Here is a 47,121-nt window from a genome sequence, read left to right as displayed (position 1 = left end):
GTTTGGCTGGGTGTCCCAGGTCGCGAAATGAAGCCTGATCGCCTATTCGCGATCACCAGCACCCATCTGGCACCGCTTGGCTGGGTGTCCCAGGTTGCGAAATGAAACCTGATCGCCTATTCGCGGCCACCAGCACCCACCTGGCACCGCTTGGCTGGGTGTCCCAGGTTGCGAAATGAAACCTGATCACCTATTCGCGACCACCAGCACCCACCCGCAATGAGCTGGCGCCAGGTGGCCTGGCATGCGTACTGGGAGTCAGCGGTTATGTGTGAGCTTCTCTGACCGGGTGGCTTAGCCCAGAGTCTCGACGCGACCACGGGCTTGTTTCAACACGGCCTGGGCAGCACCGGTATTCATAGGCAGGTAGGTCCACCAAAGACGCAAACGGAGCTGGCTTTTATCACCTTTTATCCTCGATCCGGTAAATTATCCAGAAACCGGTAATTGAACGAGTGTTCAGGTTTTGTGCGCGTACCGTGATGATCTGCTCGTTGCTTCGATGCTCAGAAAAGCATGGGGGTTACGCCACCTTGCGAGGTCCAGGTGTCAAGCGACACCAGAAACAGGCAATACCAGCTTCCTATATGAGACACAATGCACCCCAGGTGGAGGCGATGCGAATCGAGGGGGCTCCAATGTATCTTTCCAGCGCCTGATCCATCGCTTGGCCAAGGGTCCGAGGTGTAGATTTTGACATGCCTGGACTTAACAGCCTGTGCCCACTAAACTATTCTATGTGTATATGAGGCGGTGTTAATCGGGCATTGGTGAATTAACATCTAGGCCTTTGAAGGTTGTAAGTCACTGATCTTCAAGTTGTTTTTTGAGCACTCCGCCACGAGCGGCGGGGTTTCCACGTTTTCATGATTGGTCTCCGAAGCCAAAGGTCGCAGGTTCGAATCCTGCCGGGCGCGCCAAGCATATCGAAGGGCCTGCAGCGCTGCTGCAGGCCCTTTTTTCTGTTTGTGCCCAAGCGGATTCCTACCTGGTCCTCAATGTCCACCTTGAGGCTCATCGCCAGTTCCGGTGAGCTGGTGCCGAAGGCAACCACACTCAGCCCGATGATCAGTAGTGGCATGCACAGTTGCCGTCGCGAAGAGCCCCTGATCAGCCAGAGCATCGACACCTTCCTCCTTCGCTACTCGCTGAATCAAGAACTTGATGATGGTCGCTAACAGCGAAGCGCGACACTTTGGCGGCGGTTGATGTCGCGTCAGTCGAACTTGTCCCAGAAGGGAGGATCTCCGAAGTAGCCCTCCATGAAGTCGACGAAACAGCGCACCTTGCTCGCCAGCAACTGGCGATGGGCATACACCACATAGAGCGACATCGGCTTGGGCTCGTACTCCGGCAGGATGACCTGCAGCTTGCCAGCCTTGATCGCCGCACCTGAGATAAAGGTGGGCTGCAGGACGAGGCCGGCACCGGCCACGGCCGCTTCGACCAGCACATCGCCGTTGTTGCTGACTAAATCGCTGCTGACCAGGTCGCCGCTAGGATGCTGGCCACGGCCTGGCAACCAGCGGAAGATCGACTCGCCGGCCTCCTGCTCCATGTAGCTGTAGCGCAGATAGCGATGCGGCTCGAGGTCCTCCAGTCGCCGGGGCGTGCCGTGCCGTGCCAGGTACGCGGGCGAGGCACACAGCACCAGGCGTACTGGCGCGACCCGCTTGGCGATCAGCGACGAGCTCTTCAGGTGGCCGATGCGCAGCGCGATATCGAAGCCCTCCTCGACGATGTCGACCTTGCGGTCATTCAGCTGCAGGTCGATGTCGACGCCGGGATGGTCGCGCTGGAAGTCGCCGAGCAGCGGCGCCAGGTGGCGGGTCGCGAAGGAGACCGGCGCGCTGATCCGCAGCAGGCCCCGGGCCTGGGTCTGCAGGTCGCCGAGCTGCTGCTCCACGTCGTCGAGGTCGACCAGAAGCTGCTGGGCCCGCGGGTGATAGCGCCTGCCCGCCTCCGTCAGGTGGAGCTTGCGGGTGGTACGGTTCAGCAGTCGCACCCCCAGGTGATTCTCGAGCTGGGCCACGTACTTGCTCACCAGCTGCGGCGACATCTCCAGGCGCTCGGCGGCGCGGGTAAAACTGCCCTCACTGACCACGCTGATGAAGGCGCGCATGGCATCGAGTCGGTCCATCGGGGACTCCTGGCGAGGTGGCAAGTCAAATTATCAACATAGCATTGATGATAAGGCAACAATTGCCGTCTTAGTCTTTCTTTTTGGTGATAGTAGGGTGGCGTCATCACCCGGGGGGAGCGCCCTCGGGACATTCTCTCCCCAAGAAAGCGTCGAGGTAATGATCATGAATAACCCACTCGTGAAGACCCTGCTCCACTCCCGCGGCGACATGGCCGCCCTGGTCCTGCGCGTCCCGGTCGGGCTGATCCTGGCCACCCACGGCGCGCAGAAGCTGTTCGGCTGGTTCGGCGGCTACGGCCTGGAAGGCACCGCCCAGTGGCTGGCCAGCATCGGGCTCGCCCCGGGCACCCTGATGGCGCTGCTGGCCGGTGGCGCCGAGTTCTTCGGCGGGCTGGCGCTGGTGCTGGGCCTGCTGACCCGTCCCGCGGCGCTGGTATCCGCCTTCACCATGCTGGTGGCGATCTTCGCCGTGCATATCGGCAACGGCCTGTTCATGGCCAACAACGGCTACGAGTATGCCCTGACCCTGTTCGCCGCCACGACGGCCCTGGCGATTCAGGGCGGTGGGCGCCTCGCGCTGGATAATATGCTGCTCAACTCTTTAGAGAATGCACGAGACGGCCAGAGCTCGGTCTCAGGCCAGTAAGCGGGCGCCACATGCCGCCGACAGTGACTGACAGGCGCGCCCCCCAGGGGCGTGCCCATACCACAGGAGAACAGGATCATGCTGGTAAACGGTGTCTGGCAGGAGAACTGGCAGCCGGTGCAGGCGCAGGATGAGCAGGGGCGGTTCATTCGCCAGACCTCATCGTTTCGCCACTGGATCACACCAGATGGGGCGCCGGGTCCCACCGGTAAGGGAGGCTTCAAGGCAGAGTCCGGGCGCTACCACCTCTACGTCGCCTATATCTGTCCCTGGGCCTCGCGCACGCTGATGGTTCGCGAACTGAAGGGGTTGAAGGGAGTTATCGACGTCACGGTCGTCAACCCCCGGCTGACCGATCAGGGCTGGCAGTTCGGCGGCTATCCCGGCGCCGACGAGGACACGCTGAACGGCGCGCGCTACATGCACGAGCTCTACACCCGCGCCGATCCGCAGGTCTCCGGTCGCGCCACGGTGCCGGTGCTCTGGGACAAGCAGACCGGGACCATCGTCAGCAACGAGTCCGCCGATATCGTGCGGATGCTCAACAGCGCCTTCGCCGGCATCAAGGATCAGGGGCCGGACTTCTATCCGCACGACCTCGCCGTCGAGATCGATGCTCTGAACGCCTATCTGTACACGGACCTGAACAACGGCGTGTATCAGGCCGGCTTCGCCTCCAGCCAGCATGCCTATGAAGAGGCCTACGGCAAGGTGTTTGCCGCGCTGGATGAGCTGGAGTCCCGGCTGGCCGATGGGCGCGCCTATCTCTTCGGCGATCGCCTGACGGAAACCGATGTGCGCCTGTTCGTGACCCTGGTGCGCTTCGATGCCGCCTACCATGGTCTGTTCAAGTGCAACCGCAACACCCTGCGCGCCATGCCGGGCCTGCACGCCTACATGCACCGGATGCTGGCCCTCGACGGTATCGCCGATACCGTGCGCCTCGACCATATCCAGGCGGGGTACTATTCCATCAAGGCCCTGAATCCCACCGGGATCGTGCCGGCAGGCCCCGGCACGATCTGACGTCAACCGACGACGTCACGTCCGCTGAAAGCTGACTGGAGGAGTGACCGCGATGAGCACCACGACCGATGTACTCTTCATCTCCCATGGTGGCGGCCCGATGCCACTGCTGGGCGATCCCAACCACCGTGAGATGGTGGCGCGGCTCACGGAGATCGCGGGCTGGCTGCGCAAGCCCTCCGCCATCCTGGTCATCAGCGCCCACTGGGAGGCAGCGGTCCCGACGATCACCTCGGGCGCCAAGCCGCCGCTGATCTACGATTACGGTGGCTTCCCGCCCGAGTCCTACGAGATCACGTATCCCTGCCCGGGTGAGCCGGCACTGGCGCGGCGGGTCCATCAGGCATTGGAGCAGGCCGGGATCTCGGCGCGACTCGATGATCAGCGGGGCTTCGACCACGGGCTGTTCGTCCCGCTCAAGCTGATGTATCCGGCGGCGGATATCCCCTGCGTGCAGCTGTCGCTGGTCGACAGCCTGGATGCCGAGACCCACCTGGCCATCGGCAAGGCGCTGCAGGCGCTGGACGTCGACGACCTGCTGGTGATCGGGTCCGGGTTCTCCTTCCATAACATGGGCGCTTTCTTTGCCCCCGACACCCCGGAGATCCAGGCCCGCAACCAGGCCTTCGAGGACTGGCTCGAGGAGACCTGTGCCAGTGTGGAGATCGAGGAGGGGGAGCGAGCCGAGCGTCTGATCCACTGGGATCTCGCCCCCCATGCCCGATTCTGCCACCCCCGGGAGGAGCACCTGCTGCCGTTGCATGTGTGTGTCGGACTGGCGGAAAAGCCCTGCGATAATCATGTCCACGCCACGATTCTTCGAAAGCGATCAGGAATGTATTACTGGCGAGTGGCTTCATGAGAGAGGTGTGAGCAGGCATCGATCCCTATTGGAATGATGCAGGGTCTTATGCGTATCTGTACCCGACCCTCAGAGCCAGTTCGCTAACGGATACCAGCGGTTCAATGGGGTGGCGTTGCCTGCGCGCATGCGTTCGATGGAGAGTCGGACTGCTCCTTCTGCCAGCGTGTCAGGGCGTCGAGAAGGGCAACGGCGAAGGCAGCCGTAAATGCGCCGGTCAGCGTGAGCACGATGCGCGTGAAGGTGGCATAGCCTGCGTCCTGGGTAGAGAGTGCGCCGGCGATCAACGACAGCGCGACGGATATGGCGTACTGATAGACATTGCTTGGGTGGGGTCCGCTCAACATGCCACTTGCCAACCACAGGCAGCCAAGAAAGATCAAACACAGCAAGATCGGCAGGTGCGGCGACATGGTGAACAGTGCCAGCACCCCCAATGCGACCGCGCCGCCATAGAGCGTGGCTCGGATACGCTGTACGGCTTCGAAGAACACAGCCCTTCGTGTCGGGAAGACCAGCACCATCGCGGCGATAACCGCCATCATCATGTCCGAGGGCTGCATCACGGCATACAGCCAGAAGCTCAGGCCCAGCAGTATGGTGGCTCGTATCGCTGCGCCCACCCTCACATTGCCGCCACCCGCTTGCGGGCGGTCCAAGTGCTGTTCGGTGGTACGGGGCGGAAACAGCAGATAGACCAGTGGTGCCAGGACCAGCGCTACCAGAGAGGCCTGCAGAAAACCAACACGCATCGCCTCGACCGTTGTCGCCCCATGCATGCCCATCACCGACATCAATACGGTAACGATGACGATGAGCATTCCTGCCGGTGCGCCGGTTTTGAGGATGGCATGGAAGCCGGCGAAGTACAGCAGCCACATCACACCGATATAGACGAGCGGCATGCTGTGAAGCGCCTGAACGAGCCATGCCATGGCATAGGTCAGCACGATCATGGCGAGCGGTCCGCCGATGGCCTTGCCCATGCTGAATGCCTTGCGCTGTGCGCCGATCATGCCGACGGAAAGTGCGGCGATGATTGGCGGTAAGGTCGGATTGATCACCAGTACGGCGATATAGGACAGCACACCGACAGTGGCCAGCCGCACGGCGAAAAGTGGGTCTTCGTTGACGTCAGGACGCGGGGCGACGTACATGCGTATGCCTCAGTGCAGGTAACTGGTCCAGGACTGGAGTCGCTGTAAGCCACGCGCCATCCAGGCAATCGGGTTTTGGCTACCGCCGGCCAGGACCACCACATCGACCTTGCCGCCGACCCGCGTCTGACGAGGCCACTCCTCCATGCCGTCCGCCAACTCTATTCGCACCGGGATACGCCGCGGGGGTTCGAACCAGCGGTCGCTCGGCTGGTTGACCACCAGGCCGTCCTGCACATTGCGTCCCGGGTTGATGCCCCAGGCGATGCTTTGTACGCGGCCTTCGAAGATCTTGCCGGGCACGGCATCGAATAGCAGGTACGCGGTATCACCAGGCTCGATGTTCTGGAGCTGATTCTCGCGCAGGTCGACCGTGATCCAGGCGGCATCGGCATCGATAAAGGTCATCGCCGGGTTGCCGGCGCCGATGTACTGCCCCTCCGACAGGGTGACATTGGTGACTACGCCAAAATGCGGCGCCGTCACCATGGTCGAGGCCAGGTCATACTGAGCCTGCGCCAGTTGCGCCTCGGCCGCCAGAATTGCCGGATTGTCCTCTCCTTGGGGCCCAAGCTGAGCCCGAGCGCTCTGGAGGTTGGCCAGCGCACTCTCCTGCTGGGCCGCAGCGTCCGCCACGCGGGCGCGCGCCTCATCGGCCTTGCTGGCAGAGATGACCCCTCGCGCCTCCAGGCGCAGAATTCGATCCGCGTCGGCGCGAGCGTTGTCGAGTGCGACGCGCGCTTGGGTCACGGCGGCCTGTGCAGCGACCAGCGAGGCACCGGATGCGCTGACGTTCTGCAGTGCGGTGTTCAGGTTGGCCTCGGCCTGCTGGACGGCCAGCTCGAAGGGGCGCCGATCGATGGAAAAAAGTGGGCTGCCGGCTTCTACCACCGCATTGTCTGCGACCATCACGCTCGTCACCTGACCCGAAACCCGCGGTGCAATTTGCACCACATGCGCCGAAACGCTGCCGCGTGATGAGGAAGGGGCCAGACGGTCGCTCAACGCATAGAGCGCCACCAGTGCGACCAGCAACACCAGCATCACGAGCGTTATCGGTTTCGCCGGATTACGGTGCGATGTCCTCGGGGCTGATGCGTCGGCAAGGGGCTGTTGCGATGTGTCGCCACTCGCAATGGATGGCTCTGTACCGGTTCCTCCGTTGGTTGCCGAAGATGAGGCATTGTCACGGGGGGGCCTGCCTTGGGGGGTGTTCGCCATGGTCGCTCATCGATCGAATGCTCCGCTGTACCTTTCCTACCACTGCCGTGACTGCGACATACAACCTAAGCCATCCTCCAAGCGGGCATCATGCCCGGTTCACCTTGGCGGCAGGGTTCGAGCGCTTATGCTCACCGCATCGGCAGGCACATGCAAGCAGCTCCCCGACTCGGCCCTTGACCGTTGAAGGCCTCGCCAAATGTCCGACTCTACTCTCGTGGATCCCGGTAACGCTCGCAGTGATCGCCCGCCGTCGAGCTTTGCTCTTCGGCGATATTGCCTGTGATGCTGTCGCTCAGCGGCCTGCTGGAGCTGCTCGACAGCCTTAGCGAGCTGGTCACCGAGATCAGCAGTCGCAGGTTCGAATCCTGCCGGGGACGCCGCCGGATCCGGGAAGAATTTCTCCCCGGGCCATTTTTGTGTCGGCAACTCGTTGACAGGCGCGTCGTCCGCTTCGCTGTCAATGTGGATGCTGACTGTGTCGATAAGGGGGATGAGGCATCGACAAGGCAGGGATATATGATACCAATCATGTTTAATTCATTTTGTTATAAATAATACTTGCTTTCATGTCGATAAGTAATTTGTCAGACTCTGCCGCTCACCCCTTCACGATTCAGGAACGATGAAGACCTATCTGGGAAAGATGCGCGGTGAGCGCCTGCGACGCGATACGCCTGATCTTGGCGATGCCTTCTGGTCATGGCTGGGAGCCGTGGCCGGCATGGGAACGGTCTGCTGGCTCAGTGCGCACTGGCTCTCCCAGCAGCTGCTGATCGTAGCCTCCTTCGGCGCCACCTCGGTGCTGCTCTATGCCGCACCGGAAAGCCCCTTTGCACAGCCGCGCAATGTATTGCTGGGCAGCCTGCTTTCGGCGATGGCCGGGGTCGCCTGCTTCCAGCTGCTGGGCGCTACCACGCTGGCGGTGACCCTGGCGGTATCACTCTCCATCCTGTTGATGCAGCTGACTCACAGCGTGCACCCGCCCGGTGCCGCCGCGGCCCTGATCGCGGTGATCGGCGGGCCCGAGATCACGGGGTTGGGCTGGTGGTATCCCCTGATGCCCATCGGCGTCGGTAGCGCCATCATGGTGGTGGTGGCAGTACTGGTGAACAACCTGGCCCGCCATCGGCGCTATCCGCTGCACTGGTAGGGGACCTGAGCAGAAATAAGCGGTTCGGGACCAAGTGAGTCAGAGGGGAGGGGAGCAACACACAGGGGAAGCCGTAAGGGCGCAAGAGGCACAGAAAAAACCGCCCTCTCCTTGCCGTAAAACAGGAAGGATCACACCGCTATTTGCTACCTCAAGGGCTCGGTTGTTCCGGGGGCGCTCTGCTATTGTGCTGTGGACAAGTTCACGCCGCCGACGCGTTGTCGGTGGCCCCACCAGCATCCCCACCAAGGAGGCAGCAAGCAGATGGCGAAGCACTCTCCCCATGCCACCGTTCCCGCCACCATGTCGGCCATGCTGCTGACCGGCCATGGCGATATCGACAGGCTGGTCTACCGAGATGACGTACCGACCCCGCGGCCGGGCCCAGGCGAGGTGCTGGTAGGGGTCACGGCCACCGCCAAGAACAATACCGACCGCAAGGCCCGGGAGGGACTCTACCCGGTGAAGAAGGGCGAGGTGACCTCCTTTGCCATGGGCGGTGAGCCGACCCTGATCTTCCCGCGCATTCAGGGCGCCGATATCGTCGGGCGCGTGGTGGCGGTGGGCGAAGGCATTGACACTGCACGGATCGGCGAGCGTGGCCTGCTCGACTTCAACCTCTACCCGGATGCCCGCCGCGACATCAACCTGACCCCGGACTACTACGGTCACGGTGCCGATGGCGGCTTCGCCGAGTATGTCGTCGTTCCCTCGGACCAGTTCCATCATGTGCCCAACCCCGAGCTCGACGATGCCGAGCTCGCCGCCCTGGGCATGTGCTCCTATCAGACCGCCTACCATATGCTGACCTCGGCCGGAGTGGCTGCCGGCGAGCGGGTACTGGTCAGCGGTGCCAGCGGTGGCGTGGGCACGGCACTGATCCAGCTCTGTCGCATCCTGGGGGCCGTTCCCTATGCGGTGAGCCAGCCGGAGAAGGCGGAGGCGCTCGAGGCCCTGGGTGCCGAGGCGGTGATCGATCGCGGCGAGCTCGAGGGCTTCGCCCAGCGGGTCCTCGAGGCCACCGGCGGGGCGCCCATCGATGCGGTGATGGACCTGGTCGGTGGCGAGATGACCGACTGTTTCATCGACACCATGATTCAGGACATGAAGGCGCGCACCAGCTATCCGCGGCTCTCCATCGCCGGGGCCAGCGGCGGCAATATCTCGGAGATCCTGTGGACGCGCATCTACCTCTATCAGGTGCAGATCTTCGGTGTCTCCCATGGCACCCGTGACGAGGCCGAGCAGCTGATCGCCTGGATCCGCTCCGGTGAGCTCAAGCCGGTACTGCATGCCACCTTCCGGCTCTCGGAACTTCATCAGGCCGAGCGCTACTTCGTCAGTCGCGGCAGCAACTTCCTGGGCAAGATCGTCATCGTTCCCGACCGCCAGTGGGAGGCGCATGGTGCTCCCTTCGCCCTTGCCGCTCCCTCTTCCCAGCAGGAGTCGCGCCCATGACTCGTCCGCTCAGCTTCAGGATGATGGACACCCACGCCGGCGGCGATGTCAGCCGGATCGTGCTGGGGAGCATCGACCCCCTGCCCGGCGCCACGGTACGCGAGCAGATGCACTACCTGCGAGATGATGCCGATGGCCTGCGCAAGCTGCTGCTGTTCGAACCCTATGGCGTGCCCGAGATGTCGGTGGACCTGATCGTTCCGGCCAGTGACCCCGAGGCGGTCGCCGGCTATATCATCATGGAGGTGATGGGTTACCCCATCTACTCGGGCTCCAATACCATCTGCACCGCCACTGCGGTCCTCGAGGCCGGCATCGTGCCCAAGCGGGAGGGCGTGCAGCGCTTCACGCTCGAGGCGCCGGCGGGACCGGTCAGGATCGAGGCGAGGGTGGAGAACGGCGTGGTGGAGGCGATCACCTGCGAGGGGTTGCCCAGCTATATCGATACCTATCGCGCCTCGATCCAGGTGCCGGGGCTGGGCGAGGTGACCTACAGCGTGGCCTACAGCGGCGGTTTCTATGCCCTGGTGGATGCCGGTGAGCTCGGCTTTCATCTCAACCGCGACGAGGAGCGCGAGCTCGCCGAGTGTGCCCACAAGATCGTCGAGGCGATCCAGGCCGAGCGCGGCTTCTCCCACTACACCCTGGGCGATGTGGGGCCACTGCCCTTCCTGCACTTCATGGGGCCGGTGGAGCGGGTGGCCGATGACTTCTACCGTTCGCGTTCGGCCACCTATGTGCATCCGGGGGTGATCTGCCGCAGCACCACCGGCACCGGGACCTCGGCACGCCTGGCGTTGATGCGCCACGAGGGTACCCTCGAGCCCGGCGACCGGCTGGAGACCATCTCCCTGCGCGAGACCGGCTTTATCGGCACCTTCACCGGTACCCGTCGGGAGGGCTCCCACACGGTGGTAGAGAACACCATCACCGGCAAGGGCCATGTGCTGGGCCACACCGAGGTGGTGGTCAACTGCGACGATCCCCTGGTGGAGTGCAGCGGCCTGCACCATATCCTGACCGCCCGCCACGGCTGAGTCTTGCTCCCACCATCTTGACTGAGTGGTTTCGCCCGCCTTCCCCTTGAGCGTCGCCTCCAAAGGGGGCAGGCTGGCGTTCACTCCTTCTTTTCGATTGCCCCTGGAGGCTTCGCATGGCCATCACCAACTTCTCCGATCTGCTCAGCGAGGCGCGCCTGCAGCCCGATGCCCAGCGCCTGCTGTTCGTCTTTACCCGTGCCGAACTGCCCGACAACCCCTCCGCCGAGCAGCGTGCCCGCTTCGAGCAGGGCGAAGGCGGCGTGCTTGCCCCGGTGCTGTGTGTCGACAAGGCTCCCGAGGAGCTGACCGATATGGCCGGCCTGGTGGCGGAGTCGCAGAACACCGGTGTCGAGTGGGACATCGTCTTCGTCGGTGCCCTTTCGGGTCGTGGCAGCGAGGCCCCCGCTTCCGAGCAGGCCGAGGCGCAGCTCGAGCGCATGGTCGAGTCGCTGAAGATGGGCAACGTCGAGGCCTTCCTGGCACTGGACCGCCGGGGGGAGGCGGTGCGCATCGGCTGACCATGCACCGCCCCTGTCATAGGGTTGAATTATCAGGTCGATGCCCCCATTCAATTTATACTATCGGGTAATACGGGCTACCATGCCTGCGTATTCCAGCCATCCCTAGGCAACGACGAAAGGAGCATTAACGAATGTCCCTGCTTAACACCGAAATCAAGCCGTTCAAGGCCACCGCTTACCATAACGGCGAGTTCATCGACGTCAGTGAACAGGACCTGAAGGGCCAGTGGAGCATCTTCTTCTTCTACCCGGCCGACTTCACCTTCGTCTGCCCCACCGAGCTGGGTGACCTGCAGGACAACTACGAAGCGTTCAAGAAGCTGGGCGTCGAGATCTACAGCGTCTCCACCGACACCCACTTCACCCACAAGGCGTGGCACGACAGCTCCGAGACCATCGGCAAGCTGACCTACCCGATGCTGGCCGACCCGACCCACACCATCTCGCGCAACTTCGAGGTGCTGATCGAGGATGCCGGTATCGCCGAGCGTGGCACCTTCGTGGTCGACCCCGATGGCAAGATCCAGATCATCGAGCTGAACGCCGGCAACATCGGCCGCAACGCCGAAGAGCTGCTGCGCAAGGTCAAGGCCGCCCAGTACGTGCGTGCCAACCCTAACGAGGTCTGCCCGGCCAAGTGGGAAGAAGGCGAAGAGACCCTGGCGCCGTCACTGGACCTGGTCGGCAAGATCTAAGCCCCGCCTGCGTGGCGAGGCCCCTCTTCCGGCCTTGCCACACCGCCCCGGGCACCTCCCCCCGCCCGGGGCCCTATTTCGCATCACGAGCCAGATCGATGGCACTGCCAAACCGGCAGGGCACGGCTAGCTCGTGGCCTGACACTCTCGAACATGAAGGAACACGCTGTCATGTTGGACGACAATCTGAAAACTCAGCTCAAGGCCTATCTGGCCAAGGTCACTCAGCCCTTCGAGATCGTTGCGTCCCTCGATGATGGCGCCAAGTCGAAGGAACTGCATGGCCTGTTGGCCGATATCGTCGGCCTGACCGACAAGATTACCCTCAAGCTTGATGGCGAGGAGGCGCGTCGCCCCTCCTTCGCCATCAATCGCCCCGGCGAGGAGACCGGCGTGGTCTTCGCCGGCATCCCCATGGGGCACGAGTTCACCAGCCTGGTGCTGGCGCTGCTGCAGGTGGGCGGCCATCCGCCCAAGGCCAGCGACGAGGTGATCGAGCAGATCAAGGGGCTGGAGGGCGAGCTCAACTTCGAGACCTACTTCTCGCTCTCCTGTCAGAACTGCCCGGATGTGGTCCAGGCGCTGAACCTGATGGCGATCCTCAACCCCAATGTCCATCACGTGGCCATCGACGGGGCCCTGTTTCAGGACGAGGTGGAAGAGCGCCAGGTGATGTCGGTGCCGAGCATCTATCTCAACGGCGAGCCCTTCGATCAGGGTCGCATGAGCATGGAGCAGATCCTGGCCAAGGTGGACACCGGTGCCGCCGAGCGCGAGGCCGCCAAGCTCAGCGAGAAGCCGGCCTTCGATACCCTGATGGTCGGTGGTGGCCCCGCCGCTGCCGCGGCGGCGGTCTATGCCGCACGCAAGGGCATTCGTACCGGTGTCGCCGCCGAGCGCTTCGGCGGCCAGGTGCTCGACACCATGTCCATCGAGAACCTTATCTCCGTTCCCCATACCGACGGGCCCAAGCTGGCCGCGGCACTGGAGGAGCATGTCAGGGAGTATGAGGTCGACATCATGAACCTGCAGCGTGCCGTCAAGCTGCTGCCGGGTCGGCCGGGCGAGGTGCACGAGGTGCAGTTCGAATCCGGCGCCAGCCTCAAGAGCAGGACCCTGGTGCTGGCCACCGGTGCCCGCTGGCGTGAGATGGGCGTGCCCGGCGAGGCCGAGTATCGCAACAAGGGGGTGGCCTACTGCCCTCACTGTGATGGCCCGCTGTTCAAGGGCAAGCGGGTGGCGGTCATCGGCGGGGGCAACTCTGGCGTCGAGGCGGCCATCGACCTGGCCGGCATCGTCGGCCATGTGACGCTGTTCGAGTTCATGGACGAGATGCGCGCCGATGAGGTGCTGCAGAAGAAGCTGCGTAGCCTGCCCAACGTGGAGATCATCCTGGGGGCCCGCACCACCGAGGTGAATGGCGATGGCCAGCGCGTCAACGGCCTCACTTACGAGGAGCGCGCCAGCGGCGAGATCCGTCGGGTCGAGTTGGAGGGCGTGTTCGTGCAGATCGGCCTGGTGCCCAACACCGAGTGGCTCAAGGATTCACCCATCGAGCTCTCCGAGCGTGGCGAGATCATCGTCGACGAGCGCGGCATGACCTCGGTGCCCGGGATCTTCGCCGCCGGCGACGTGACCACCGTGCCCTACAAGCAGATCGTCATCGCCATGGGCGAGGGCTCCAAGGCCGCGCTGAGCGCCTTCGATCATCTGATCCGCAGCTGATCCAGGAAGTCCTCGGCTTCCACACCATGCAACGCCCCCGTCGGTTCAGCCGGCGGGGGCGTTGGCGTTACTAGCGCACCTCGGCGCGCTCGATGATCACCGGCGTTTTCGGCACGTTCTGAAGGCGGCCGCGATTGCCGGTGGGCACGCGCTTGATGGTGTCCACCACCTCCATGCCGTCGACGACCCGACCGAACACCGCATAGCCCCAGGTCTGGCCCGACTGGGTGCTGACATGGTCGAGGAAGCCGTTATCGGCGACGTTGATAAAGAACTGGGCGGTGGCCGAGTGGGGCGCCCCGGTGCGCGCCATGGCCAGGGTGCCGCGGCGGTTCTTGAGGCCGTTGTCGGCCTCGTTCTCGATCGGCTCGCGGGTCGCCTTCTGGGTGAAGTCGGTGTCGAAGCCGCCGCCCTGGACCATGAAATCGTCGATCACCCGGTGGAAGAGGGTGCCGTCGTAGTGGCCCGACTCGGCGTAGGCGAGGAAGTTCTCGACGCTTTTGGGGGCCTGCTCCTCGTAAAGCTCGATGCCGATGGCACCCTCGCTGGTATGCAGCACCACGTCGGGGGCGGCGTCGGTCTGGGCAAGAGCCAGGGCAGGCAGGGTCGCCGTCAGTAGGGCGAGGGATAGGCGTCGCATGGGGCACTCCTTGGGGGGTGTCGGTTGATATCGGTACCCAGCATACGGCGCCGGGGCACCGCTGTCAGCGGGGCTCACTCATTGCTTGAGCTCAGGGGCGACAGGCCTGCGCCATGCGATCCATTGCCTCGCCGGCACCATCGAGGGCGAAGATCATGAACCAGGGGTCGTCGGGGCCGCGCATCATTCGCAGGCGCAGGATCTCGCCCCAGCGCATCTCATCGAGCAGCAGTGGCTGCTCGGGAAGATCGAACCGTACATAGAAGCCGCTGTCGCCGCGCTCGGTGCGAAACTCGGCCTGTCCCGAGTGAATGGTCTGCTCATCTACCCTGAGGTCGGCGGGTACCAGGTTGACCACCTGGCTTTCGGGCTGGTGCTCGCCGAGGTCCACGCGCAGCTCCAGCCAGGGCGCCTCGCAGGCGCCCTGGCTGACATTGACGCTGAAGTGGGCGTCGGCGTAGTTATCACCCTCCAGGGCGCGGTAGAGGCGCTCCTTGCCGAGGCTCAGAGTCATCGACTGCCAGGCGCCATGGCGCTGGATCTCGGCGACGTTGAACTGCACGGCGGCGGCCGGCCCGGCCAGGATCAGGGCCATCAGGGCGGCAGCGAGACGGAGAAGGCGTGTCGACATCCATGGGCTCCTCGGGTGGCGGTGCGCCCGAGGCTAGCATGCCGGCCCTCACTGCGCAGCTTAAGGGCCCGCGCAGCGTGACAGGGCCGTTTCTCGCGCTACCTACTGCGCATGTTGCATGCCGCCCATGCTCCCACCGATATCGCCGCCCATCTCGCCCCGGCCCAGGCGGCCCAGCAGCTCGAGGTCGATCTCGGCGAAGCTGGCCATCTCGCCGCCATGCTCCTCGCGGAATGCCTCGGCGTCGGCCTTGTCGGCGAACGAGGCGAGGGTGTGACCCATGCCGCCGCGCTGGTCGTGACCCACCACGTAGACCGCTTCGCTGGCCAGCACGAAGGCCTCGTCGTCGGGAGTGGCCCAGGGGGCGGCGGCCACGTCGTGCACATAGGCGTGGGAGACCTGGGTCTCGTTCTCGGGCTGCTTGAGGAAGGTGAACAGATCCATGGTCGAGCAGAACTTCAGCGGCTCCTCCTGTTTCTCCATGAAGGCCTCGCCCTTGGGGCCGGGGTGTTCGGTGATCAGCATGCCGCAAACGTGGCAGCTGTCGCCGGCCTCGATGGGCTGGGCGGCGGCGAGCACTTCCGGCTCGGACTCGCCACAGGCGGAGAGCAGCAGGGTGATGATCAGCAGGAGTGGCAGGATCAGTTTTTTCATCGATGAATCACTCATCAGCGGGAGATTGGGGGTGGCCTGGCAGGGTCAGGCGGTGCGTCGCCGGAAGCGCAGCAGCGCCAGACCCAGAGGCACCGCGATCCAGGCCACCAGGATGGCGGTGACCATGGCGGGACGAAAGACGCCGCTCTCGGCGATGGAGGTCAGCCCGCTATAACTGCGGGCGGCTTCGAAACCGGCCAGGTTGATCAGGCGGAAGCACTCGGCGGGGTTGAGCAGCAGCAGCCAGGGCAGCCAGTCGCCGCCCCGCTCGACGCTGACCAGCAGCGCCAGCAGGCCCAGGTCGAAGACCAGCACGAACAGGAACCACACCACCAGTGCCAGGCCGGCGGCCCGGGCCTTCTCGCTGACACAGACGCTGATCAGGTAGGCGAAGGCGATAAATACCCAGCCCAGCAGGATGCTGCTGCCGACCAGCAGGCCCATGCCATGAGCCAGCTCGCCGAGCGCCACACCTTCGGCGCCCACCGCGATCACCGCCCCGGCGATGGAGAAGCCCAGCGCCGTGGCGGCACCCAGGATCAGGCCATGGCCGAGGAACTTGCCGAGCAGCAGCTGGGTGCGGCTGATGGGGTAGGTGAGCAGCAGCAGCAGGGTGCCCGCCTCCTGCTCGCCCACCACGGCGTCAAAGGCCAGCAGCAGGGCGATCAACGGGATCAGGAAGACCGCGAGGGTCGCCAGGCTGACCACGGTGGTGGCCAGTGAGGTGAAGCCCAGACCACCGCTGGCGGCGGCACCGAACCAGGCGATGCCTACGGCGAGGAAGGCCAGCACCAGGGCGATGGCGAGTACCCAGCGGTTGCGCATTCCGTCGCGAAACTCCTTGCCGGCGATGGTCAGGATGGCGTTCATTCGCTATCTCCTCGTTGCTGGGGCGAAAGTCCGGCGGAGAAGTGGGTGTAGAGGTGCTCCAGGGTCGGTGGCAGCAGCTCGATATCCTCGACGCCGACAGTGTCGGTGAGCCGGCGCAGCACGGCGAGCTTGGCGTCCGGGGGGATGCTGAGTGATACCTCGTGGCCGTTGAAGGCGGAGGTCTCGATACGCGGGTCTTCCCAGTCGGCGAGGCGTTCGGCGAGGTCACCGTCCGTGCCGTGACTGCGGGCGCGCACGGTGATCGGCAGGGCCGCCTCCTCGCGCAGCTCCGCCAGGCTGCCCAGCGCCAGGCGGCGGCCACCGCCGAGGATCAGGGCACGATCGATATAGGGCTCCACCCCGGGCAGCACGTGGGAGGAGAGCAGCACCGTACAACCGCGATCGCGCAGGCCACGTACCGTGTCATAGAAGTCGCGGGTGGCGGCCGGGTCGAGGCCGGTGGTGGGCTCGTCCAGCAGCAGCAGGCGCGGGTCGCCGAGCAGCGCCTGGGCCAGGCCGAGGCGCTGGCGCATGCCCTTGGAGTAGGTCTTCACCCGCCGCTCAGCCGCGTGGCCCAGGCCGACCCGGTCCAGCAGCTCGCCCACCTGGCCGCGTTCGACCCGCTTGAGGCGGGCGAAGTAGTCGAGGACCTCCCGGCCGCTCAGCTGCTCGTAGAAGCTGACGTTCTCGGGCAGATAGCCGAGGCGTCGGCGCAGGGTCTCGGCATGAGCCCCGTCGGGGGCACCGCCGAGCACCGCCACGCGCCCCTCGCTGGGCGAGAGCAGCCCCAGGATCAGGTGCATGGTGGTGGTCTTGCCGGCACCGTTATGGCCCAGCAGGGCCATTACCTCACCTTCGTTCACCTTGAGGTCGAGGGCGTCGAGGCGTGCCAGTCCACCGTCGCGACGGGTCACGCCCTGGAAGTCGATCACCGCTGTCATGCGTCGGCGTCTCCGAGAATGGGTTGATTCAGGTCGGGCCCATCCAGGCCGGGCCCATCCAGGCCGGGCCCATCCAGGCCGGGTTCCTCCATCAGCGGATGGCTGTCCTTGACCCCCTGAGGACGGAATACCGGGAACTGGCGCTGCACCCAGCGCAGCGCCAGCACGGCGGGGCTATGCATCAGCAGCCGTGCCACCGGATAGCGCCACAGTACGCGGTCCATGGCATCGTTGGGCTCGTAGGGAGTGTCGCCCACACCGTCACCATTCAGGTCCCATCCCAGATAGTCGCTCCAGTAGTTGCCATACTCCGCCTCGGACCACTCCTGGGCGCGAGTAGCCACGTACATCACCTGCTGACGGTTGCCGACGAAGGCATTACCGACCAGCTCGTTGTCCTCGGAGCCGGCGGTGAGGTGGATGCCGATATCGCTGTCGGCCAGTCGGTTGGCCTCGAAGCGGTTGTACTGGGCGTTGTAGACGAACAGCGCCTTGCCTTCGGCGCCGCTGACCAATCCCTTGCCCTGGGCGTCGCGACGCTGTTGAACCCGGCTGATGTGGTTGTCGCGCAGCAGGGAGTCGGTGATGTTGTTCATCAGGATGCCGTAGTTGCGGTCTCCTTCCGAGCGGTTGCCCACCACCCTGAGGCGCTTGGACTGCATCAATGCGTAGCCGGTACGGGTATCGCGGGTGGTGTTCTCTTCCACCCGGTTATCGTAGGCGTACATGTAGTGCACCCCGTAGCGCAGCGCCTGCATATGGTTGCCGCGCAGCAGGCTGTGGCTGCTGGTGTCGATGTAGATGCCGTCACGGGTGTGGCGGATATCGTTGCCCTCCACCCTGACATTGCGAACGTTGAACAGGTGGACGCCGTTGCCGCGATCCTGGGAGCGCAGAGAGGAGTCGCCGCGGATCACATTGTCGAGCACCTGGACGTCGTGGACGGCGTCGAGCCAGATGCCGAAGCCCGGCCCCTGGAGACGCGAGTCGCGGATCACGCTGCCGATGGCACTCTGCTCGATAAAGATGCCGGCATCCATGTCGGTGAGGTTGGCGCCCCAGTTCTCGATGGTCACGCCTTCCAGCACGCTGTTTGGGGCATTCAGCACCACGGCATGGCCGTCGCCGCCGCCGTCGATCACGGCACCCGGATCTCCCGAGAGGGTCAGCGTTCGGTCGATGATCAGCGGGCCAGGGTAGCGGCCAGCGGGCAGCAGCAGGCGGTCGCCGCTTGCGGCCCGCTCGATCAGCGGCTGCAACGGCTCGCCCGGGGTGGCCGTCAGATCGGCGGCCAGCAGGCCGCCCGGCAGCCCGCCCGGTAAACATAGAAGCAGCCAGGCAGCGAGAATGAGTCGGGGGACGACGCGAGGTTGTCGTCGGGTCATGCGTCTCTCCGCAAACAAACGGGGCCGGGCGTCTGCCCGGCCCCTATGGGTGCTATCAGGCCTTCTCGACCAGCATGCGGCCGGTCATCTCCATATGCATGGCGTGACAGAACCACTGGCAGTAGTACCAGTGTACCCCGGGCCTGTCGGCGGTGAAGGTGACGCTGGCGGTCTGCTGAGGGCTGATCTCCATGGCGACACCATGGTTGGTCATGGTGAAACCGTGGCTGACGTCCTCGACCTGGTCGAGGTTGGTGACCACCACGGTGACCTCGTCGCCCTGCTTGACCTTGAACTCGGTGATGCCGAACTGTGGTGCCACCGAGGTCATGTAGACGCGCACCTTGTTGCCGTCGCGCACGATCTTGTTGTCGGTCTCGAGGGTGACACCGTCCTCCTTGGCCATGGCCACGGTCTCGGCGAAGAAGGGGTCGTCACGGGCCCAGACCTTCCTGGGGTTGATCTGGTCGGCGCGTGCCAGGATGCAGTCGTGGGGCTCAGCATAGGTGGGGCCGTCGTGGACCAGCTTCATCTCCTCGCCGGAGATATCGATCAGCTGGTCGTTCTCGGGGTGCAGCGGGCCCACCGGCAGGAAGCGGTCCTTGGCGAACTTGGAGAGCACCACCAGCCACTTGCCGTCGGCATCCTTGGTCTCGGTGAGACTGGCGTGGTTGTGCCCCGGCTGATAGTGGACGTCGAGCTTCTGACGCAGATAGTTCACCTCCTCGCCGGCGTAGGCGCGGATGGCGTCCTCGATGTTCCACTTGGCCACCTGGCTGTCGATAAACAGCGTGGTGTAGGCATTGCCGCGGCCGTCGAAGGTGGTATGCAGCGGTCCGAGGCCCAGTTCGGGCTCGCCGACCACGGCGTCACGCGGCTCGATGGCATCGTCGAACAGCTCGGGGAGCTTGTCGATGGCGATGATCGAACAGGTCGGCGAGAGCTTGCCGTTGGCGATGAAGTACTTGCCATCCGGCGAGGTATTGAGGCCGTGGGGGTTTTTGGGCACCGGGATATAGCGGGTCAGCTTCGAGCCCTTGCGCCCGTCTAGCACCGGCACCTCGCTGTCGCCCAGGGTCTTGAAATCGCCGGCTTCGACGGCCGCCTCGATCGCCTCGACGTCGAATACCACCACCCAGTCACGCTCGGCGCGCATGGTATCCGCCAGGGTCATGCCCTTCTCGGAGTTGTAGCAGGTCGAGGCCACGAAGCGGCCGGTGTAGTCGGCATCGGTGTTATCGAGGTTGCCGTCGACGATCACCTGCCAGGCCACCTCCATGCTCTCGGCGTCGATGCCGTTGAACATGGTGTAGTAGCCCTCCGGGTTCTCCATGCCGCGGCCATCGTTGACGATGCCATCGTCGTGATGGGGGATGGGGAACTCGGCATTGGCGAACACGTACTTGGTGTGCGGTACCTTCTGCAGGCGCAGGCCGTGAATCGCCTGGACGTTGGGAATAGTGGTGATCTTGTCCGTCTTCATGATGTCGAGACGGATACGCGCCACCCTGGTGTTGGCCTTGTCGTTGATGAACAGATACTTGCCGTCGTAGCTGCCATCGGTCATCGAGATGTGCGGGTGGTGGCAGTCGCCGTTGAGGAAGTGCGCTGAGTCACCCATCACGCGCCTTGACTCGTTGGTGATCCCCCAGCCGGTGGCGCTGTCGATGTTGAACACCGGAATACGCATCAGCTCGCGCATTGAGGGCACACCCAGTACGCGTACCTCGCCGGAGTGGCCGCCGCTCCAGAAGCCATAATAGTCATCGAGCTCGCCCGGGGCGACCTCGATGCTGCTCTCGGCGGCCCGCGCCTGGCGGCTGCCGCCGAGCAGGGTGCCGGCGCCGAAGCCGCCGGCTAGGCCCGCCCCGGCCACGCCGGTGACCGCGCTGTTGCGCAGGAAATGGCGGCGTCCGAGATTCTCGATCTCTTTCTTCTTGTCACTCATGGTCAATCCTCCTGATAGGTCGGAATCCGCTGCAGGCGAGCGCTGGCGGGATCATGGGTCTCGACGCCTCGCTTGCCTGTGGAGAGTCGCGACGCCTTTTCATAGCGCTTGCGCCGCTTGATCATCGGCGGGCAGCGCTTGTCGTCGTGGTAGGTGATCTGGCAGTCGAGACAGTAGTGGCACTCATTGGCATTGATGCGACCATCCGGGTGGATGGCGGCCACTTCGCATTCGTTGGCGCAGATCTGGCACGGAGTGCCACAGTCGCCGCGATGCCGCTTCAGCCAGTCGAACAGACGCAGGCGGGCGGGAATCGCCAAACCGGCGCCCAACGGACAGACATAGCGGCAGTAGAACTTGTGGTTGACGGCGGAGATCGCCACCAGCACCAGGGCATAGAGCAAGAAGCCCCACTCCCGCTGGAAGCGCAGGGTGATGGCGGTCTTGAAGGGCTCGACCTCGGCGTAGCGCTCGGCGGTACCCAGCGAATGCAGTGAGACGGCGAACAGCCCCAGCAGGATGATGTACTTAAGTGCCCAGAGGCGTTCGTGGAGGCCGAAGGGGGGCTCGTACTGTTTCACGCCGAGCTTGCGGGCGGCCTTGTTGACCAGGTCCTGAAGGGCCCCGAAGGGGCATAGCCAGCCGCAGAAGACGCCGCGTCCCCATAGCAGCAGGCTCACCGCCACGAAGGACCAGAGGATGAACATCATCGGGTCGATCAGGAAGGAGCCCCAGCTGAAGTCGGTGATCAGGGCGTTGGTGAAGGTCAGGACATTAACCACCGAGAGCTGGGCCAGGGAGTACCAGCCGATAAACACCAGGGTGTAGACCAGAAAGCCCAGGCGCAGCGGGCGCAGGATGCGAGGGTGCTTCACCAGGATATCCTGGAACATCATGATGCCGGTCAGCACGAGCAGGCCGGCGAGTAGCACGGCGATCTGAAAGGCCTTGTCATGCCACACCTCGACCCAGATCGGCACCTCCTCGGGGGGCTCGGGGCGCTCGATATAGGCCTCGGGCACGCTGTAGTCGGCGCTGAAGCGGCTGAACTCGGTGTCCAAGGGGCCCGAGGCGCGGCGTACCAGCAGCTCCAGTTGCCAGGGCTGACCGGGGTCGAAGGCGGCCTGTTCGCGCACGATAAAGATATCGCGTTCGTCGAAGGCCGGAGCGCCCTCGATACCCAGGCTGCCCAGACGCAGATGGTCACGGTCGTGGAAGCTGATGGTGTTGCCGCTCTGAGCAAGCTCGATGCGATCGAAGATGCCCCCGCGCACATAGCCCGAGCCCTTGAAGGAGTAGTCACCGCGGCCCATGACCGCGATGGCATGCTCGCCTTCATCGAGCCGCTCCATCAACTGCGCGTAGCCGGTATCGCCGAGCAGGTTGCGCCCGGCGGTGGGCGGGTTGAGGTAGGTGTAGAAGAGTTCGATAAAGGTCCGGTCGGCCGGCCGGGGCGTATGCATGTAGTCCTCGGCGGGGGTGCCCATAAAGGACTCATCCACCTCGCCATGGGTCAGATGAAGCCGGCGAATGGTGCCATCGCCGGTCAGCGTGCCCCAGTCGGCGGGGGAGAAGACTCCCTGTCGCACCGTTGCCGGAGGAGTGGCCGAAGGGTCGGCGATCAGTCCCTGCTCGGCGGCCACCCTGCGTGCGGCGCGCATCACGGTATCGCTGACCACGATCACGGTCACGGTGGCGCCGGAGATGGCGTCCAGGTTGTCGCCCACCTTCATGCGGTCGTTGACGTGGGCGCCGACGTGGTCATCGGCGAAGGCCTCGAGCTTCGATTCGGGGATACCCACCAGCATGATGGGCTCCTCGTGGCTGATGACATCGGCCTGAACAATATTGCCCTCGAGATCGAAGCCCACCAGCATATTGACCGGCTTGCCGGAGTAGGCGGGAATCGGCGCCATCTCGACGCTCTCGAAGGCGTAGCCGAGCAGCGTATCACCCCTCATCACCCGGCTGACCGGCCACTGGGAGTCGGCGGGTTCCAGTCGGTCGGCGGCGGGGAAGCCCTCGCGCACCTGGTTGAGCTCCAGGGCCTGGAGCGGCAGGCTGATCAGCAGGCAAAGCAGGGCCAGCAGCAAGCCGACAGCGCCGACTAGCCGATGAGGTGATGCGTGCATGGGAAGGTCCTTGCGGGCGAGAGCCTCGGCGGCGATTGCCGCCACCCATCAGGAGGGGCCGGCCCGGAGCCGGCCCTGACTATTACTCCAGGCTGGAGTAGTAGGCGGCGATATCGGCGATGTCTTCATCGGAGAGGCTCTGAGCCTGGGGGGTCATCATCGCGGACATGCCACCGCCACGCTCCCCGGCACGATAGGCCTTGAGGCTACTCTCGAGGTAGGTGGCGGACTGGCCGGCAAGATTCGGGTAGATGGGAGCGGTGGCCATGCCGTCGGTGCCATGACAGGCGGCGCAGACAGCGATCTTGGCTTCGCCGGCGGCGGCGTCACCGGCGGCCTGAGCGTCCATGGCCAGGAGGGCACCACCCAGCAGGGTGGCAACGAGCATCAGTTTCATAAGGAGCCTCCGGAATGCATCTTTTTATGCCTGAAAAGCCCGGCTGCGCCAATTAGCCCACCGGACAACTGTTGACATGATGCCAAACAATGATTGTGTCTGGCTTGACGTGGGTCATCTCCAGCTTAGTCAGACGAGGTAAAAAGGTAAAGCAAAGCCTAATGCAACGATAGGTGAAGCGGCCGGATGCGAGGATGGTGAGGGCATGAGGGATGCCAGCCGGTAGATATCGTTCATCCGTTGATAAAGGGCTCAGGCGGCCGGCGGTTCGTCCAGTTGCAGCAGCTGGATCAGCGGCTGACGGCGAGAGCCCAGCAGGTCCTCAAGAGTATAGCCGTCGAGCACCGCCAGGAAGGCGCCCAGAGCCTCGGCGAGAATATGCTTGAGTCGACAGGCGGGGGTGATCAGGCATTCGTTATCGTCGCCGAAACACTCCACCAGGGTCAGGTCGCGCTCGGTGCGACGTATCAGCTCGCCGAGCACGATGCTTTCCGGTTCGCGCTTGAGCAACAGGCCGCCATGCTTGCCACGAATGGAGGTGATATAGCCGTGGTGGCTGAGGTCCTGGACCACCTTCATCAGGTGGTTGCGTGAAATGTCGAAGCGCTCGGCGATCTCGGTGATGGTGGAGCGCTCTTCACCCTTCACCGCCAGATAGAGCAGCACGCGCAGGGAGTAGTCGGTGAAACGGGTCAGATGCATGGCAGAAAGCGTCGCCTCGTGTCGTGTTCGAATCAGCGCTGGGTCCGGGGGTGGGACTTGACGGACAGCGGCGCCGCGTCAACGGGTCGGCTAAGCACGAAGCCGGCGACCGCTGCAAACAGCAGCCCCGATGCTACCAGCCCCGTGAGCGGCGCGCCGCCGGCCCACAGCATCACCCAGCTCAGGGACAGCAGCAAGGTTGCCAGCGTCTTGGCGCGTCGTGGTATGGCGCGCCGCTCGCGCCAGGCCAGCAAGATGGGGCCAAACCGCGGATGGGAGTGCAGCCAGCGCGCCAGGCGCGGCGATCCCTTGGGTGCCGACCACGCGGCCAGCAGCAGGAAGGGGGTGGTCGGCAGCAGGGGCAGTATCATCCCGGCGGTGCCCAGGCCGATACAGCCATAGGTAAGGCCGCACCATGCTAGACGCGAAGCGGATCCCGACATGTCATGATCTCCCCAACCCGGGGGGTAGCGTATTAAGTGGTAAGATACATGCATCTTAGCACTGCAGCCGACCTGGGAGTTGCCCCATGTCAACAAAAGCCGACACCTCACCCCACATAACGCCGGCCTGGCGGCTCTTCTTTCCCTTGGCGGCGCTGCATGCGGCCCTGATGGTGCCGCTGTCACTGCTGGCATTCTACCATGCTATCCCTCTGGGGCTGATCGACTCCCCCGCGGCACATGGTCGCGAACTGCTGTTCGGTTTCGCCCTCGCGGTGATTACCGGCTACCTGCTGGGGCCGCTGCCGCGTCACTGGCTACTGGGGTTGGTGGCACTCTGGTTGGTTGCCAGGGGAGTGGGTCTGGTCTGGCCGGAGGCACTGTCCGTGCTGCTGGCCGATGGCCTGTTTGCCCTGTTGCTGGCCTGGCGGCTGGTGCCGCGCTTCCTGGCCGCCAAGAAGTGGCGTAATCGACTGCTCTCGCCGCTGCTGGGGCTGCTCTGTCTGCTTGCCGTGGCAACTCTGGTGGAGCGACTGACACGGCCGGGCGTGCCGGCCTCCGCGCTGGTACAGCACGCCGTACTGTGGCTGGTGCTGTTGATGACCTTCATGGGCGGTCGTGTGCTGGCACCGGCGGTCAATGGCCACCTGATGGCCAGCCGACGCCAGGCCGGTGCCGGGGTTCAGCCGCGCCTGGAGGCGGCACTGATCGTGCTGCTGGGGATGACCCCGCTGCTGGCACCCTGGTCGATCACTGCCAGCCTTGCAGCCTCCCTGGTAGCGGTGGCGGGGCTGCTGGTACTGTGGCGGCTATGGTGCTGGCGTCCCTGGGCCTGCCGACGGCGCCTCGATCTTATCGGCCTGCTGCTGGGTTATGCCTGGCTGGGGGGCGGGTTGCTGCTACTGGCCCGATCACTCTGGCTGGGTCAACCACTGAACGGTGTGCTGCACGCCTTTACCGTGGGGGCGCTGGGCACTCTGGCTAGCGGGATCATGCTGCGCCAGGCGATCCTCCGGGCCAGGGGGCGGCCCGAGCGGGAGCCGATATTGTTGCTGCTGGCGCTGCTGTTCAGTGTGGCGGCCGTGCTGCGCCTGGTGGCCTTTTCCGCGGGCGCGGCCTGGTTGTCGCTGCTGTGGGCTTCTGCCCTGGTCTGGAGTCTGGCATGGCTGCTCGCCGCCTGGCGGCTGTTCGTGTGGTCGCGGCGAGTGTCGATTCGGCCAGGGAGTTGACCGGGGTCAACTACCTCCACAAGGGTACCGACGCGCCGGTTTCAGGCTGGCATACTGCGCACCATTGGGCATCGCCGCGACGATGCCAAGTCATTCAACGAGGCCGTTTGACCATGCAAGACCATCAGCTCTTCAATCGCCCCCTGGTCGAGAAATACGATCGTCCCGGCCCGCGCTATACCTCCTATCCCACGGCGCCGCAGTTCCATGCGGCCTTCGCCGAGGATGACTATCGTGCCGCCGCAGAGCGCAGCAATGCTGACGCCGAGCCCAAGCCGCTATCGGTCTATGTGCATATTCCGTTCTGCAAGAGCCTCTGCTACTACTGCGCCTGCAACAAGATTATCACCCATAACACCGAGCGTGCGGCGGAATATCTGGCCTGGCTGCAGCAGGAGATCCGGGTGCAGGGGGCGCTGTTCGACGAAACCCGGCGCATGACCCAGCTGCATCTGGGGGGCGGCACGCCGACCTACCTGAGCAATGACCAGCTCGGCGAGCTGATGGCAAGCCTGGATGCCGCCTTCCACTTCGCGTCGCCCGAGGAGCGCGAGTTCTCGCTGGAGGTGGATCCACGCACGGTAACCCCCGAGCAGATTCACGAGCTCCATGCGCTGGGTTTCAACCGCCTGAGCTTCGGGGTACAGGACTTCGATCCCGATGTGCAGAAGGCGGTCAATCGGGTGCAGAGCGAGGAGGATGTCGTCTCCCTGGTTCATGCCGCTCGCCAGGCAGGCTTCCAGTCGATCAGCGTCGATCTGATCTATGGCCTGCCGCTGCAGACGGTAGCCAGCTTCGATACCACCCTGGACAAGATCATCGCGCTGCGCCCGGACCGGATCGCCACCTACAGCTACGCGCATCTGCCGGAGCTGTTCAAGGCGCAGCGGCTGATACGCCCCGAGGACATGCCGCCTCCGGAGCGCAAGCTGGAGCTGCTGGAGCTGACCATTCGACGGCTTACCGAGGCCGGCTATGTCTATATCGGCATGGATCACTTCGCCCTGCCCGATGACGAGCTGAGCCTGGCCCGGAAGAACGGCACTCTGCAGCGCAACTTCCAGGGTTACTCCACTCATGCCGACTGCGACATGATCGGCCTGGGCATCACCTCCATCGGCAAGGTGGGTGATACCTACAGCCAGAACGTCAAGGAGACCGCCCAGTACCAGCACCGTCTGCAAGAGGAGCGACTCGCGGTGTTCCGGGGCTATCGGCTCAGCGACGATGATCGCCTGCGTCGCGACGTGATCAATGCCCTGATGTGCCATAACCGCATCGAATTCGCCGCCACTGAGGCGCGGCACGGGATCATCTTCCGCGACTATTTCGCCGACGCCCTGAGCGAGCTCCAGGAGATGGCCGATGATGGCCTGCTGGCGATTCGCGATAACGAGATCGAGCTGCTCCCGGCCGGCCGACTGATGATGCGCAACGCCGCCATGGCCTTCGATGCCTACCTGGCTCATAGCACGGGACGCTACTCGCGCACGGTGTGAACAAAAAAAGCCACCCTCGAGGAGGGTGGCGCAAGACCGTGTCTAGCAATGAGAGGGAGAAACCAGGCCAGGAGACTGGCGGGCCCCGCCTGGTGGCGACGCCTCATCAACGTCGTCAAAAAAAGAGTAATCGTTCTCGTTTGTGTCGTCAACACAAATGCGAACGTTTTTTATTAAATCGTGCTTCAGGCTCCCGCCAGGCGCAGCCACAGCGGCAGGGTCGCCATGGCCAGCAACGTCTGGCCGGTGATCACGGCGGCCATCATCTCGGCATCCCCGCCCAGCTGGCGGGCCAGGATATAGGCCGAGGTGGCGGTGGGTAGCGCGGCGAACAGCAGCACCACATCGCGACTCACCGGGTCGAGCCTCAGCAGCAGTGCCAGTATCAGCGCCAGGGCCGGCATCAGTGCCAGCTTCACCAGGTGGCTTGCCCAGATCCCACGGTCGAGGCGTACCAGGGCCGCGGGGCGCAGGGCCACGCCGACCGCCACCAGCCCCAGGGGCAGGGCGGCACGCCCCAGCAGCTCCACCGTCGCTTCACTCCAGCCCGGCAGGCCGATGCCGCCGATATTGAGTCCAATGCCGACCAGGCAGGCCAGAATAAGGGGATTGCGGCCCAGGGCCGTCAGGCTCTTGGCGAGGCTGCCGCGTCCGAGAGTGCCGGCGGCAATAAAGCTGGAGACACAGAGGACATTGACCACCGGGACCATCAGTGCCACGGCCACCGCGGCCACCGTGGCGCCCGGGATGCCGTGCAGTGCCGCGGCGCCCGCCACCCCCACATAGGTATTGAAGCGCAGCGCCCCCTGGAAGGCCGAGGTGAAGGCCGCGGCCTGCATGCCCAGCCAGCCACGCAGCCGCCATAGTACGATGGCGAAGGCGCCCATGGGACCCAGCAGGGCGATCGCCACTCGGCTCACCGGCACCTGGCTGACGTCGGCGGTGGCCAGGGTCGCCACCAGCATGGCGGGAAACAGCAGGAAGTAGATCAGTCGCTCCAGCTGTGGCCAGAAGTCGGCGCCTGGCTGACGTAGCCTGCCCAGCAGGGTGCCCAGCAGAATCAACAGGAACAGGGGCCCCAGGGCACCCGCAATATCCGCCATGTCGGTCTCCTTGGTCTCGTTACCTGCGACATCGTTCCGCAGTCTGCCATAGCCGAATACTGATAAGCTTGCCGATACCGGCTACCTGCGTGATGAATACGACTCCTATGCCCGACTCACTTCCTGCCTCACGCCCCCCGCTGTTGCGACTGCTGGTGCTGTTGACCCTGGGCGCGGTAACCATCGCCCTGTGGTATCTGACCAGCTACCTGCTGCGTGATATGGGTCAGGTGCGCTGGTATCCCGAGTCGCAGGGGTGCCAGTTGAGTGCTGGTCCCTGCATGGCAGAACTGGGTGATCAGCGACAGCTGACGCTCGATCTCGGCGTGCGTGGCGAGATTCGTGCGCTGCAGCGCATGCCGCTGGAGGTGTCACTGCAGGGCGTGAAGGCCGAGCGCGTGATGGTAGATTTCGTCGGTCGCGACATGGACATGGGGTTGCATCGCTACCCCCTGAGTCTCGAGGCGGATGGACGCTATCGTGGCGAGGCACAGATACCGATCTGTACCGAGACGGTGATGCCCTGGCGGGCACGGGTGGTTATCGAGACGGCCGATGGTAAGCTGGGGAGCGGGTTCGATTTCGAGGTCAGGGGAGGCGGGCCATGAAACGCAAGGGAGTCTGGGCCGGCATGGTCTTGATTATGCTGGTGGCGGTGGGCGGCGTCGGCTGGTTCCAGCAGCAGCTGACAGCGGGAGTCGACGGCGGTCCTGTCGGTGGGCCAGTAGAACTGGCCTCGACCCGGGGGGAGTTCAGCCTCGAACACCTGGACGATGACCAGTTGGCGGTCCTGTTCTTCGGCTATACCCACTGTCCCGACGTCTGCCCCATGAGCCTGGCGGTGGTGCGCCAGGCGCTGGCCGAGCTCGAGCCCGCTCAGCGAGAGCGGCTCGTGCCATTGATGGTCTCGCTGGACCCCGAGCGTGATAGCCTCGCCCGGCTGGAGGAGTATCTGGCATTCTTCGGCGAGCGCTTCGTCGGTGCCACCGGCAGCCCGGTCCAGCTCGAAGAACTGGCCGAGCGCTACGGGGTGGTATGGCGCAAGGTCGACGCGCCGGACTCCGCCATGGGCTACACCATCGACCACAGTTCGTCGCTCTATCTGGTTGACCGCGAGGGGAATATCCAGCGTCGGGTGCTCTACTCACCCTCCCACCGTGGGTTGCTTGCCGCGCTACACGAAATCCTCTAGTGCAGGGGCCGTCGAGTTCAGCGCGCAGGCTTCTCCTGAAGCCGTTGCAGCATGGCCATCAGCGCACGAGTCTGGGTGCCCTGACGGCTGTCATGCATGGGGTCGAGTTGCCAGCTACTCTCCGCATAGCCCCACCAATCCCAGCATCCCTGGGGGTTGCCCAGGCGCGTCTCGGCCTGTGGGTAGAGCACGATCCGCCGATTCTCCGCCGCCCAGGCGTTGAGACCGGTATGGCCCACGAAGGCCTCGCCAATCTGCTCGGTTGTCATGTTGCAGCCATGCAGGGCCATGCTGACCATACAGCCCCCCTCCTCGCAGCGTTTCGGCACGAACAGGTAGCCGGTGTCGGCCAGCCCCCTGGCGTCGTAATCGCCCTGATCGAAGCGCCGTAGCTTGCCGGGGGTCTCACCGTCGGCGGGAGGCGTCAGGTCACCGTGCAGCCAGTTCAGGACATCGCCGGCGATATCGTTGTCACAGGCCAGCAGATAGGGAGGGCCCGCGTCATGACAGTCGGCCAGCTCGCGGTTATCGGTCTTGCCAAGCGTGGCATCGACGGGCCAGCCGTGGCCCGCGTCGGCGTCTCGGCGCCACTGCAACTGCGAAGGATCGCTTAGCCAGCCCTGAAACTGCTCGACCAGTGCCTCTCCCAGCCGTGGCTCGACCACCGCGTCGGCTCCGCCGTGCCAGACATAGACCCTGAGTGACGCAAGCGCTTCGGCCTCGCCGACCAGGCCGCGCTCGCGGTAGCTGGCGAGGCGCTGCTCCAGAGCCTGCATATCAGGCATGCCGCGTTGGGTGGTCATGCACTGACCCAGGGCCACACCCAGCGAGCCCTGGGCGCAGGACCAGGGGCCAGCGGCAAGCACGCCGAGTCCGGCGAAGCGTTCCGGCCAGGCCACGGCCAGCTGGGTCGCCATATAGCCGCCAGAGGAGACGCCGATGACGCTGACATCCTCGACGCTGGCGGCCAGAGCCGGGAGCTGTTGGGGGGGAGGTGGCGTATCGGCGAACAGTGACTCCATGGGCAGCGTAGCAACCATCGCTGCAGCTGCCCATATGGACGGGCGAGGCTTACTCACTGGTCTGACTATCGTTGGCGGTATCCTCGTCGCCGTTATCAATGCCTGCTTCGGCGGAGGCTTCCTCGGCGCTGGCGCTGGAGGGGGCTTGCGCGTCGTTGATGCCGAGCAGCTCGACCTTGAAGGTCAGGGTCTCGTAGGGGCCGATGGGGCCCTGGCCCTGGGCACCGTAGGCAAGCTCATGGGGAATGACGATCTCCCAGGTATCGCCCACGCTCATCAGCTGCAGGGCTTCCTGCCACCCCTCGATCACCTGATCGACGCGAAAACTGACCGGGTTACCGCGTGCATAGGAGCTGTCGAAGACCGTGCCGTCGATCAGGGTACCCTCGTAATGCACCTCGACGCTGTCCTGGGCGCCAGGGGTGGCGCCGTCACCGGAGGCCAGCTCGCGATACTGCAAACCGGAGTCGGTGGTCACGACACCTTCACGCTCGGCGTTCTCGGCCAGATAGGTCTCGCCCTCGGCGCGGTTGGCCTCGGCGGCGGCTTCGGCCTCGGCCTGACGAGCCGCGGCGGCCTGCTGCTGGAAGGTCATCAGCGCCTCGGCCATCTCCTCGTCGCTCATCTCGAGGTCGTCGCCGGCGAAGACATCCTGGATGGCCTGGGTGAAGGCGTCGACATCGAGGTTCTCGACATCCTGCTGGATGCTCTGGCCCAGGGTCACGCCCAGGCTGTAGCCCAGCTTCTCTTCATCACTCTCCGGGGCACCCATTGCCAGGGGCGCGGCGCCCAGCAGGGCGGCAAGTGAGGCGGTGGTCAGCAGTCGTTTCATGTGACTCTCTTGTGATTCCGGCTTATGGTTCCGGCGCCGATGGCGCCTGGGATGAATGCGAATCATGGGACTCTAACAGGGTCGTCCCGGTTCCGCATCCGAGCGAAACCGGGACGAAGAGGGGCTGTCTCAGACCACCAGGGTAGGGCAGTGGGCAGAGCCCGCCACGCGCTGGGAGACACTCCCCAGCAGCAGGCTCTTGTCACCGCCGGTGCCCTGGGCACCAATCACGATCAGGTCGCACTCACGCTTGCGGGCGAAACGCACGATGGTACGTGAGGGACGGCCGGCCTTGACGAAGGCGCGCAGCTTATCGGCGGGCACCCCCATCTCGATGGCCTGATTCTTGGCGTGCACGGCGATCTCGGTGGCGTACTCCTTGAGGACGTCGTGGGGGATCTCCAGTTTGTCGGGCACCATGGAGAGCGATGCCTCAAGCAGACTATGGTGCTTGAAGACACACAGCAGATAGAGCTCCGCTCCCGTCAACAGCTGTAGCCCCACGCCCTTCTCGAGCGCCTTGATTGCACCCTTGGAGCCATCCACCGGGACCAGGATCCGATTGAACATGGTTCTCTCTCCTTGGCTCAGTTGAAGGCCACGTCGCGCAGGAACAGGGCGATCTGCGGGAACATGATCAGCAGTGCCGCGGCCAGTATCAGCATAAAGATAAAGGGCGGTGTCCCCTTGATCACATCCAGATAGGGGCGCTTGAAGATCGCGATGGCGGTGAAGATGTCACAGCCGAAGGGTGGCGTGGCCGAGCCGATGGCCACCTGCAGGGTGATCAGAATACCCACCAGCACCGGGTCGAGGCCGGTGGCCGCGATTGCCGGGGCGAAGATCGGGGTCAGTACCAGGATGACCACGATAGGATCGACGAACATGCAGGCCACGAAGAATGAGATACAGATCGCGATCAGCACGCCGGTGGGGCCTGCCTCGTTGATGCCCACGGCCTCCAGAATCGACTGCGGAATCTGTGCGAATGAGATGATCCAGGAGAAGCCGTTGCCTGCGGCCACCAACACGAAAACTACCGCGGTAATCAGGCCGGTGGACTTGGCGATCGCATAGATGTGCTGCATCTTCAGCGAGCGGAAGACGATGAACTCCAGGAAGACCGCGTAGAGCACACAGGCGGCGGCGGCCTCGGTGGGGCTGAAGATGCCCCCATAGATGCCGCCGACGATGATCACCGGAAAGCCCAGCGGCCATAGTGCCTGACGAACGGCGGTGAAGCGTTCGCTCCAGGTCGCCCTGGGCTCGGTAGGAACACCGCGGATCACCGCATAGGCGACGCAGTAGGCCGAGAACATCGCCAGGATCATCAACCCAGGCCCGATGCCGGCGATAAACAGTTCGGCGATGGAGGTCTCGGAGATGACCCCGTAGATGATCATGCCGATGCTCGGCGGGATCAGAAAGGCGATATCACTGGCATTGATGATCAGTGCCAGGGTAAAGGCATCCGAGTAGCCGGCCTTGAGCATCTTGGGGCGCAGTGGCGAGCCCACCGCCACCACGGTGGCCTGGGTGGAGCCCGAGACGGCGCCGAACAGGGTACAGGAGGTGGCGGTCGATACCGCCAGGCCGCCCTTTATATGGCCGATGAAGGACATCACCATGGCGATCAGACGATCAGCCGACTGGCCGCGGGTCATGATATCGGCGGCAAGAATGAACATCGGTACCGCGATCAGCGAGGCGGGTCGGATGCCTGCCATCATCTGCTGGATCAGGGTGTCCATCTGGCCCAGGCCATTGAACATCATGAAGAAGCCGATCACCGCGGCGGTGATCAGCGGGATCATCATCGGAAAGCCCAGCAGCAGCAGGGCGATCATGGTACAAACCATTATGGTGGTCATTGTGCACTCCCCTCGGGCGCTCGCCCTGCGTCAGACTTCCGTTTCCGTGTCCTTGTAGCCATCCAGCACACTGGTTGACAGATAGACGTCCCTGGAGGTCATGTTCTTGATGGCGGTGAGCAGGTACTGGATCCCGGTGATCAGAAATCCGAGCGGTGCCCAGACGTAGATCAGCCAGATCGGAAAGCCCAGAGCCGGCAGCACCCTGCCCTTGGACTGCAGGTCGATGATGTAGACGAGTGAGTAGTAGAGCAGGAAGAACATCACCAGCGAGGTGAACAGGGAGATGATGATCATCAGGGCGCGGCGTCCACTTACCGGCAGGGCATCGTAGATGGCCGACATGCGGATATGCCGCCCATGGCGCGCCGCATAGCCGATACCGGCGAAGGTGATCATGATGATCAGGATGCGATTGATCTCGCCGGTAAAGAAGATGCTGTCGCCGATCACGAAGCGAGCGATCACGTTGGCGATGGTATTGACGGCCATCAGCAGTACGCCCATGGCCAGCAGCACCGCCTCCAGCTTGCTTATCAGGGTGTCGATCACCCCCAGAGGCCCGGGCAAGCCGGAGCGATAGGCCTTTTCGGCTTCTTCATCTGTCATGGCTGCACTCCCTTCAGCATGCAGTTTGGAAAGTCGCGTCTCGACAGTCAGGATACGCCCTCGAGGGTCGCGGCGTGGCTAGAGGGTCAACGCTGGATGCACGCTGTACGGCTCTGGGGCTTCTGTTTTCGTTATAACGAACAGGGGGTGGCCCGGAATGGGCCACCCCCCTCTGGTCATGACGGCGAGGGGATTACTCCTCGTCGGAGGTCACGGCCTCGAGGTCGGCCTTGAACTGCTCGAGCAGCTCGGCGCCACTCTCGCCGGCCATCTCGACGTAGGCTTCCTCGACCTGAGGTGCGCGCTCACGCAGCGACTGCATCTGCGCCTCGTCAAGGCGAGTGTAGGTACAGTTGTCGCAGTCCTCCTTGATCTTGTTCAGGGCTTCCTCGGCAAGGCCCTGGATATGTTCGATGGTGTGGTCATAGGCCGCTTCCGAGGCGTCACGCACGAGTTGTTGATCCTCCTCGGAGAGGCCATCGAAAAAGTCCTGATTGGCCATCATGGCGGTGGTGAACCAGCCGTGACCGGTGAACACCAGATTCGGTGATACCTCGTAGAGGCCGCCGGACTGAATCCAGAAGATCGGGTTCTCCTGGCCGTCGAGGATGCCGGTCTGCAGGGCGCCGTAGACCTCGCCCCAAGGCAGCGGCGTGGGGGTCGCGCCGAAGGCGTTATAAGTTTCCGAGAGCAGCGGGTTGGTCATCACGCGGATCTTCTTGTTCTCGAAGTCATCCACGGTATCGATGGGTTCGTCGGTGGTGACCACCATCTCGCCTTCGGGGTACATCTGAAGCAGTTCCAGCCCCTGTTCGGCGTAGAGCTCGGGGAACATCTCGTTGATGGCCTTGCTCTTGTCGAAGAACTCGATGACGGTCTCTTCGTCGGTGGGCAGCAGGTAGGGGACGAAGAAGATCTGGGCCTCGGGGATCAGCGAGCCGGTAAAACCGGGCGACTGATTGACGAACTGCAGGATGCCGTTCTGGGTCTGCTCCATGATGTCATCGGACTCACCGAGCTCACCGAAGCGGTAGATCTGCACGCTGTGATCGGAGTTTTCCTCGATATACTCCTTGAAGGCCACGGCGAAGACGTCCTGAACGTCGCCCTCGTACTCCTCATGGGCATAGCGCCAGTTGTCTGCCATGGCGGCAGAGGTCATGCCGAACATCAGTGCGCCGATACCGGCGGTGGTCAACAGCTTGTGTGACTTCATTCTTGTGGTCCCTCTACAGGTTTTGCCTGGGCTCGCGAGTGCTTGCCACAAGGCATCGAGTGAATATTAGATTCACGCGGCTTTTTCAGGCTAGCGTGGGCTCCGAGGAGGGTCAAGACGCGTCACAAGGCGATTTAGCGTTGAAAGATAGGGTTTTTTCTGCAGTTGCAGGGCATCTAGCAAGATTTTTTCCGCCGGCTGATCGGCGGGGGATAGCATCCTCAGAGGACGGGTCATGGCCAGAGCTTCCAGCCGTGTGAGCGTCTCCCGCTCGGCCTGAAGCTCCGCCTGTTTGAGGGTGTCGCGTAGTCTGGCCACGCCCTCGAGTGAACCGGCGGCGGCCTTGAGTTCGCGACGCAGGCGCCGCAACGGCAGGGTGACGTCGCGTTGCCAGCGGCGTACCTCGACAAGCGCCGATTCGCAGTCTGGCTGCGGCACGGCGCCATGCTGCAGCAGCCAGCAGCGCCATAGCAGCTCACAGACATCGGCCCCGGCGTCGTCCTGCAACTGCAGGCAGGCAGCCTCGACCCCTTCCTGAGCGTAAAGCGCCAGGGCAAAGGGCCACAGTGGCTCATCGACGAGCCGAGCCCGCAGAACGCTCAGCATTTCGGTAGAATCGTCGCTCATTGTCCTTTCGTCGCCGCCTCGAGCGGCGGCCGCACTCTTGTGGAGCCCGCATGATCGCACTGCGCCAAGTTTCCCTGCAACGCGGCACCCAGGCCCTGCTGGAGGGCGCCGACCTGACCTTGCATGCCGGTCACAAGGCGGGCATCGTCGGCGCCAATGGTGCCGGAAAGTCGAGCTTGTTCAAGTTGCTGCTCGGCGAGCTGACGCCGGACCGCGGCGAGATCGAGATGAGCGGTGGACAGCGCATCGCGCATATGGCCCAGGAAGTGGAGGCGTTGTCGCGCTCGCTGCTCGATCATGTTCTCGATGGTCACACCGAGCTGCGTCGGGCCGAGGCGGCCCTGGCGGAGGCCCGAGAGGCCGTCGACGTCCATCGTGAGGCGGAGCTGCACGGCGTCATCGAGGCGCTGGACGGCTACAGCGCTCCGGCCAGGGCCGCCCAGCTGCTGGTAGGCCTCGGGTTCGCCCAGCAGGATCTGGAACGCCCTCTATCGTCCTTCTCGGGGGGCTGGCGAATGCGCGTCAACCTGGCGCGAACCCTGTTCATGCCCTCCGATCTGCTGCTGCTCGACGAGCCCACCAACCACCTCGACCTGGACGCCCTGCTGTGGCTCGAGCAGTGGCTGACACGCTATCCCGGCACCCTGCTGCTGATCTCTCACGACCGCGATTTCCTGGATGCGGTGTGCGACAGCATCGTGCACTTCGATCGCCGTTCACTGGTGCTCTACCGCGGCAACTACACCACCTTCGAGCGCACCCGGGCCGAGAAGCTGGCGCTGCAGCAGGCCGAGGCCGCCAAGCAGCAGGCGCGCCGCGAGGAGATCGAGCGCTTCGTGGCACGCTTCCGCGCCAAGGCCACCAAGGCCCGCGCGGCCCAGAGCCGCCTGAAGATGCTCGAGCGCATGGGCGACATCGCCGTGGCGCATGCCGACTCCCCCTTCCACTTCAGCCTGCCCGCCGCGGACAAGACCTCCCACCCACTGCTGGTGCTGGACGAGGCACGACTGGGTTATCGCCCCAAGGGCGAGGCGACGGGAGCGGAAAGGGTCCAGCTCGACAACGTCAGGCTGACACTGCTGCCCGGACAGCGCATCGGACTGCTGGGCCCCAATGGCGCCGGCAAGTCGACCCTGATCAAGACGCTTACCGGTGAGCTGCCGCTCCTCGCCGGCAAGCGCATCGCCGGGGAGCATCTCAAGGTCGGCTATTTCGCCCAGCACCAGCTGGAGGGGCTGGATCTCGCCTCCACTCCCTTCATGCATGTGCAGCGGCTCTCGCCCACCGCCAGCGATCAGGAGATCCGCAACTTTCTGGGTGGCTTCGGCTTCCCGGGTGACGATGTGTTCGGTGAGGTGGGGCGCTTCTCGGGTGGCGAGAAGGCGCGCCTGGCGTTGGCCCTGGTGGCCTGGCAGAAACCCAATCTGCTGCTGCTGGATGAGCCCACCAACCATCTGGATCTCGAGATGCGCGAGGCATTGACCGAGGCGCTGGCGGGCTTCGAGGGCACGGTGATCATCGTCTCCCACGACCGCCACCTGTTGCGTGCCAGCGTGGATGAGTTCTGGCGAGTGGCCGATCACCGGGTGGAGCCCTTCGACGGTGATCTGGAGGACTATCGGCTATGGCTCAAGGCCCGCCTGGAGGGCGAGCGCCGCGAGGCCCGCGGAGACAGGCAGGAGCGTCAGCTAGAAGGGGGCGTCCCCAGGGAGGATCGCAAGGCGTCGCGTCGCGCCGCCGCCGAACTGCGCGAGAAGCTGCGCCCGCTGAAGAAGCAGCGCGATCGCGCCGAGCAGGCCATGGAGAAGGTTCAGGCGGAGCTTGCCGGGGTGGAGGAGGTGCTCGGTGATGCCGAGCTTTATACCGACCCCGCCCGCAAGGAGGAGCTTACCGCGACTCTGGCCCGCCAGGGTGAGCTCAAGTCCCGCCTCGAGGATCTGGAGGCGGAGTGGCTCGCCGCCGAGGAGGCGCTGGAAGACGCTGAGCGTCGCTCGGAGCTGTAAACCCGGCTTCGTCGGGAGCTATAAGCTATAAGTTGTAAGCTCCCCCCTTGCTGCCAGGCTTGGCGTCGATATCCTAGCTTACGGCTTACGGCTTACGGCTTACGGCTTACGGCTTACGGCTTACGGCTTACGGCTTACGGCTTACGGCTTACGGCTTACGGCTTACGGCTTACGGCTTACGGCTTACGGCTTACGGGTTCTAGCTCTCTAGCAGAAAGGTCACCGGGCCGTCATTGACCAGCGCGACCTGCATGTCGGCGGCGAACTCGCCGCTCGCGACCTTCGGCCAGGCGGCTTCGGCGCGTTCCAGCAGTCGATGGAAGAGGCGGTCGCCATCGGCGGGCGGGGCCGCGCTGGAGAAGCTGGGGCGCAGCCCCTTGCGAGTGTCGGCGGCCAGGGTGAACTGGGAAACCAGCAGCAGGCCGCCGTCCACCTGCTGCAGGTTGAGATTCATCTTGCCCTCGGTGTCGCTGAATATCCGATAGTGCAGCAGCTTGTGAAGCAGCCGCTCCACGGCGGCCTCGTCGTCGCCCTTCTCCACGCCCACCAGGGCCAGCAGGCCGTGGTCGATGGCCCCGACCACACTTCCCTCCACCTCAACACTGGCGCGGGACACGCGCTGAATCAACGCCTTCATCCCTGTCTCCCTGCAATCATGAACGTCGCGCAGGGTATCACATGCCGGTCGAGCCCTCCGCTACCAGGCACGACACAGCATGATGTCGCAGTGGGGCTCGGCCAGCAGCGACTCGGTGATCAGGCTCTGGCGGCCCAGTTGGCCCCGGCTTCCCAGTGCCAGCAGGTCCGGCGGCTGGTGACGCAGCCGGTTCATCAGCACCTCCAGAGGGGCCCCCTGTTCCAGCACCAGCGTCACCTCGGGCACGTCGTCGAGTTCGGTCATCAGGCGCTCCACCTCGGCTTCCAGCTGGGCCTTCAGGCGCGCCACCTCGCGGTCGCGCCAGCGGGCGAAGTCACTGCGCGAGCCAAGCTCGCGCTCTCCGGGGATGTCCCAGGCATGGAGCAACGTCAGGCGCGACTCGGGGAAGCGCCTCAGGGTCTCGCGCAGGGTGTGCCGGGAGGTGAGCGAGAAGTCCATGGGCAGCAGAACCTCTTGCCAGTCCTGGTTGGCGGTGTGGCTCACCGAGAGCACCGGACAGGGAGCGCTACGCAGCACCCGAGCCAGGGTGGTCCCGGCAACAAGGTCGGGCTGGCCGCGCTTGCGGTGGGCACCCAGCACGATCATGTCCACCTCGCGCTCGTGGGCTTCGCGGATGATCTCGGTGAAGGGGGTGCCGGTGACCGTCTGCATCAGCACCCGCGGCTCCGGAAGGGCGTACTCCTCGCGGATATCGGTGAGGGTGGCCTGCATGTCGGCTACCACGGCCTCCTCCAGGTCGTGAAGCACGCGGCGAGGCAGGTAGGGGTCGAGCACGTGAAGTACATCGAGGCGTGAGCCCTGCTCGGTGGCCAGACGCACCGCCCTGGCGAAGGCGGCACGGTTCTCGGCCGAGAGGTCGCAGGCGAACAGCAGGGTCGGATTCATGATGGCTCCTGGGCGTGGCGCCACGGCGGTGTAGACCTTCAGCATGGGAGGCCCTGGCCATTGCTGCAAGGAGTGTTGCAAGGCCGAGGCACCGAAGGGGGGTTACCACCAGGCGTGGAAGTGGTGCACCGGCCCATGGCCGTGGCCCACCTCCAGGCGTCGACTGGCGGCCAGCGCCTCGCCCAGCCAGCGCTTGGCCGAGGCCACCGCTTCCTGGAGGGTGTCGCCCCGCGCCAGGTGCGCGGTGATCGCCGAGGAGAGCGTGCAGCCGGTACCGTGGAGGTTGGTGGTATCGACCCGGGCCCCCTCGATCCAGGTGGCCGCCTCGTCGGTGACCAGCAGGTCGGGGCACTCCTCGCCGCGCAGGTGCCCTCCCTTGAGCAGGGTGGCGCCGGCCCCCAGCTCGCGCAGGGCGGGTGCCATGGCCAGCATGCCGGTGCGGTCGATCGGTGCGGGGAGATCCAGCAGCACCGCGGCCTCGGGCAGATTGGGGGTGATCAGGTCGGCCTGGGGCACCAGGACCTCGCGCACCGCGCGGATGCCGGCGTCGTCCACCAGGATATCACCGCTCTTGGCCACCATCACCGGGTCGAGCACCACCCAGCGAGGACGACGTTGCGCCAGGGTGTCGCGGATTACCTCGGCGACCTCGAGGCTGGCCACCATGCCGATCTTCGCCGCATCGATGCGCACATCGTCGAGCAGGGTCGCGAGCTGAGCGGCGATAAAGTCGGCGGGCACCGGGTGAACCCCGCTGACACCACGCGTGTTCTGGGCGGTCAGGGCGGTAATGACGCTGGTAGCATAGGCGCCCAGTGCCGAGAAGGTCTTGAGGTCGGCCTGAATGCCGGCGCCGCCGCTGGGGTCGGAGCCGGCGATGGTCAGGGCGTTGGGAATCCGGTCTGAGAGGGTCATCATCGTCATGTCATCACAGGGTCATTGGAAGGTTTCCAGCCTACTGCAAGGGGAGAGGGGGAGGCCATGCTGAGCCTCTTCCTGGTGGCCCTGGCCAGCGCCACCCTGCTGCCCGGCGGCTCCGAGGCATGGCTGGCCCGGTTGTGGTGTCTGGAGCAGCCGGCCCTGACGCTATGGGCGGTGGCCACCCTCGGCAACACCCTGGGCAGCCTGGTCAATGTCGCGTTGGGTCGCTACGCGCGCCACTTCCAGGGGCGTCGCTGGTTTCCCGCTTCGCCGGCGAGCCTCGTGCGCACCGAACAGTGGTACCGACGCTTCGGCGAGTGGAGTCTGCTGGCCTCCTGGGCGCCGGTGGTAGGCGACCCGCTCACCGTGCTGGCCGGACTCTTCCGGCTGCCCTGGTGGCGGGCCATCCTGCTGATCGGGCTGGCCAAGGCGGGGCGCTATGCACTGGTGCTGTGGCTCGCCGAGGCCTGGTTGGCCCCGCTCTGTCGGTAGCTAGCCTAGATCACCGAGGGCAGCCAGGTCGCCAGCCAGGGAAATATTGCCAGGGTCAGCAGCATGCCAAGCTGGATCAGGATAAAGGGGATAACGCCACGGTAGATTGCCGAGGTGGGCACCGACTCGGGCGTGACACCGCGCAGATAGAAGAGCGCGAAGCCGAAGGGTGGCGTCAGGAAGGAGGTCTGCAGGTTGATGGCGATCATGATGCCCAGCCAGATGGGGTCTAGCCCCATGGCCAGCAGCACCGGCCCGACGATGGGCACCACCACGAAGGTGATCTCGATGAAGTCGAGAATGAAGCCGAGCAGGAAGATCACCAGCATCACCACCAGAGTGGCTCCCACCACGCCGCCGGGCAGCGATTCGAACAGCTCGACGACCAGCTCCTCGCCGCCGAAGGCGCGGAAGACCAGCGAGAACAGCGCGGCACCGATCAGGATCAGGAACACCATGCTGGTAACCTGCGCGGTGGAGTGGACCACCTCGCGCAGCATGGTGAGGTTCAGGCGGCGATTGGTCAGCGCCAGCAGGAGGGCGCCGAAGGCGCCCACCGCCGAGGCCTCGGTGGGGGTGGCGAAGCCGCCGAGGATCGAGCCCAGTACCGCCACGATCAGCAATACCGGTGGCAGCAGCCCCTTGAGCAGCAGCGGCCAGAGGCTGCCCTCGTGACCGAGCTCCTCCATCAGTGCCTGGCGGTCCACCGGGGGTGCGAGGCTGGGCCTCAGCCAGGCAGTCAGGGCCACGTAGAGGATATAGGCCACGACCAGCAGCAGCCCCGGGATGAGGGCGCCGATAAAGAGGTCGCCCACCGAGAGGGTCTTGGGGCTCCAGACGCCCATCGCCAGCTGGGCCTGCTGGTAGGCATTGGAGAGCACGTCGCCGAGCAGTACCAGGGCGATGGAGGGCGGGATGATCTGTCCCAGGGTGCCGGTGGCGCAGATGGTGCCGGTGGCGAGCGAGGCCGAATAGCCGCGCTTGAGCATGGTGGGCAGCGACAGCAGCCCCATGGTCACCACGGTGGCGCCGACGATGCCGGTGGAGGCGGCCAGCAGCATGCCGACCAGCACCACGGCGATGCCCAGTCCGCCGCGCAGGGCGCCGAAGGCCAGGGCCATGGCGTCGAGCAGCGTCTCGGCGACCCGTGACTTCTCCAGCAGCACCCCCATCAGCACGAACAGGGGCACCGCCAGCAGTGTCTGGTTGGTCATGATGCCGAAGAGGCGATTGGGCATGGCGCTGAGGTAGCCCGGCTCGAAGAGGACGGGGGCTCCCAGTTGGGTCAGCGCGAAGCCGAGACCCGCGAAGAACAAAGCGGTGCCGGCCAGCGACAGGGCGACCGGATAGCCGAGCATCAACACGCCACAGATGGTGACAAACAGCAGCAGGGGAATCAGTTCAAGCAGCGTCGTCAACATTACAGCTGTTCCTCGTGGCGCGGGGTGTCGGAAGAGAGTCGGCCGCTACGGATCAGCGTCTGACGAATTAGCTGGGCGATACCCTGCACCAGCAGCAGTGCCGCCATCGCCAGTATCAGGCTCTTGAGCAGGAAGACGCCGGGAATGCCGCCGTCGGGAGAGCGCTCGAGGATCGCCCAGCTGCTGCTTACATAGCCCAGGCTGCCGAGCAGGATATAGAGCGTCACCGGCAACAGCAGGAAGAGGGTGCCGAACAGATCGACGCTCGCTCGGCTGCGTGGCGAGCGCTTGCGGTAGAAGATGTCGACACGCACATGGCCATCATGCTGCAGGGTCCAGGCGGCCCCGAGCATGAATACCATGGCGTGCATGTACATCACCGACTCCTGCAGGGCGATACTGTGGATGCCGAAGACGTAGCGCATCACCACGATGGCGAACTGTACCGCCATCATCACCAGTACCAGCCAGGCGGTGGTACGGCCGACCAGGTCGGTCACGGCGTCAAGCCCCCTTAGCAGGGCCGGTGGGCGAGTGTCGGGCATGTCTCCTCCTGCAGGATGGTCAGGGAGGCGCATCTTCGCCGATTCGGCGTCAAACGTCACCCGTTGCCGACCTCGCGGCCTAGTTGGTGTCCCCCCGTGGGTGGGTGACAAGTGCCTGCAGACAGGCCGGCGGCAGACGAACGTCTACCGCGATCGGCAGATGGTCCGAAAACAGGTGGTCGAGCACGCGGACCTCGTCGGCCTCCAGGGAGTTGGAGAGCAGGATATGATCCAAGGCGCGACGCGGCTGCCACGAGGGGTAGCTCAAGGGAGGGCGCACCGGGTGAAGCGGCAACGAAGCGGAGAAGCGCTGATGGCCATGGAGCTGCTCGGGAGTACAATTGAGATCGCCCATCACCACCACATGGCGCAGCGGCTGGATGATCTCGGAGAGATAGTCGAGCTGGCGGACACGGCCGCGGTGGCTGAGGGCCAGATGGGCGACGAACAGGTGCAGGGCGTCGGGGCCCTCGCCGAAGCGGGCATGAATGGCGCCCCGTCCGGGCAGCGTGCCGGGAAGCTGGTGCTCCTCGATATGGGCCGGGGGAAGCCGCGACAGCAGGCCGTTGCTGTGCTGGGCGATTCGGCCCAGGTTGCGGTTGAGCTGCTGATAGTGGTGAGGGAAACCGCCACGGGTGGCCAGGTATTCCACCTGGTTGACGTGGCTGGAGCGGAAGCTGCCGCCGTCGGCCTCCTGAAGGCCGACGATATCGAAGCGGCCCAGCACCTCGCTGACCATGGCGAGGCGGCGTAGCCGCCGGGGATGAGGCAGCAGGTGCTGCCAGCTACGGGTCAGGTAGTGATGGTAGGCCGAGGTCTGGATGCCGACCTGCAGGTTGAAGGTCAGCAGCTTGAGGTGGCCGCCCTTCAGGGGCGGCACCCTTGCTTCCGCGAGGTGAGACATCTACTCCTCACGCTCCTCGCGAACCTTGTCGACCAGAGCCTCGGCGATATGCGGCATGTTGGCCAGGCTGCCGGCACTGCTCGGCGTCACCAGGTAGCGGCCGTCGACCATCAGGGCGGGTACGCCCATCAGGCGCATGGTGCGCATGCGGGTGTTGGCCTGGTTGACCCGGCTCTTTACCGCGAAGGAGTCGAGGGCCTGCAATGCCTCTTCCTCGCTGACATCGTAGTCGCTGAAGAAGTCGGCAATGTCGTCGCTGTCGGTCAGTCTCTGCCCCTCTTCATGAATGGCGTGGAAGAAGTCGTCATGGATGGCGTCGAGAATGCCCAGCGCCTCGGCGGCGTAGAAGGCCCGGGCGTGCTTGTTCCAGTCGCCGCCCATGGTGGCCGGCATGCGCTGGAAGCTGATGTCATCGGGAGTCTCCGCCAGCCAGGCGTTGAGTGGCTCCTCGAGGTTGTAGCAGTGGGGGCAGCCGTACCAGAAGACCTCGGTGACCTCGATCTGCCCCTCTTTCACGTGGGTCTCAACAGCCTCGGGCAGCACCTCGTAGTGCTCACCCTCCACCAGGTTCTGGGCGTTGGCCAGGCCGGGTAGGGCGAGGCCAGCAAGCACAATCATCAGGGGTTTCAACATGGGCATCTCTCTCCTTGTGAGGAATCGCGTCCGGGCGTGTCCGGATGTCGCTGCCTTTGAGCGCATCCTCGGGCCTGGGTTCCCGAGATGCCAAGGCGGATATGACAGGGGCGACCCGAAGGCCGCCCCGATGGTGTACAGAGCCGCCGAGCGAGGCGGGCTCAGTGGAGGTTTAGCACCTCAGTGCAGGCCCAGTACATAGTTGGCCACGGCTTCCATATCGCGGTCGCTCATCTTGGAGGCGATATCGCGCATGATATTGGCCGGGTCATTGGCACGGTTGCCGGCGGCGAAGTCCTGCAAGGTGGAAACGACGTAGTCGGTGTGCTGGCCGGAGAGTGCCGGATAGACGGCGGTGCCGATGCCCTGACCGGTCGGGGTGTGGCAGGCGGCACAGGCCGGGATGCCCTTGGCCATGTCGCCGGCGCGATAGAGCTCACGGCCGCGCTCAACCAGCAGCTCATCATCGTCTGCCTGGCCCAGGGCAGCCTGCTTGTCGGCGAAGAACTTGGCCACGTCCCAGGCATCCTGGTCGGAGAAGCTGTCGACCTGGCCGGCCATCTGCGGCACCACACGGTTGCCGTCGCGAATATCCATGATCTGCTTGGCCAGGTAGGAGGCCTGCTGGCCTGCCAGGTTGGGGAAGGCGCCCGACGGACTGATACCCTCCTGGCCATGACAGGCGGCGCAAGCCACTGCCTTCTCCTTGCCCGCTGCCGCATCGGCATCGGCCTCGAGGTCCGCGTGGGCGGCGCCGACGGCGCCTATGGTGATTGCCAGGCTTGCCAGTAACTTTCTCATCGCTAATCCACTATGCCGTTACGTTGTTGACCGGTACGTACCCTGGGTGTCGCCCGGATCGCGACGTCGGCCAGTCTCTGGGTTATCGAGAGGGCCAATCGCGGACGTCATGGGCGCGGTGGTACACTAGCGTGCCCCGGGTCGCAGACAAAAGACACTGTATTATACCGAATCACTCCGTCGGCGGGAATGCAAGCCGACGGGCCCTTGATCAATGTCAGGAATTCTTGCCCATGGCGCGACTCAACCCTTGTCTCAACTACCAGACCGCCCGCTTTCTTATCAGCGCCCCGACCCTGGCTCACTGCCCCGACGGCGGTGGCGCCGAGGTGGCATTTGCGGGCCGTTCGAATGCGGGAAAATCCAGCGCAATCAATACGCTGACGCGGCAGAGCGGGCTGGCCCGTATCTCCAAGACGCCCGGCCGTACCCAGCTGATCAACTTCTTCTCGCTGGGTGACGACAGTGACCGGCGCCTGGTGGATCTGCCCGGTTACGGTTATGCCAAGGTGCCGGAGGCGGTCAAGCTGGAGTGGCAGCGTCATCTTTCCGAGTATCTGCGCCACCGCGACGCCTTGCGCGGACTGGTGCTGGTGATGGATGTGCGTCATCCGCTCTCCGAGTTCGACCAGACCATGCTGGGTTGGGCCGATGAGCAGGAGATGCCGGTGCATATCCTGCTGACCAAGGCCGACAAGCTCAAGCGCGGTGCGGCGGCGAGTGCCCTGCAGCAGGTACGCTCACGATTGCGCGAGTGGGAGGATCTGGTGACCATCCAGCTGTTCTCGTCGCTCAAGCGTCAGGGCATCGAGGAGCTCGAGGCGCGCCTCGATGGCTGGCTGCTGGGTGGCGTGGAAGAGTAATCGCAAGGGCGGAGCCTCTCCTTTGAAAAGGACGGAGCCTCCCTGGAACAAGCGCCGGGGGGAGCGTGCCGCCGAGGAGGCACTCTCCATACCTCCCCTCCAGCTTATCCTGTGCGCTTACGGGTCTTTTCCATCCACTGGATCAGCGCCGGCAGCTCGCGGACATGATCCAGGCGGTGGATGCCGTGGGGCATCGGGCGATCGTCGGGGCCGATCCAGGCCGCCTGCATGCCCAGGCGGCGGGCGGGCAGGGCATCCTCCTCCCAGGAGTCTCCCACGTGAAGCGCTCCCTCGGGATGTGTGCCGAGGTGGGACAGGGCCAGCAGGAAGGGGCGCGGGTCGGGCTTGGGGGCGAGCAGTTCGCCGGCGGTAACGGTCACCGGGAAGTGGCGCCCCAGCGGCAGGCGAGTCACCTCGACATTGCCGTTGGTGATGCTGGCCAGGCGGTAGTGCTTGCCCAGCTGCTCGAGCATAGGCTCCACTTCCGGGTGAGGCTCCACCTCATGGCGAAGCTCCATGAAACGCTCCATGGCTCTTCGGGCCCAATGCTCGGCATGTTCCTGCGCCAGCCCGTACTCCGAGAGCAGCTCGCTCAGTGCTCGCTGGCGAAGCCAGGTGAAGTCGCCGCGTCGTGGCGGGTGGGCCGTGGCCAGGGCTAGGCGGCGTGCCAACAAGGCATCCAGCGGGAAACGGGTGGCGAAGCGGCCGGCGGGCTCAACGGCTTGCCACTCGGCGAGTGCCGTATCGAGCCAGCTGTAGTGTCCTTGCTCGGTCCGACGCATCACGCCGCCGTTGTCCCACAGGGTGTCATCCAGATCGAAGGTGATCGCCTCTAGATTCATGTCGGAGTCTCATCGCTGGGTCGGCGCCGTGCTCGCGGGTGAGCGGCGTCGTAGCTGGCCGCCAGATGCTGCCAGTCGAGGTGGGTGTAGACCTGAGTGGTGGAGAGGTTGGCGTGGCCGAGCAGCTCCTGAACGGCCCGCAGGTCCTGGCTCGACTCCAGCAGGTGACTGGCGAAGGAGTGGCGCAGGCGATGCGGGTGTAGATGTTCGTCTAGCCCGCGGTGCCGGGCCACCAGCGCCAGGCGCTGCTGGATGGCGCGGTGGCCCAGCCGACCGCCACGCTGGCTGACGAACAGCGCGCTCTCGCCAGGCACCGCCATCTTCATGCGTATCTGCAGCCATGCCTCCAGGGCCTGGCGGGCACGCGACCCCACCGGGGTCTGGCGTGGCTTGCTGCCCTTGCCCATCACCCGCACACGCTCGCCGTGCAGGTCGTCCAGATCCAGCCCGGCCAGCTCGGCCAGGCGCAAGCCGCTGGAGTAGAAGAGCTCGAGCATCGCCTGATCGCGTATCGCCAGGGGCGAGCCATCGTGGGGGGTGTCCAGAAAGCTCGTCAGGCGGTC

Annotated in this window: 48 protein-coding genes (1 of these 48 cut by a window edge); 16 read left to right on the top strand and 32 right to left on the bottom strand. The window is 64.6% G+C overall.

What is annotated here, in order from left to right:
* Positions 1–1,216 precede the first annotated feature (1,216 nt).
* Positions 1,217–2,140 carry a LysR family transcriptional regulator gene (locus E0702_RS06845; protein ID WP_132042236.1) on the bottom strand — a complete coding sequence of 308 codons (924 nt, stop codon included), beginning with the start codon at positions 2,138–2,140 and terminating at the stop codon, positions 1,217–1,219.
* A 166-nt stretch (positions 2,141–2,306) separates the two neighbouring features.
* Between E0702_RS06845 and E0702_RS06840 the strand changes: the two genes are divergently transcribed.
* The 3 genes from E0702_RS06840 to E0702_RS06830 all read left to right on the top strand — a co-directional run bounded on the left by E0702_RS06840 (position 2,307) and on the right by E0702_RS06830 (position 4,677).
* The gene (locus E0702_RS06840) at positions 2,307–2,789 is read left to right on the top strand and encodes a DoxX family protein (RefSeq protein ID WP_132042235.1); all 483 of its coding nucleotides are present in this window, start codon (positions 2,307–2,309) and stop codon (positions 2,787–2,789) included.
* A gap of 78 nt (positions 2,790–2,867) precedes the next feature.
* Positions 2,868–3,815 carry a glutathione S-transferase family protein gene (locus E0702_RS06835; protein ID WP_132042234.1) on the top strand — a complete coding sequence of 316 codons (948 nt, stop codon included), beginning with the start codon at positions 2,868–2,870 and terminating at the stop codon, positions 3,813–3,815.
* Positions 3,816–3,867: 52 nt separating this feature from the next.
* Positions 3,868–4,677: a DODA-type extradiol aromatic ring-opening family dioxygenase gene (locus E0702_RS06830; RefSeq protein ID WP_132042233.1), complete on the top strand. Its 810-nt coding sequence runs from the start codon at positions 3,868–3,870 to the stop codon at positions 4,675–4,677.
* Between the two features lie 101 nt (positions 4,678–4,778).
* Here E0702_RS06830 and E0702_RS06825 read toward each other — a convergent pair whose 3' ends face one another.
* On the bottom strand, positions 4,779–5,834 hold the full coding sequence (locus E0702_RS06825; protein ID WP_132042232.1) for an FUSC family protein: 1,056 nt from the start codon (positions 5,832–5,834) through the stop codon (positions 4,779–4,781).
* A 9-nt stretch (positions 5,835–5,843) separates the two neighbouring features.
* The gene (locus E0702_RS06820; RefSeq protein ID WP_132042245.1) at positions 5,844–6,878 is read right to left on the bottom strand and encodes an HlyD family secretion protein; all 1,035 of its coding nucleotides are present in this window, start codon (positions 6,876–6,878) and stop codon (positions 5,844–5,846) included.
* A gap of 802 nt (positions 6,879–7,680) precedes the next feature.
* On the opposite strand from E0702_RS06820, the gene E0702_RS06815 reads away from it, so the two are divergent.
* From E0702_RS06815 to ahpF, 6 genes are all read left to right on the top strand, one after another.
* Positions 7,681–8,208, top strand: coding sequence for an HPP family protein (locus E0702_RS06815; protein WP_132042231.1), 528 nt, complete (start codon positions 7,681–7,683; stop codon positions 8,206–8,208).
* A gap of 264 nt (positions 8,209–8,472) precedes the next feature.
* Positions 8,473–9,666, top strand: coding sequence for a zinc-binding dehydrogenase (locus E0702_RS06810; RefSeq protein WP_132042230.1), 1,194 nt, complete (start codon positions 8,473–8,475; stop codon positions 9,664–9,666).
* A complete protein-coding gene (locus E0702_RS06805) occupies positions 9,663–10,703 on the top strand; it encodes a proline racemase family protein (protein ID WP_132042229.1) in 1,041 nt (346 codons plus the stop codon). The genes E0702_RS06810 and E0702_RS06805 overlap by 4 nt, the downstream gene beginning before the upstream one ends.
* Positions 10,704–10,819: 116 nt before the next feature.
* A complete protein-coding gene (locus E0702_RS06800; RefSeq protein WP_132042228.1) occupies positions 10,820–11,224 on the top strand; it encodes a ribonucleotide reductase subunit alpha in 405 nt (134 codons plus the stop codon).
* Positions 11,225–11,358: 134 nt separating this feature from the next.
* Positions 11,359–11,922, top strand: coding sequence for an alkyl hydroperoxide reductase subunit C (ahpC, locus tag E0702_RS06795; RefSeq protein ID WP_132042227.1), 564 nt, complete (start codon positions 11,359–11,361; stop codon positions 11,920–11,922).
* A 171-nt stretch (positions 11,923–12,093) separates the two neighbouring features.
* Positions 12,094–13,647: an alkyl hydroperoxide reductase subunit F gene (gene ahpF, locus E0702_RS06790; RefSeq protein WP_132042226.1), complete on the top strand. Its 1,554-nt coding sequence runs from the start codon at positions 12,094–12,096 to the stop codon at positions 13,645–13,647.
* Between the two features lie 70 nt (positions 13,648–13,717).
* Here ahpF and E0702_RS06785 read toward each other — a convergent pair whose 3' ends face one another.
* From E0702_RS06785 to E0702_RS06735, 11 genes are all read right to left on the bottom strand, one after another.
* Positions 13,718–14,287, bottom strand: a complete 570-nt coding sequence (locus tag E0702_RS06785) for a peptidylprolyl isomerase (RefSeq protein ID WP_132042225.1) — start codon at positions 14,285–14,287, stop codon at positions 13,718–13,720.
* Between the two features lie 91 nt (positions 14,288–14,378).
* On the bottom strand, positions 14,379–14,918 hold the full coding sequence (locus tag E0702_RS06780) for a hypothetical protein (protein ID WP_132042224.1): 540 nt from the start codon (positions 14,916–14,918) through the stop codon (positions 14,379–14,381).
* A gap of 102 nt (positions 14,919–15,020) precedes the next feature.
* Positions 15,021–15,572 (bottom strand): nitrous oxide reductase accessory protein NosL, encoded by a 552-nt coding sequence (locus E0702_RS06775; RefSeq protein ID WP_132042223.1) that lies wholly within the window; start codon positions 15,570–15,572, stop codon positions 15,021–15,023.
* A 45-nt stretch (positions 15,573–15,617) separates the two neighbouring features.
* The gene (locus E0702_RS06770) at positions 15,618–16,442 is read right to left on the bottom strand and encodes an ABC transporter permease (RefSeq protein WP_132042222.1); all 825 of its coding nucleotides are present in this window, start codon (positions 16,440–16,442) and stop codon (positions 15,618–15,620) included.
* The gene (locus E0702_RS06765) at positions 16,439–17,383 is read right to left on the bottom strand and encodes an ABC transporter ATP-binding protein (RefSeq protein WP_132042221.1); all 945 of its coding nucleotides are present in this window, start codon (positions 17,381–17,383) and stop codon (positions 16,439–16,441) included. The genes E0702_RS06770 and E0702_RS06765 overlap by 4 nt, the downstream gene beginning before the upstream one ends.
* Positions 17,380–18,768 (bottom strand): nitrous oxide reductase family maturation protein NosD, encoded by a 1,389-nt coding sequence (locus E0702_RS06760; RefSeq protein WP_132042220.1) that lies wholly within the window; start codon positions 18,766–18,768, stop codon positions 17,380–17,382. Before E0702_RS06760 ends, E0702_RS06765 begins: the two co-directional genes overlap by 4 nt.
* Positions 18,769–18,823: 55 nt before the next feature.
* Positions 18,824–20,716, bottom strand: a complete 1,893-nt coding sequence (gene nosZ / locus E0702_RS06755; RefSeq protein ID WP_132042219.1) for a TAT-dependent nitrous-oxide reductase — start codon at positions 20,714–20,716, stop codon at positions 18,824–18,826.
* Between the two features lie 2 nt (positions 20,717–20,718).
* Positions 20,719–22,848, bottom strand: coding sequence for a transcriptional regulator NosR (gene nosR / locus E0702_RS06750; RefSeq protein ID WP_132042218.1), 2,130 nt, complete (start codon positions 22,846–22,848; stop codon positions 20,719–20,721).
* Positions 22,849–22,930: 82 nt separating this feature from the next.
* Positions 22,931–23,245, bottom strand: a complete 315-nt coding sequence (locus E0702_RS06745; protein WP_132042217.1) for a c-type cytochrome — start codon at positions 23,243–23,245, stop codon at positions 22,931–22,933.
* A 252-nt stretch (positions 23,246–23,497) separates the two neighbouring features.
* Entirely contained in the window at positions 23,498–23,947 is a 450-nt protein-coding gene (locus tag E0702_RS06740) for an Rrf2 family transcriptional regulator (protein ID WP_132042216.1), read from the bottom strand.
* Between the two features lie 32 nt (positions 23,948–23,979).
* The gene (locus E0702_RS06735) at positions 23,980–24,390 is read right to left on the bottom strand and encodes a YbaN family protein (RefSeq protein ID WP_132042215.1); all 411 of its coding nucleotides are present in this window, start codon (positions 24,388–24,390) and stop codon (positions 23,980–23,982) included.
* An 86-nt stretch (positions 24,391–24,476) separates the two neighbouring features.
* Here E0702_RS06735 and E0702_RS06730 point away from each other — a divergent pair, with 86 nt between their 5' ends.
* Positions 24,477–25,619, top strand: a complete 1,143-nt coding sequence (locus E0702_RS06730; RefSeq protein ID WP_132042214.1) for an NnrS family protein — start codon at positions 24,477–24,479, stop codon at positions 25,617–25,619.
* 113 nt (positions 25,620–25,732) lie between these two features.
* Positions 25,733–27,118 carry an oxygen-independent coproporphyrinogen III oxidase gene (hemN, locus tag E0702_RS06725; protein ID WP_132042213.1) on the top strand — a complete coding sequence of 462 codons (1,386 nt, stop codon included), beginning with the start codon at positions 25,733–25,735 and terminating at the stop codon, positions 27,116–27,118.
* Positions 27,119–27,303: 185 nt separating this feature from the next.
* Here the strand turns inward: hemN and E0702_RS06720 are convergent, their stop codons facing one another.
* Positions 27,304–28,221: an AEC family transporter gene (locus E0702_RS06720; RefSeq protein ID WP_132042212.1), complete on the bottom strand. Its 918-nt coding sequence runs from the start codon at positions 28,219–28,221 to the stop codon at positions 27,304–27,306.
* A gap of 107 nt (positions 28,222–28,328) precedes the next feature.
* Here E0702_RS06720 and E0702_RS06715 point away from each other — a divergent pair, with 107 nt between their 5' ends.
* Both E0702_RS06715 and E0702_RS06710 read left to right on the top strand, forming a co-directional pair.
* Complete coding sequence (locus tag E0702_RS06715; protein ID WP_240721688.1) at positions 28,329–28,829, top strand: hypothetical protein; 501 nt, start codon at positions 28,329–28,331, stop codon at positions 28,827–28,829.
* Entirely contained in the window at positions 28,826–29,413 is a 588-nt protein-coding gene (locus E0702_RS06710; RefSeq protein WP_132042210.1) for an SCO family protein, read from the top strand. The genes E0702_RS06715 and E0702_RS06710 overlap by 4 nt, the downstream gene beginning before the upstream one ends.
* 17 nt (positions 29,414–29,430) lie before the next feature.
* On the opposite strand, the gene E0702_RS06705 is transcribed toward E0702_RS06710, so the two are convergent.
* The 7 genes from E0702_RS06705 to E0702_RS06675 form a co-directional block, all read right to left on the bottom strand.
* Positions 29,431–30,453, bottom strand: a complete 1,023-nt coding sequence (locus E0702_RS06705; RefSeq protein WP_132042209.1) for an extracellular catalytic domain type 2 short-chain-length polyhydroxyalkanoate depolymerase — start codon at positions 30,451–30,453, stop codon at positions 29,431–29,433.
* Positions 30,454–30,484: 31 nt separating this feature from the next.
* Positions 30,485–31,267, bottom strand: a complete 783-nt coding sequence (locus tag E0702_RS06700) for an FKBP-type peptidyl-prolyl cis-trans isomerase (RefSeq protein ID WP_132042208.1) — start codon at positions 31,265–31,267, stop codon at positions 30,485–30,487.
* Positions 31,268–31,396: 129 nt separating this feature from the next.
* On the bottom strand, positions 31,397–31,837 hold the full coding sequence (locus tag E0702_RS06695; protein ID WP_132042207.1) for a universal stress protein: 441 nt from the start codon (positions 31,835–31,837) through the stop codon (positions 31,397–31,399).
* A gap of 17 nt (positions 31,838–31,854) precedes the next feature.
* Positions 31,855–33,138 carry a TRAP transporter large permease gene (locus E0702_RS06690; RefSeq protein ID WP_132042206.1) on the bottom strand — a complete coding sequence of 428 codons (1,284 nt, stop codon included), beginning with the start codon at positions 33,136–33,138 and terminating at the stop codon, positions 31,855–31,857.
* Between the two features lie 30 nt (positions 33,139–33,168).
* Positions 33,169–33,747 (bottom strand): TRAP transporter small permease, encoded by a 579-nt coding sequence (locus E0702_RS06685; protein WP_132042205.1) that lies wholly within the window; start codon positions 33,745–33,747, stop codon positions 33,169–33,171.
* Positions 33,748–33,940: 193 nt separating this feature from the next.
* Positions 33,941–34,963, bottom strand: a complete 1,023-nt coding sequence (locus E0702_RS06680; RefSeq protein WP_132042204.1) for a TRAP transporter substrate-binding protein — start codon at positions 34,961–34,963, stop codon at positions 33,941–33,943.
* Between the two features lie 90 nt (positions 34,964–35,053).
* Positions 35,054–35,590, bottom strand: coding sequence for a TIGR02444 family protein (locus tag E0702_RS06675; RefSeq protein WP_237561974.1), 537 nt, complete (start codon positions 35,588–35,590; stop codon positions 35,054–35,056).
* A gap of 50 nt (positions 35,591–35,640) precedes the next feature.
* On the opposite strand from E0702_RS06675, the gene E0702_RS06670 reads away from it, so the two are divergent.
* A complete protein-coding gene (locus tag E0702_RS06670; protein WP_132042203.1) occupies positions 35,641–37,593 on the top strand; it encodes an ATP-binding cassette domain-containing protein in 1,953 nt (650 codons plus the stop codon).
* A 199-nt stretch (positions 37,594–37,792) separates the two neighbouring features.
* Here the strand turns inward: E0702_RS06670 and dtd are convergent, their stop codons facing one another.
* From dtd to thiD, 3 genes are all read right to left on the bottom strand, one after another.
* Positions 37,793–38,230, bottom strand: a complete 438-nt coding sequence (dtd, locus tag E0702_RS06665) for a D-aminoacyl-tRNA deacylase (RefSeq protein WP_132042202.1) — start codon at positions 38,228–38,230, stop codon at positions 37,793–37,795.
* A gap of 60 nt (positions 38,231–38,290) precedes the next feature.
* Positions 38,291–39,136, bottom strand: coding sequence for a universal stress protein (locus tag E0702_RS06660; protein WP_132042201.1), 846 nt, complete (start codon positions 39,134–39,136; stop codon positions 38,291–38,293).
* 102 nt (positions 39,137–39,238) lie between these two features.
* Positions 39,239–40,051, bottom strand: a complete 813-nt coding sequence (gene thiD, locus E0702_RS06655) for a bifunctional hydroxymethylpyrimidine kinase/phosphomethylpyrimidine kinase (RefSeq protein ID WP_132042243.1) — start codon at positions 40,049–40,051, stop codon at positions 39,239–39,241.
* A gap of 66 nt (positions 40,052–40,117) precedes the next feature.
* On the opposite strand from thiD, the gene E0702_RS06650 reads away from it, so the two are divergent.
* The gene (locus E0702_RS06650) at positions 40,118–40,549 is read left to right on the top strand and encodes a YqaA family protein (protein ID WP_132042200.1); all 432 of its coding nucleotides are present in this window, start codon (positions 40,118–40,120) and stop codon (positions 40,547–40,549) included.
* Positions 40,550–40,554: 5 nt separating this feature from the next.
* On the opposite strand, the gene E0702_RS06645 is transcribed toward E0702_RS06650, so the two are convergent.
* The 5 genes from E0702_RS06645 to E0702_RS06625 form a co-directional block, all read right to left on the bottom strand.
* Positions 40,555–41,970, bottom strand: coding sequence for a TRAP transporter large permease (locus tag E0702_RS06645; RefSeq protein ID WP_132042199.1), 1,416 nt, complete (start codon positions 41,968–41,970; stop codon positions 40,555–40,557).
* Positions 41,970–42,515: a TRAP transporter small permease subunit gene (locus tag E0702_RS06640; protein ID WP_132042198.1), complete on the bottom strand. Its 546-nt coding sequence runs from the start codon at positions 42,513–42,515 to the stop codon at positions 41,970–41,972. The genes E0702_RS06645 and E0702_RS06640 overlap by 1 nt, the downstream gene beginning before the upstream one ends.
* A gap of 79 nt (positions 42,516–42,594) precedes the next feature.
* Positions 42,595–43,419, bottom strand: a complete 825-nt coding sequence (locus E0702_RS06635; RefSeq protein ID WP_132042197.1) for an endonuclease/exonuclease/phosphatase family protein — start codon at positions 43,417–43,419, stop codon at positions 42,595–42,597.
* The gene (locus E0702_RS06630; RefSeq protein ID WP_132042196.1) at positions 43,420–44,052 is read right to left on the bottom strand and encodes a thiol:disulfide interchange protein DsbA/DsbL; all 633 of its coding nucleotides are present in this window, start codon (positions 44,050–44,052) and stop codon (positions 43,420–43,422) included.
* A gap of 180 nt (positions 44,053–44,232) precedes the next feature.
* Positions 44,233–44,853: a c-type cytochrome gene (locus tag E0702_RS06625; RefSeq protein WP_132042195.1), complete on the bottom strand. Its 621-nt coding sequence runs from the start codon at positions 44,851–44,853 to the stop codon at positions 44,233–44,235.
* Between the two features lie 233 nt (positions 44,854–45,086).
* Here E0702_RS06625 and yihA point away from each other — a divergent pair, with 233 nt between their 5' ends.
* A complete protein-coding gene (gene yihA / locus E0702_RS06620) occupies positions 45,087–45,716 on the top strand; it encodes a ribosome biogenesis GTP-binding protein YihA/YsxC (RefSeq protein ID WP_132042194.1) in 630 nt (209 codons plus the stop codon).
* Between the two features lie 104 nt (positions 45,717–45,820).
* Here the strand turns inward: yihA and E0702_RS06615 are convergent, their stop codons facing one another.
* Complete coding sequence (locus E0702_RS06615; protein WP_132042193.1) at positions 45,821–46,558, bottom strand: HAD family hydrolase; 738 nt, start codon at positions 46,556–46,558, stop codon at positions 45,821–45,823.
* Positions 46,555–47,121, bottom strand: the 3' portion of a protein-coding gene (locus E0702_RS06610; RefSeq protein WP_132042192.1) for a tyrosine recombinase XerC. 351 nt of this gene lie beyond the right edge of the window; 567 of the gene's 918 nt are visible here — the last part of the coding sequence; its start codon lies beyond the right edge, outside the window; it ends in the stop codon at positions 46,555–46,557. Before E0702_RS06610 ends, E0702_RS06615 begins: the two co-directional genes overlap by 4 nt.

It is taken from the genome of Halomonas marinisediminis (assembly GCF_004347715.1).
GTDB lineage: Bacteria > Pseudomonadota > Gammaproteobacteria > Pseudomonadales > Halomonadaceae > Halomonas > Halomonas icarae.
Note: the sequence above shows the minus strand (reverse complement) of the source record. Positions and strands in the feature narration are given on the sequence as shown.

Coding starts and splice junctions, on each gene's coding strand:
- E0702_RS06845 (WP_132042236.1), bottom strand. CDS start 2,140: ATGGACCGACTCGATGCCATGCGCGCCTTCATCAGCGTGGTCAGTGAG.
- E0702_RS06840 (WP_132042235.1), top strand. CDS start 2,307: ATGAATAACCCACTCGTGAAGACCCTGCTCCACTCCCGCGGCGACATG.
- E0702_RS06835 (WP_132042234.1), top strand. CDS start 2,868: ATGCTGGTAAACGGTGTCTGGCAGGAGAACTGGCAGCCGGTGCAGGCG.
- E0702_RS06830 (WP_132042233.1), top strand. CDS start 3,868: ATGAGCACCACGACCGATGTACTCTTCATCTCCCATGGTGGCGGCCCG.
- E0702_RS06825 (WP_132042232.1), bottom strand. CDS start 5,834: ATGTACGTCGCCCCGCGTCCTGACGTCAACGAAGACCCACTTTTCGCC.
- E0702_RS06820 (WP_132042245.1), bottom strand. CDS start 6,878: ATGCTGGTGTTGCTGGTCGCACTGGTGGCGCTCTATGCGTTGAGCGAC.
- E0702_RS06815 (WP_132042231.1), top strand. CDS start 7,681: ATGAAGACCTATCTGGGAAAGATGCGCGGTGAGCGCCTGCGACGCGAT.
- E0702_RS06810 (WP_132042230.1), top strand. CDS start 8,473: ATGGCGAAGCACTCTCCCCATGCCACCGTTCCCGCCACCATGTCGGCC.
- E0702_RS06805 (WP_132042229.1), top strand. CDS start 9,663: ATGACTCGTCCGCTCAGCTTCAGGATGATGGACACCCACGCCGGCGGC.
- E0702_RS06800 (WP_132042228.1), top strand. CDS start 10,820: ATGGCCATCACCAACTTCTCCGATCTGCTCAGCGAGGCGCGCCTGCAG.
- ahpC (WP_132042227.1), top strand. CDS start 11,359: ATGTCCCTGCTTAACACCGAAATCAAGCCGTTCAAGGCCACCGCTTAC.
- ahpF (WP_132042226.1), top strand. CDS start 12,094: ATGTTGGACGACAATCTGAAAACTCAGCTCAAGGCCTATCTGGCCAAG.
- E0702_RS06785 (WP_132042225.1), bottom strand. CDS start 14,287: ATGCGACGCCTATCCCTCGCCCTACTGACGGCGACCCTGCCTGCCCTG.
- E0702_RS06780 (WP_132042224.1), bottom strand. CDS start 14,918: ATGTCGACACGCCTTCTCCGTCTCGCTGCCGCCCTGATGGCCCTGATC.
- E0702_RS06775 (WP_132042223.1), bottom strand. CDS start 15,572: ATGAAAAAACTGATCCTGCCACTCCTGCTGATCATCACCCTGCTGCTC.
- E0702_RS06770 (WP_132042222.1), bottom strand. CDS start 16,442: ATGAACGCCATCCTGACCATCGCCGGCAAGGAGTTTCGCGACGGAATG.
- E0702_RS06765 (WP_132042221.1), bottom strand. CDS start 17,383: ATGACAGCGGTGATCGACTTCCAGGGCGTGACCCGTCGCGACGGTGGA.
- E0702_RS06760 (WP_132042220.1), bottom strand. CDS start 18,768: ATGACCCGACGACAACCTCGCGTCGTCCCCCGACTCATTCTCGCTGCC.
- nosZ (WP_132042219.1), bottom strand. CDS start 20,716: ATGAGTGACAAGAAGAAAGAGATCGAGAATCTCGGACGCCGCCATTTC.
- nosR (WP_132042218.1), bottom strand. CDS start 22,848: ATGCACGCATCACCTCATCGGCTAGTCGGCGCTGTCGGCTTGCTGCTG.
- E0702_RS06745 (WP_132042217.1), bottom strand. CDS start 23,245: ATGAAACTGATGCTCGTTGCCACCCTGCTGGGTGGTGCCCTCCTGGCC.
- E0702_RS06740 (WP_132042216.1), bottom strand. CDS start 23,947: ATGCATCTGACCCGTTTCACCGACTACTCCCTGCGCGTGCTGCTCTAT.
- E0702_RS06735 (WP_132042215.1), bottom strand. CDS start 24,390: ATGTCGGGATCCGCTTCGCGTCTAGCATGGTGCGGCCTTACCTATGGC.
- E0702_RS06730 (WP_132042214.1), top strand. CDS start 24,477: ATGTCAACAAAAGCCGACACCTCACCCCACATAACGCCGGCCTGGCGG.
- hemN (WP_132042213.1), top strand. CDS start 25,733: ATGCAAGACCATCAGCTCTTCAATCGCCCCCTGGTCGAGAAATACGAT.
- E0702_RS06720 (WP_132042212.1), bottom strand. CDS start 28,221: ATGGCGGATATTGCGGGTGCCCTGGGGCCCCTGTTCCTGTTGATTCTG.
- E0702_RS06715 (WP_240721688.1), top strand. CDS start 28,329: ATGCCCGACTCACTTCCTGCCTCACGCCCCCCGCTGTTGCGACTGCTG.
- E0702_RS06710 (WP_132042210.1), top strand. CDS start 28,826: ATGAAACGCAAGGGAGTCTGGGCCGGCATGGTCTTGATTATGCTGGTG.
- E0702_RS06705 (WP_132042209.1), bottom strand. CDS start 30,453: ATGGTTGCTACGCTGCCCATGGAGTCACTGTTCGCCGATACGCCACCT.
- E0702_RS06700 (WP_132042208.1), bottom strand. CDS start 31,267: ATGAAACGACTGCTGACCACCGCCTCACTTGCCGCCCTGCTGGGCGCC.
- E0702_RS06695 (WP_132042207.1), bottom strand. CDS start 31,837: ATGTTCAATCGGATCCTGGTCCCGGTGGATGGCTCCAAGGGTGCAATC.
- E0702_RS06690 (WP_132042206.1), bottom strand. CDS start 33,138: ATGACCACCATAATGGTTTGTACCATGATCGCCCTGCTGCTGCTGGGC.
- E0702_RS06685 (WP_132042205.1), bottom strand. CDS start 33,747: ATGACAGATGAAGAAGCCGAAAAGGCCTATCGCTCCGGCTTGCCCGGG.
- E0702_RS06680 (WP_132042204.1), bottom strand. CDS start 34,963: ATGAAGTCACACAAGCTGTTGACCACCGCCGGTATCGGCGCACTGATG.
- E0702_RS06675 (WP_237561974.1), bottom strand. CDS start 35,590: ATGAGCGACGATTCTACCGAAATGCTGAGCGTTCTGCGGGCTCGGCTC.
- E0702_RS06670 (WP_132042203.1), top strand. CDS start 35,641: ATGATCGCACTGCGCCAAGTTTCCCTGCAACGCGGCACCCAGGCCCTG.
- dtd (WP_132042202.1), bottom strand. CDS start 38,230: ATGAAGGCGTTGATTCAGCGCGTGTCCCGCGCCAGTGTTGAGGTGGAG.
- E0702_RS06660 (WP_132042201.1), bottom strand. CDS start 39,136: ATGAATCCGACCCTGCTGTTCGCCTGCGACCTCTCGGCCGAGAACCGT.
- thiD (WP_132042243.1), bottom strand. CDS start 40,051: ATGACCCTCTCAGACCGGATTCCCAACGCCCTGACCATCGCCGGCTCC.
- E0702_RS06650 (WP_132042200.1), top strand. CDS start 40,118: ATGCTGAGCCTCTTCCTGGTGGCCCTGGCCAGCGCCACCCTGCTGCCC.
- E0702_RS06645 (WP_132042199.1), bottom strand. CDS start 41,970: ATGTTGACGACGCTGCTTGAACTGATTCCCCTGCTGCTGTTTGTCACC.
- E0702_RS06640 (WP_132042198.1), bottom strand. CDS start 42,515: ATGCCCGACACTCGCCCACCGGCCCTGCTAAGGGGGCTTGACGCCGTG.
- E0702_RS06635 (WP_132042197.1), bottom strand. CDS start 43,419: ATGTCTCACCTCGCGGAAGCAAGGGTGCCGCCCCTGAAGGGCGGCCAC.
- E0702_RS06630 (WP_132042196.1), bottom strand. CDS start 44,052: ATGTTGAAACCCCTGATGATTGTGCTTGCTGGCCTCGCCCTACCCGGC.
- E0702_RS06625 (WP_132042195.1), bottom strand. CDS start 44,853: ATGAGAAAGTTACTGGCAAGCCTGGCAATCACCATAGGCGCCGTCGGC.
- yihA (WP_132042194.1), top strand. CDS start 45,087: ATGGCGCGACTCAACCCTTGTCTCAACTACCAGACCGCCCGCTTTCTT.
- E0702_RS06615 (WP_132042193.1), bottom strand. CDS start 46,558: ATGAATCTAGAGGCGATCACCTTCGATCTGGATGACACCCTGTGGGAC.